Below are 54,950 nucleotides of genomic sequence, written 5' to 3'. Positions count from 1 at the left end.
CGCAGCGCCGGCATGCGGCCGCCGGCAATCAGCTGCTGCGTCTGGACGAAGAATTCGATTTCGCGAATGCCGCCGCGGCCGAGCTTGACATTATGACCCTTGACGGCGATCGCGCCGTGGCCCTTATGCGCGTGGATCTGCCGCTTGATCGAGTGGATATCGGCGATCGCCGCGTAATCGAGATATTTGCGGAAGACGAAAGGGCCGAGTCCGCGCAGGAACTCGCCGCCGGCCGCAAGGTCTCCGGCGACGGCGCGCGCCTTGATGAAGGCCGCCCGCTCCCAGTTCTGGCCCCTGCCCTCATAATAGATCATCGCCGCGTCAACCGGGATCGCCAGCGGCGTCGAGCCGGGATCGGGACGCAATCTGAGATCGGTGCGGAAAACGTAGCCGTCCGCCGTGCGCTCCTGCAGGATGCGCACCAGCCGGCGCATCAACCTGGGAAAAATCTCGATCGCATCATCCGGGTCGGGCACGATGCCGGCCTGTTCGTCAAAGAAGACGACGAGATCGATATCGGAGGAATAGTTGAGTTCGGACGCGCCGAGCTTTCCCATGCCGAGCACGATCAGGCCCGAGCCCTCGCTTGGTTTGGCCGGATCGTGCAGCCTGAGCTTTCCCCCCTCATGCGCCGAAAGCAGCAGATGGTCGACCGCAGCCGCGACCGAAGCCTCGGCAAGCGCGCTCAGCCAGGCCGTTGTCGTCCGGCTGTCGAAAATGCGCGAGAGATCGGCGAGCGCAACGAGAAAAGCGGCCTTGCGCTTGATGATGCGCAGCCTGCTCATCACCACGGATTCCCCCGGCGCCGCCCCTTCACCGTCCCGCCGCCAGCAGCTTCGCGCCTCGGCGATCAGCGCTTCGATCTGCGGCTCCAGCGGTTCGCTGATGGCGCCGGCAAGGACGGCGGGGTCGAGATTGACGATTTCACGCAAGTAGGGCGACAGCGACAGCACGGCGGCGATGAAGTCGCGCACCCGCTCGTCCGTCTTCAGCGTTGCCGCAATTAACGGCTCGCTTTTGCCCGCCTCCTGCAGATCGGTCAGCGCCAGCTTCAGCTCCGTCTGGCTCAGCGGACGCAGTAGCCCTTCAGCGACATCCTTCAGGCCATGCGTCGATTTCGTCAGCATGCGCTCTCCCTGGCTCTGCAGAAGGCGTGGCGATTATTTGGAATCGGGGTCGCCGCCTTCGGTTTGGAGGTAACTTAGTGTCCTGGTGGAAAACCGCCAATACGCGATTCAGCCTATCGCAATCGGACAAGACCCTCAGGCGACCTTTGCCGGGAAGATCATGCTGACCGTCAACCCGCGCTGTTCAGGCTTGTCGGGATTGGTGTCGGAGAGTTCCAGTCGGCCGTTATGCAGCTCCATCACTGCTTCCACCAGCGAAAGCCCGAGCCCTGTGCCGGGCTTCGAACGGCTCTCGTCGAGGCGAACGAAGCGCTTCACCACGTCGTCGCGCCGGTCGGCCGGAACGCCAGGCCCATGGTCGGCCACCGACAGGCAGATGCCGTCCGGGTGGCGGGCGAGCTTGAGCGACACTTCGCCCGCACCTTCCGTATCGGAGGAATATTTAATCGCATTGTCAAGCAGATTGAAGATCGCCTGGCCGATCAGCTCGCGATTGCCCTGCACCTCGATGCCCGGCTCGACACTGGCGCTGAGGCCGAGACCGGCCTCCTCCGCTGCGGGTTCATAAAGTTCGGCACTGTCGGAAACGATTGCCGAAAGCTCCACCGGCGACATCTCCGCCGCGACCGACCCGGCCTCGACGCGGGAGATCATCAGCAGGGCGTTGAAGGTGCGGATCAGCTGATCCGATTCGCTAATAATGCCTTCGAGGGCGACGCGACGCGTATCGCCATCCGTCATATCGAGCGCATCGGCGGCCTTGTTGCGTAGCCGTGTCAGCGGTGTCTTGAGATCATGGGCAATGTTGTCTGAGACCTGCCGCAAGCCTTCATTCAACTTCTCGATACGTTCCAGCATGGTGTTCAGCGACATCGACAGCCGGTCGAACTCGTCGCCGGAGCCGCCGACCGGCAGGCGTTGCGAGAGATCGCCTGCCATGATCTTCTTGCTCGCATCCGACATGCGGTCAATGCGTTTCAGTGCGTTGCGCCCAATGCCGAACCAAATGATGATCGCGCCGAGCCCCATGATCGCCAAAGCCACCATCAGCGCCTGGCGCACCAGCAGGCGGAAGCGCTCGGGATCGCCCAGGTCGCGGCCGACCAGGATTCTCAAGCCGTTGTCGAGCACGAAAATGTTGGCGATCGCCTTATGGCGGCGCTCGATACCACCGCCGTCTGTATAACGCTGATAGGCGAAAGGAGCCGAGGTCCAGCCGACCTCCTCGAAGACACCGGGCTGCACCGAGGCGACGTTCCCGGCGAGAATATCCCCCGAAGGACCGGCGATGATGTAGAGATTGGCGCCGGGCTGACGGGCACGCCGTTCCATCGTGCGCAGCAGAAGGTTCATGCCGCCGGTGTCATAGGCGCGCTGCACCTGCTCCACCTCCTGCCGGACGGCATCGCGAATCTGGCCTGTCAGCAGCCGTTCCGACATCGCCGTCACATAGAAGACGAGCGTCGCGGCGCAGATGGCGAATAGTAGAATGTAGAGTGCCGAGAGGCGGACTGCGGTGGACTTGAAGAGAACCCTGAAGCGGCTCATCCCTCATCCTTGATCATATACCCCGCACCCCGAATGGTCTTGAGGAGCGGCTGGCTGAAGTCCTTCTCGATCTTCGAGCGCAGGCGCGAGACATGGACGTCGATGACGTTGGTCTGCGGGTCGAAGTGATAGTCCCAGACATTTTCGAGCAGCATCGTTCGGGTGACCACCTGGCCGGCATTCTTCATCAGATATTCGAGCAGGCGGAACTCGCGCGGCTGCAGCGGGATTTCCTTGCCGCCGCGGCGCACCTCGTGGGAGAGCCGGTCGAGTTCAAGATCGCCGACGCGATAGACGACGTCCTGTTCCGGCGTGCCCTTGCGGCGGCCGAGCACTTCGACGCGCGCCAGCAGCTCACTGAAGGCATAGGGCTTTGGCAGGTAATCGTCGCCGCCGGCACGAAGGCCGGTGACGCGGTCGTCGACCTGGCCAAGGGCGGAGAGGATGAGGACCGGCGTGTGGATGCCCTTGCGGCGCAATTCGCTGATGACCGAAAGTCCGTCCCGGCGCGGCAGCATGCGATCGATGACGATAACGTCGTAGGTGTTCTCCGACCCCATGAACAAGCCGGCCTCGCCGTCGCTGGCGTGATCGGCGACGATGCCCGCCTCACGAAAGGCTTTCGTGAGGTAGGCCGCGGCTTCGAGATCATCTTCGATGATGAGAATCTTCATGCGGCCGACATTACCCACCGGCTGCGTTTCGGCAAGGCTCAAAGCATCTTGCTGCGAGGCGGCGCTCATCGCGATCATCCTTGAAAGGTCAGAAGAAACGAGCCGCGCGGACGTTGATCCGCACGGCTCCGATTTTCTTTGCGGATCAGCCCTGGCCGTTGATCGGAAGCGCGACGAAACGGCTTCCTTCGCTGGACTGGATCTGGAACAGCGCGCGGGTGCGGCCGTCCTTCTTGGCCTGATTCAGCACCTTGACGACATCGGCGGCAGTGGAAACCTCCTGATTGTTGACCGATGTGATCTTTTCGCCTTCCTTGATGCCCTTGTCGGCGGCGTCAGAGTCGGGATCGATGCCGGTGATCGTCAGGCCCTTGCCGTCATCGGAGGGGCCGACGGTCAGGCCAAGATCGGCAAGCGCCTTCTCGGAAGCCGGTGCCTCAGGCTGCTGCGGCTGATTGTTGTTGTCGTCGGCGTTGGCATCCTTCTGATCGGCCGGCAGCGTGCCGAGTTCGACGGTGAGCGACTGGGCTTTGCCGGCGCGCCAGACCGAAAGCTCGGCCTTGCTGCCCGGCTGCATCGCGCCGATGCGGCGGCTGAGATCACGGGCATCCTTGATCGTTTCGCCATTGAGTGCCGTGACGACATCACCGGCCTTCATGCCGGCCTTGTCACCCGGCGATCCGGGCTGCGGGGCGACAACGAGGGCGCCGCTCGGCTCGGAAAGGCCGATGGACTCGGCGATATCCTTGGTCACCGGCTGGATCTGGACGCCCAACCAGCCGCGGGAAACCTGGCCATCCTTCATCAGATCGGCGACGACATCCCTTGCGGTCGAGGCGGGAATCGCGAAGGCAATACCGACGCTGCCGCCCGAAGGCGAGAAGATCGCCGTGTTGATGCCGACGACTTCGCCGTTGAGGTTGAAGGTCGGACCGCCGGAGTTGCCGCGGTTCACGGCCGCATCCACCTGCAGGTAATCGTCATAGGGACCGGAGCCGATGTCGCGGCCGCGGGCCGAAACGATGCCGGCCGTCACCGTGCCACCGAGACCGAAGGGATTGCCAACGGCGACAACCCAGTCGCCGACGCGGACATTGTTGTCGTCGGCCCAGTTGACATAGGTGAACTTCTTACCCTTGCCGTCGACCTTGAGGACGGCGAGATCAGTGCGCGGATCCTTGCCGATCAGCTTGGCATCGAGTTCGGTGCCGTCATTCATGACCGCGACGAAGGCCTGGCCGTCGGAAACCACGTGGTTGTTGGTAACGATATAGCCGTCTTCGGAGATGAAGAAGCCGGAGCCTTGAGCGACCGGGCGCAGACGGCCCTTACCGGGACCATTCGGGCCACCCGGACCGTTCTGGCCGAAGCGCCGCTGGTGGCCCTGCTGGTCGTTCGGATCCTGGCCGAATTGCTTGAAGAACCGCTTCAGCGGGTGATCGTCAGGCAGATCGTCGAAGCCGCGGCCGTTGAAATCGAAGGAGAAGCCGTCATTGTCGGCGACGGGGTTGACGCGGTTTTCGACGCGAACGGAAACGACGGCGGGTGAAACGGCATCGACGACATTGGCGAAGCTCGGAACGGCAGGCGCCTGAACCTTGACAGCTTCAGCGTAAGACCGGGTGATTTCGAGCGGAACGCCGGTTGCGAGCACAGCGGCTGCGATACCGGCGACGGTAGAAGCCTTGAGCACCGTGGCGAGGGACGGACGTCCGTTGAAATTCTTGAGCATTGGAGCACCTTCTCTTGTTCTTAGATCTTCAGACCGGCGGCGCCGGATCAGTCGATGACTTAAGATATAGGATGGCGCACCTTACTGCGAACTGTCCAGCCAATGAAAAGTTCGTAATGTTTGGAATGTTTAGTCACGGTCGCCGCGTGCAGACGGTTACTTTTCCAGAAGCTCACTGAGCTTCGCCTGCTCTTCCGGCGTCAGCTTGCTTCCGGTCGGCCGGCCTGCCCTCTTGCGCGCAAAGACGAGCAGCGACGCGCCGCCGGCAAGGACCAGCAGCACCGGGGCGCCCCAGAGCAACAGCGTCCTCACGCTGAACCTCGGCTTCAGAAGCACGAACTCGCCGTAGCGCGAGACGATATAGTTGAGCACCGCCTCATCGCTGTCGCCGTTGCTGATGCGCTCACGCACAAGCAAGCGGAGATCCTTGGCGAGCTCGGCATTGGAATCGTCGATCGACTGATTCTGGCAGACCATGCAGCGCAGTTCGGCCGATAGCGCCCGCGCGCGGGCCTCCAGCGCCGGATCCGCCAGCACTTCGTCGGGATTGACGGCGAAGGCGGAAACGGGTGCGAAGAACACGAACACGGCGACGAGGAGACGGGAGAGACGCATCATTCCGCCGGCTCCATCGCAGGAGCTGCGGCCTTCGCCTTTCGGCGCGGGGCGCCGACACGCAGGCGCCGGTCGGAGAGCGACACGCAGCCGCCGGCGGCCATGATCAAGGCGCCGCCCCAGATACACAGGATGAACGGCTTCCACCAGATGCGCACGACGATGCCGCCGTCCTTGGTGGCGTCGCCAAGCGAGACATAGAGCTGGCTGAGGCCGAAGGTCAGGATGCCCGCCTCCGTCGTCGGCATCTGCCGGGCGGTATAGAGCCGCTTGGCCGACCAGGTATCGGCAATGGTGACACCGGCGCGGCGGATGGTGAAGTGGCCGCGCTCCTCGGTGTAGTTCGGTCCCCTGCTCGCTCGCATGCCGTCGAACTCAAGGCTGTAGCCACCGGCTTCGACCGTGGCGCCCGGCTTCATCTCGACGACATGTTCGCTCTGGAAGGTGGTGACGGCGACGATGCCGAGCACGCTGACGCCGAGCCCGGCATGGGCGAGCGCCGTGCCTAAGGCTGAGCGCGGCAGGCCCAACAGGCGGCGCCAGGCGATGGAGCCCGCCACCTTGCCGATGCCGGCCCGATACCAGAGATCGGCAATGGCGCCGAGGATCAGGAACAGCCCGGCCGTCAGCCCGAGCACCGACAACACCGGCCCGCCATGTTGGAGATAGAAGAAGGCCACCGCGGCAAGAAATGCCAGGCTTGCAACGGCATAGAGCCGCTGCAGGGCGCCGAGCAGATCGCCGCGCTTCCAGGCCAGCAGCGGCCCGAACGGCACGATGACGAGCAGCGGCGCCATCAGCAGCCCGAAGGTCAGGTTGAAGAAGGGCGGCCCCACGGAGATCTTGTCGCCGGTCAGCGTCTCCAACAGCAGCGGATAGAGGGTGCCGGTCAGCACCGTGCCGCAGGCGACCGTCAGGATCAGATTGTTGAGGACGAGCGCCCCTTCACGCGAGATCGGCGCAAACAGCCCGCCGGCCGAAAGCTTCGGCGCCCGCAGGGCAAACAGCGACAGCGCCCCGCCGATGAAGATCAAGAGGATCGAGAGGATGAAGACGCCGCGGGTGGGATCGCTGGCGAAGGCATGCACCGAAGTCAGCACGCCGGAGCGCACCAGGAAGGTGCCCATCAGCGACAGCGAGAAGGTCAGGATCGCAAGCAGCACCGTCCAGATCTTCAGCGCCTCGCGCTTTTCCATGACGAGGGCCGAATGCAGCAGCGCGGTTCCGGCAAGCCAAGGCATGAAGGAGGCGTTCTCCACCGGATCCCAGAACCACCAGCCGCCCCAGCCGAGCTCGTAATAGGCCCAGTAGGAGCCCATGGCGATGCCGAGCGTCAGACAGGTCCAGGCCGCCAGCGTCCACGGCCTGACCCAGCGCGCCCAAGCGGCGTCGATGCGGCCTTCGATCAGGGCTGCCACGGCAAAGGAGAAGCAGACGGAAAAGCCGACATAGCCGAGATAGAGCAGCGGCGGATGGATGGCGAGCCCAATATCCTGCAGCACCGGATTGAGATCGCGGCCCTCGGCCGGGGCCGGATCGAGCCGCAGGAAGGGATTGGAGGTCAAGAGAATGAACAGGGTGAAGGCGAGCGAGATCCAGGCTTGCACGGCAAGTACATTGGCCTTCAGCGTCTCCGGCAGATTGGCGCCGAAGATCGCGACCAGGGCGCTGAACAGCGCCAGGATCAGCAGCCAGAGCATCATCGATCCCTCGTGATTGCCCCAGACGCCCGAATATTTGTAGATCAGCGGCACCAGCGAATGCGAATTCTCCCAGACGTTCTCGACTGAGAAGTCGGAGACGACATGGGCATAGGTCAGGACGGCAAAGGCAAAGGCGACGAGCGCAAACATCACAAGCGAGCCGACGCTTGCCACATCCATCATCGCCGGATCATGGCGGCGGGCGCCGATCACCGGCACGATCGAGACGATCAGCGCCGTCGCCAGCGCCAGCACCAAAGCGTAATGGCCGATCTCGATGATCATGGCGTTGCTTTCGCCTCCTGCTCCTGCCCCGGATCTTGGCTCTGCCCCTGCCCCTGGCCTTCCTGCCACAGCCCCTGCTGTTTCAGCTTGTCGGCCACCTCCTTCGGCATATAGGTCTCGTCATGCTTGGCAAGCACGGTGTCGGCGACAAAGACGTTGCTGCTGGCGGCAAACATGCCCTCGGTGACAACGCCCTGGCCCTCGCGGAACAGATCGGGCAGGATGCCGGTATATCTGACCTTCACCGCATTGGCGCTGCCGTCGGTGACGGAAAACTCCACCGTCGAACCGGCGCCGCGTACGACGCTGCCCGCCCCGACCAGGCCGCCGAGCCGGATGCGGGTCTCCGGCGCCACCGGCGTCTTGGCAAGATCGGCCGGCATGTAGAAATAGGCCACCGATTGGCTGAAGGCGAACATCACCAACAACACCGCCGCCAGGATGAAACTCATCCCGCCAGCGATCACCGCAAGGCGCTTCTGCTTGCGCGTCATTGCGTCATTCCCTCCGTGGCAATGCCAAGTTCCCTGGCAAGCGCCAGCAATTGCCGGCCCTGCTCGCCGGACGGCGGAAAGGCGGCCAGCCCGCGCTTCAGGGCGTCGGCTGCGCGATTCTTATCGTTCAATACGGCGTAAGAGCGGACGAGCCGGATCCATCCCTCGAAATTGTTGGGATCCTCGCTGAGTTTGGTATCAAGGCTTTCGACCATGCCGCGGATCAACTGCTGGCGATCGCCGGCGCTCATGTTTCCAGCCGCCGCCACATCTTCCGACGTCGGTCCGCCAGGCGCAACCGGCTGAGCCGCGCCGCCGTTCTTGGCGATATGTTCATTGACCAGCGGCAGCCAGGGTGCATCGGCCGGCGATTGCTGCGCCAGCGCCTCGAAAGCCCGGCGGGCCTCGTCGGCCCGTCCCGCCTGTTCCATGCTGAGCGCGATGTAGAAGCGGGCACGCGGATTATCGGGCTCCAGCGTCAGCGACTGTTCCAGCGCCTGACGCGCTTCCTCCGTCACGACGCCGTCCGAAACCGCCATCAGCGTCTCGGCAAGGCCGTCGAGCCGGATCGGGCTCGGGCCCAGAAGCCGGATCGCATTGCGGTAGGCGACCTCGGCATCGGCAATCCGCATCGTGCGGAAATAGATCGGCGCCAGTACGTCCCAGCCCTTGCCGTCGTCGGGATTCTGAGCCAGATGCCGCTCCGCCTTGGCGATCAGCACCGCCACGTCGTCGCCTGGATTTTCCAGCCGCGCTTCCAGCGGCTGCGACGGCAGATCCGGCCTGCCCGTCGTCAAATAAAGACAGAGTCCTAGCACCGGCAGGATCAAGAGGACGAAGACTTCGACGAGATGGTGATGCCGTGCGGGTTTGTCTACCGTCTCCGGCTCTGCGGCAGAGACGGCGATCAGCCGCCGGCCGATTTCGGCCCTGGCGTAATCAGCCTCCTCAGGCGTGATAAGCCCGCCAGCAAGATCGCGGTCGAGTTCGCGCAACTGGTCGCGATAGACTGCCGCCTCGCCGGCGCGGCTGTTCTGCGCCGCCTTCGCACCACGCAGAAGGGGATAGAGCAGGATGACGGCGACGGCTGCCGTCAGAACGGCAACGAGAATCCAGAACAGCATATCGGCCCAAATACGTGAAGCACACGCCTATTCCAACTGCCAAAGCCGGAATGACGAAGATTTGAGGCTATTCGCCGCAATTTAAGCTGAACGACTTCAGCCGAGCGGCGACCAGCTGCCGTCGTCGTTGCGGCAGGCTGCACCCCGTGCCACGGTTTCCTTGCCGTCGACGGTCAGCGTATGGGTATATTGCCGGCAGTTCTGCGAGCCGACCTGATAGGGTGCGGCCGCCACGACCTTGCCTGTGACCTCCTTGCCGCTCCAGACCACCGGTTGGCCGACCGCCGCCCCTTCGAGCGCCCGATACTCCGCCTCGAGCGCCCGCTGTTTGTCGCTATCGCTCAAGCTCACGCCGCTGCGGCCAACGATGCCGCCCTGGAGCGCGGTGATGAAGGCGGCCGAGGCGGAGGGTTTGCTCGAAAAAATGCCACGCGAAGCGGCACCCTTCGTCGTCGTGCAGCCGGTGAGCGCGACGGCGAGAAGAAGGATGGAAACCATCATGCCTTGCGAGCGTAGAATCATTGCGTCGAACCACGATCAGAGGTCAAATTCAGCCGATCGAAGTGCAGCGTCCCCGTGTCAGCATTGTGGCAAAGCATGCTATACATTTGCCACTATCCTTGTGACATCAAGCAGTTGGTCATGCAACATCCTTTGTGACGCCGGGCAGGATAAGCTTCGCCTTCAGCCCGCCCCATTCGCCGCGGGACAGTTCGAGCCTTCCCTGGTATTCGTTGGAAATCTCGGTGACGATCGAAAGGCCCAAGCCGGTTCCAGGCTTGCTTTCGTCGAGCCTGCGGCCACGCTTCAGCGCCTCGCGGATCTGGTCGGGCTCAAGGCCGGGGCCGTCATCCTCGACGGCAAGCTCCACCCAGCGCCGGCGGGCGCTCGCCTCCGCCCCTTTCACGTCCTCGCCAGCCTCGACGGCCGAAAGCCGCACCCTGCTCTTGGCGAAACGCGCCGCATTTTCCAGGAGATTGCCGACGGTTTCCTCGAGATCCTGCTGTTCCATGGCAACGGCAAGATGCGGCGGCGACACGACAAGATCGAATTCGGTATCGACGTTCAGCCGGCGCATGACGCGCACCAGCCGCTCCAGCGCCGGTTCGGCATCGGTGCGGGCGAGCACGGATTCGCGCTGGGCGGCGATGCGGGCCCGGTTGAGATAGGATTGCACCTGCCCCTGCATCGATTCCGCTTGGCTGCGCACCAGTTCGCCATGAGACTTTTCCAGGACGCGTGCCTCGTTGAGGAGAACCGCAATCGGCGTCTTCAGCGAATGGGCGAGATTGCCGACCTGCATGCGCGCCCGCTCGACGATGCGGCGGTTGCTGTCGATCAGCGCGTTCACCTCGTTGGCGAGCGGCAGGATTTCGCGCGGGAAGTCGCCCTTCAGCTGCTCGCTCTCGCCGGCGCGGATGCGCTCCAACGCGGCGCGCGCCTTGTCGAGCGGCTTCAGGCCATAGAGAATCGCCAGCGCATTGACGATCAGGCTGCCGACGCCGAAACCGGCAAGCGCCAGATAGAGGCTGTGGGAAAAGGTGCGGACATCGTCCTCGACGACGTCGACATTGCCGGTGACGCGGAAGCGCGCCGCTCGCCCGTCCGTGTCGAGCACCACTTCGGTTTCGGCCACCTGCACGCGGTTGCCGGAGGCATCCGTCACCTGGTAGTAGCGCTCATAATTCTTGTCGAAAGGCGCCTCGACGACGGAGGGTACCGGAATGAGCGCCGAGCCGAGAGAGGGCGAGACCAGCGGCGCGGTGGTATAAGTGCCGAGCGGCTCGACTACCCAATACCAGCCGGTCTTGGGCTGGGCGAAACGCAGGTCGCCGAGCTGCGGGCTGCCGCTCAACGCCCCCTGATCGCCGATCGTCACCGAATTGATGACGTTGTAGAGCTGCGCCCGCAGCAGATCCTGAAAACCGCGTTCGGCGCTCTTACGGTAGAGCGTCGAGATCAGCAGGCCGATCACCACCAGCGCCACCGTCGACCAGACCGTGGTCAGCAGCAACACGCGTGCGGTGAGCGACTTAATTCGCATGTTTCGGCGCTTGGATGCGGTAGCCGAGACCGCGCACCGTTTCGATCAGATCGACGCCCATCTTCTTGCGCAGACGGCCGACAAAGACCTCGATCGTGTTGGAATCGCGGTCGAAATCCTGATCGTACATGTGCTCGACGAGCTCGGTGCGCGAGACGACCTCGCCCATGTGATGCATGAGATAGGCCAGCAGGCGATATTCGTGCGAGGTCAGCTTCAGCGTCGTGCCGTTGACCGTGGCCTTCGAGGATTTGGTGTCGAGCCGCACCGGCCCGCAGACGATCTCCGAGGATGCGTGGCCGGCGGCGCGCCTGATCAAGGCTCGAATGCGCGCCAGAACTTCCTCGACATGGAAGGGCTTGGTGACATAGTCGTCGGCGCCGGCGTCGATGCCAGCGACCTTGTCGCTCCAACGGTCGCGCGCCGTCAGGATCAAGACCGGCATGCCGCGGCCGGCGCCGCGCCATTTTTCCAGCACCGTCACACCGTCCATCTCCGGCAGGCCGATATCGAGAATGATGGCGTCATAGGGTTCGGTGTCGCCGAGGAAATGGCCCTCTTCGCCGTCGAACGCCTGGTCGACGACATAGCCCGCCTCCTTCAATGTGTCGGTCAGCTGCCGGTTCAAGTTGACGTCGTCTTCGATTACCAGGATGCGCATCGGTCCGCCTTCGTCCGCTTCAAATCGATCGTGTTTGAATAGACCGATTCCGCTTACATCGGAACCTTTACCGTTACCTTGCGTGGACGCTGGCCATTGCCCGACACGAGAACGGTAATGATGCAGCTATCGCCCACCGGTTGCACGGATAGGAGCTGCCCGCCCGTCTGTTCGACGACCTGGGCTGCGGCGGCGCTGCAATCGCCAGCCACGCGCAGGACGAGGGTGCCCGCGCCGTCCGGTGAGGGCGCCGATGCCACCAGTCCGGCGGCCACTACTGCGACGCTCAGAGGAAAGGCCATGTCTTACGCTTTCAAGGTAATTCCAACTTGCTGCGAATATGTACCCACGCGACCTGAATGGCAAATGAATGCGCTGTAATACAGGGCGTTTAGAACCATTCTCGCCTGTTCGACAAAAACGATTCCTGCGATCGGAAACCACGCTCGCAGCAGGCAGAGGCGGCGCTTTCTCCGCTCCCCAAATGAACCTCGCCAGATGGGATCAATGCCTTTGCCATCGCGCCGCGGGCAAGCCGACCGGTGGTCGGCGATTGGGCCACAGCGTTGCCGGGAAAGCGGCGGCAAGGCGGTCGATATCGCCGATTTCCGTGCGCAGCAGGTCGTCCTGAAATTGTACCGGCCGATCTCTATTTCCGGCTGGAGAAAAAGCGCCGGGCTGCAATCCGAATCGACGGCGGCTGCTTTCACCGGGGGATCGAAACTGTTATGGCTTGGTTGCTCCCGTTTCAGGCCGTTTCAGCACCGATGCCCATTTCCTTTCGCTTCCGCTCGGCGCAGACGGTCATCGTCCTCGCCGTCACCCAGCTGATCGGCTGGGGCACGACCTTCGACATGCTCGGAGTCATGGGCCGCATCGTGGCGGCCGATCTCGGCATGGCGAACGAGGTGGCGTTCGCCGGCCTGACGATCATGATGATGGTCAGTGCGATCCTCGGTCCGGTGACCGGTCGCTGCCTTGCCCACTATGGCGCCGCCCGGGTGCTTTCGGCGGCTTCTGTGACCTTTGCGCTCGGCCTCTCTCTGCTTGCCGGCGCAAACGGCGTCATTCTCTATGCCGCCGCCTGGATGGTGATCGGCGTCGGCGGCGCGCTTGGCCTGTCGGCGCCCGCCTACACTGCAGTCGTGGAGCGCGAAGGGATGAACGGCAAGCGCGTCATCGCCGTCCTGATGCTGTTCACCGGGCTCTCGAGCGCTGTCTTCTGGCCGATCCTCAGCCTGCTCAACGACACCTTCGGGTGGCGCCTGACCTTCCTCATCTGCGCGGCGCTACAATTGTTCCTATGCCTGCCGCTGCATCTTTTCGCCCTGCCCAGCCCGATCGCCGCCCAGGTCGGCGGCGGCGCGGCCGACATCGCCCCGGTGACGCTGTCGAAGGCGGCGCGGCGCAGAGCCTTTCTGCTGATCGCCGCCTCGACGACCATCACCACCTTCATCACCTTCGGCATCTCGCCATCGCTGCTGGAGATCTTCCGCCGGTCCGGCGCCTCGCCGGCTTTCGCGCTGCAACTCGGCTCGGCCCGCGGCATTCTCGGCATCTCGGCACGGTTCCTCGACATGCTGCTCGGCCGGCGCGGTAATCCGATCCTCAGCGCCGCTACTGGCATCGGGCTGATGCTGACGGGCTTCCTGGTGATGCTGGTCGCCAGTCCTTCGACGCCGCTGCTCGTCACCTTCATCCTGTTCTACGGCTTCGGCGCCGGCGTGATGACCGTCGCCCGCGCGCTTCTGCCGCTGGCCCTGTTTTCGCCGCGCGAATTCGGCCTGCAGTCGGCCCGATTGTCGCTGCCGCAAAACCTTGCCAATGCCGTCGCTCCCGTCGTCTTCACCGCCATCCTCGATCGCGCCGGTACCAGCCCGGCGCTCTTCGCCGCCGCCGTGCTTGCGGCATTGTCGCTGGCTTTCGTGATGATGCTGATGACGCTGGTGCGCGGCGCGCAGTCATCGCAGCCGAGCCCCGCCACCTCGTAGGCAGGCGGATTTTGCGAATCTTGTGAATCGCTTGCCGCGGCTTTTCTAAAAGGCGCCTTCAGTGGCTCAGAAGTTTATTCAACTGTGCGATTCGACTCCAGAAGATTGCTCAGCCAATCGAAGCTTAAGGACTGCCCGGCTCGAGCCAATCGATTGCGAGTTCAGAGCGGCTGCGTCACGGCCGTGCGGCTGTCGTAATCAGCAGCGATGCGTTTTTCCCGGAGCGGGCGGACGCGCTCGATCGAGCGCTGATAATCGGGGTGCGCCTTGTAAGCGGCGAGAGCCGCCGCATCATCGAATTCGCCATAGACCACAAGATCGATCTCGGTGCCCAGCTGATCGGTCTTCACGTTCGTGCCGATTTCCAGCAGTCGCGCGTGCGGAATGCCGGTCAGGATCGAAAGTCCCGCCCTCACCTCCTCCAGATGTTCCTCCTGCACGGTGAAGAAGACGATATGGCGGATCACGCGGAAGCTCCTTTCAGATTCCAGAGGGTTGGCCGGCGCGATAACACGCGCGCCGCAGGCCTTCAACTGCGCGGCCGGTCCTGCGCGGCATCCGGACGCAGTGCCGCATGGAAGGCCATGGCGTAACCCGCAAGCTTCTCGGCCCGGTCGGTGCCGTTGACGATGCGGCGCGCATTGACCCAATCCTCGGTCGTCGCATTCAGGTGATCGGCAAGTTTGTGACCGGTAAAGCTGCCCTGCAGCATGCCTTCGATCAGGATCGTCACCGCCGCATCCATCTCCATTGCCCGATCGGGATCGGCGACGAGATCGATGCCGGTCAGCGCGCTCATCGCCTCGTAATTGCGCTTATGAGTGAGCTGCACCAGTCCGCGCCCGAGCCAGCAGCGGCCGTCCTCGTCCGGCCGCCAATAGGGCGTCTTCACCCAGGAGAGCCGGCCCGCGGCAAAGGCAGTCTCCAGGATCTCGACGGCGCGCAGATCGCTTTCGGCCAGCGTCTCGCGCACCGGCTGCATCGTATAGGCGGTTTCATGATAAGCTGTGGCAAGGATATAGGCGAGCCATCGGCGATCGGCCTGGGTGAACCGCTTTTCCCAGGCGTCGAGAATCGCCGTCATGCCCACCACCTGAGGCTGAGTCAGCCCGCCTTTGAAAAGCTCTCTGCGCACCGCATCAAAAAAGAATACACGGTCCATGTGGACAACCATTCCGCGCTTCCCGTAAATGTTACGGTTAAAATCGTCTTAATCGATTAAAATAAACTTAATCGTTTTAAGTGCCTAAGCCCCTGATTTACATTCCTTTTGGCTTATGCGATGCATTTTCTTGCCCTGAAGCCTTACCACCACAAGAGGAGACTTCCGATGCAGGCGCCCGCCAACACACACCCCACCATTCCCCAGCATGTCCTCGACCAGATGGAAAATGAGTGGCGCCAGATTCGCCCTGAGCGCGAGAATACCCGTCCGAGCCAGCAGCCTCAACAGCAGCGCTGAGAAATACAGCAAAGCGGTGCGGATGTAAGGCCCGGCCTTATTGCGCTGCGGCCTCAAGCCGGTTTCCAGTGACCGGGTGAAGAGGCTCTGTTCCTAAGTGCGCGCCATTAGAACCAGAGCACCCTGAATGCGGCAGACGCCTTCCTCAGCCAGCGTCTGCGCATCAGCACAGCCGGCCCGCATGAGGGCCGAACGCAATGCATCGATCCAGCGGATGAAATAACCAGCGATCGCCGAGAAAAACCGCTCACGGGTGTCGTGGAGCGCGAAGGCGCCGACGAGGCAGATGCGGCCCCCGGCGCGGAAGTAATCATTCACATTGTCCCACATTGCCGCGATCGCCTGACGGGCGTCGTCATGCCACAGCGGCCGATATCGCCTGCGACGCGATTTAAAGACCGAGCTCGGTTAGGCCGGGGTGGTCATCCGGCCGCCGGCCGAGCGGCCAGTGGTATTTGCGCTGCGTTTCCCGGATCGGCAGATCGTTGATGCAGGCAAAACGGCGCTGCATCAAGCCCGCCGCGTCGAATTCCCAATTCTCATTGCCGTAAGAGCGGAACCAGTTGCCGCTGTCATCGTGCCATTCATAGGCAAAGCGGACGGCGATGCGATTGTCGGTAAAGGCCCAGATTTCCTTGATCAGCCGGTAATCCAGCTCCTTGGCCCATTTGCGGGTGAGGAAAGCGACGATCTCGGCGCGGCCGTTGATGAATTCGGCGCGGTTGCGCCAGCGACTATCCGGCGTATAGACGAGCGAGACGCGCTCGGGATCTCGACTGTTCCAGCCGTCCTCAGCGAGACGAACCTTCCGGGTGGCGGTCTCGAGGGTGAAGGGCGGGACGAGGCTGGACATCATCTTTCTCCTGTATTGAGTTGTCGTGACTGTAGCGATTGGTAAAAACATCAGCGAGCATCATGCTCACCTACCTTCTGCTCGGTTGAGATTGCGGCTCCAGCGCAACGGCAGGGCATCCGGGCGAAGCACGATGCTCTCGGGCTTAAAACGCCACAGCCTTTCGGCCCTTTCAAAGCTGGCGAGTTCAGGCGAAGACAGCAATATTTCGGCCCTTCCGGTGATCTGCAGCATATCGCCGGTTTCGAAATCGACGAAGACCAGCCCGGCCGTCGGATTAACGAGAAGATTGCCGAGCGTGTTGAAGAACCGGTTGCCGGGAAAATCGGGGATGGTCAGCACGCCGTCGGTACCGAGCCGCACGAAGCCGGCATTGCCGCCGCGATGGGAGACATCCACCTGCCGCTCACCATTCTCACGATCGACATAGGAGGCGACGAAAAACGTATCGGCGCTCCCGATCATCCGCCGCGCCCGGTCGTCGAGGCTGACGGAGTGAAGCGGCCGCATCGAGGTGGGCTTATCGGGATCGCGGACAAAGACGGCTGAGCGCGGCTGGATATATTGCGGACAGTTGCCGAAGCTCTGGCCGACCCGCAGGCGGAAAGCCTCGGCATCGGTCCTGCGGATCACGCCGTTCAGCCGATTGCGCCTGCGGGTCTCGAGCTGGATGCCGAGCAGCGCGATCGCGTCTCCATCTTCCATGCCTGCGTCGGCAGGATCGTCCGGGTCGCGGCGCAGATCCACGTCGAGAGCCTCCGGCACCGGTGAGGACATGAATCCCGGGCGCCCCGCCCGCACAGTTGCCCAGACATCGCCCTTGGCGTCGACCGCGCCGAGCACGACGAAAGGCAGCATCGGAAAGAAGGCGCGGTGCTGTTCGGGCATGGCCTTGCGAATGAAATTGCGCCCTGGCCCGTCCATGCGGTCGACGACGCCGATACTGCGCTGCATGGCAAGTTCGCCCTCATGCCAGGGCGATGCGGCACCCTGTCCTGTCTCATTCAGCATCATGGCCTCCTTGTGGGATCATCGGGAAGCCGGGACGGCAATCCGCCCCGGCGACTGTTCATGCGGCAAGGCCGATCTTCGTCTTCCGAAAGCCGACGAAACCCGGCAGCGCCTCGATGCGCGCAAGCCATGCGCGGACGCTCGGATAGGCCGAGATATCGACATTGCCCTCCGGCGCATTGGCGATGTAGCTGTAAAGCGCGATGTCGGCGATCGTCGGCCTGTCGCCGAGCAGGAAGCTGTCGCCGCCGAGCTCCGCCTCGACCAGTGCGAGGATGCGGTGCGCCCCGGGCAATCACCTCCTCCGTACGGAAATCAGCGCCGAAGACAGTGACCAGACGGGCCGCACACGGCCCGTAGGCAATCTCGCCCGCCGCGACCGACAGCCATTTCTGTATCCGCGCCGCAGCAACCGCTTCCTCCGGCAGCCAATCGGTGCGGCCGTATTTGCGCGAGAGATAGACGAGGATGGCGGAGGAATCGGCAATGATCGTGCCGTCGTCATCGAGAACCGGCACCTGGCCAAAGGGATTGAGCTTGAGGAACTCCGGCGCCTTGTGGGCGCCTGCCGCCAAGTCGACCTCGAACAGTTCATGGGGCACATCAAGCAGCGACAGGAAAAGATGGGCACGATGCGAATGGCCGGATAGCGGGTGATGGTAGAGTTTCATGATGGCCTCTGGCAACGAAGGCGATTAGCGATGGCTGCTCGGAACCATCGGCAGCGAATCTACGGCCTTCCGCTGAGTTGGAGTAGAATGCTAATCTGAAAGACAGATTTCCAATTTATGGAAGGATAGGATGGACCGCCTCGAAGCCATGACCGTGCTTCTCACCGTCGTGGAACAAGGCAGCCTGTCGGCCGCCTCGCGGCATCTGCACTCGCCGCTTGCCACCGTCAGCCGCAAGGTTTCGGAGCTCGAAGCACATCTGGGCGCCCGGCTCTTGCAACGGACCAACCGGAAGATCGGGTTGACGGAGGCCGGCCGCGCCTATGTCGAGGCGGCGCGGGAGATTCTCGACCGCTTGGAAGAGGCGGAGCGGACGGCGGCCGGCGAATACCGCGCACCGAAGGGTGAGCTGACGATGACGGCGCCGATCGTCTTCGGTCGGCTGCATGTCCTGCCCATCGTCGTGGATTTTCTGAAGGCCTATCCCGATATCAATCTCAGGCTGATGCTGGGCGACCGGCTGGCGAACCTCGTCGAGGATCATATCGATCTGGCGCTCAGGATCGGCAATCTGGCCGATAGCAGCCTGATCGCCACAAGGCTCGGCGCGATCCGCCGCACGGTCTATGCAAACCCGGATTATGTTGCCCGGCACGGCGCAATCCGCCACCCCAGCGATCTTTCGGTGCATGACTGCATCACGTTCGAAGGCATGGCCTCGACGCGAAGCTGGACATTCGTCGAGGGCAAACGCGACCTCGTTGTGCCGATCCGATCACGACTTGCCGTCAACACCGCCGAGGCGGCCGTGGATGCCGCCGTGGCCGGTCTTGGCATCACCCGCGTGCTCTCCTACCAGGCCGCCCGCGCCGAGAAGGCAGGCCTGCTGGCGCCACTGCTTGCCGATTTCGAACCGCAGCCGGCGCCGGTGCATCTCGTCTATCCCTCGCAGGGGCTGGTGCCACTGAAACTGCGGGCCCTCATCGATTTCGCGACGCCGCGCCTGCGCGCCGCGATGAAGTAGCCCGCAGCTTCAGGCCAGCTTGCCCTCTTCCGCCTTATAGAAATACTGGCTGGCGACCAGCCAGCCTTTCAGTGGCCTGAGCGGCGGAATGCAGGTGGCGAGCATGAAGGGACCGGTGACGAGAAGATGCGCCCAGATCGGCGCCGAGAAAGCCACCTCCAGCCAGACGCCGAGCAACACGCTCGGGATGCAGGCGAAGCAGATGACGAAGAAGGCCGGGCCGTCAGCCGGATCGGCGAAAGAATAATCGAGGCCGCAGGCTTCGCACTGCGGCTGCAGCGTCAGGAAGCCCTTGAACATATGACCCTGCCCACAGCGCGGGCAGCGTCCCCTGATGCCGGTCTGCATCGGAGGAAGCGGGGGATATTCCGTGTCCATGATGATTGATCCTATCTCACGGCTCATTCAATGCCGCGCAATGTATGCATTCAATACAAATACATTGTACGGAAGACACCGATCAATCTGCCAGATTGCCGCAGAAGCCCCCGAACGATCAAGGGGCCGGTCGCAGATGGGCGCAAACCATTCGAAGAGCGGCCTGGAGGCCGCGACGCGGCCGGATCAAAAGAACGAAGCCGCCATCTCCGGCGGTCCTTCCAGCGCATGGGCCATGAACTCCAATGCGCCTTGCAATTTCTGGCGTGCAATCGGGCCGCCGAGGCAGACCCGGACAGCCTCAGGCGCGGCACCCTCGACCGTGAAGGCATCGCTTGCCACCACGCCGATGCCAGCGGAATGCATATGGCTGCCGAAGGTGGAACGGGTCCAGCCGTTGGCCAGAGGCAGCCAGATATTGAAGCTGATCGGATCGGCGCGGTAGCTGCCGGCGGGCAGAACGGCGGCGACCATCTGCTGGCGGGCGCCCGCCTCTGCGCGAATGAAGCGGAGGATCGCATCGGCCGTGCCATCCTCGATCCAGCGGGTGGCGAGTGCCATATTCAACGGCGAGGCCATGACATTGTTTGCGCGCATGGCGCTGACGAAGGGCCACACCGCCCTGGTGTCGGGCGCCACGACATAGGCAATGCGCAGGCCCGCGCCGAGGCATTTCGCCAGGCCGCCAATATGCCAGGTCAGATCGGGCGCCATCGCCGCAATCGGCGCAGGCCCTTCTTGCAGAATGAAGCCGTAGGCATCGTCCTCGACGATCGGCAGGTGATATTTGCGGGCGACGGCTGCGATTTCCTCACGGCGGCCGGCGGGAATCGTCAGCGTCGTCGGGTTCTGCAGCGTCGGATTGAGATAGAGCGCCTTCGGCTTCAACCGCTCGCAGGCCGCGGCCAAAGCATCCGGCCGGATTCCATCCCCGTCCATCGGAAGGCCGGCAAGATTGAGCCGCAACTGGGCTGCGATCGAGCGCATCCCGGGATAGGTGATGATTTCCGAAAGTACGGTCTCGCCGGGCTTGGCCAGCAGGCCGAAGATCGCCAGGAGAGCCGGATGGGCGCCCGGCGTGACGAAGAACCGCTCCTGCGAGGGCGTCAGACCGCGGCGGCCGAGCCAGGCGGCGGCGGCCTCCTTGTCCATGACCGAGCCGCCGAAGCCTTGATAACGCAAAAGCGGGATCAGACTCGCGGCTACCGCCGACATGCCTTCACGCATGCGGGCGATCAACTCCAGATCGTCCGGTTCCGGCGGTAGGTTCATCGAGAAGTCGACAACCGACGCACGGCGGGGATCGGGCGCGTAATCGGCGCCTAAGTCCTGGTGCTGCCTGACGGCAGCGCCTGTGACGAAAGTGCCTCGACCGACATGGGAATCAACGAGGCCGCGCTTCTGCGCCTCGACATATCCTCTCGCCACCGTGGTGAAATCGACGTTCAGCCGTTTGGCGAGTTCGCGCTGCGGCGGCAGCCGGTCACCTGCTACCAAGTGACCGCTGCGCAGATCCATTTCGATCAGATCGGCGATCGCCATGTAGCGCGGGCTGCTGCTGCGGCTGAGATCGGGATGCCAGTCCTTCATGTCGTGATCCGTGCACGTCTGATTCCCTGATTGACTGTATATTGTTGCGCAGCGCCCTACCACCCCCGCATATTCCGGTATTCCTCCACGCCAGGAGAGGCGGTGGCGGAAATTCCCGCCGCTCCAACCTTGCCGCCGCCCCTTCATCTCCTTACCTATGGAAGGAGAAGTGCCGGCTTTCGGCGTTGCGCGGCGGCGCCCATTGGGATGAAAGCATGAATATCGATCCTATCTTGCGGTCAGTCGTGGCCGTCCGTTCCACCATTCCGGAAGATGCCTTCACGGCGGAGACGCTGGGCACCGTCCGCGAGGGCAGCGGCGTGGTCATTCGCGACAATGGGCTGGTGCTGACCATCGGTTATCTTATCACCGAGGCCGAGGAAGTCTGGCTGACGACCCTGGACGGCCGGGTGGTTCCCGCCCATCCGCTTGCCTATGACCAGGAGAGCGGTTTCGGACTGGTGCAGGCGCTCGGCGTCCTGAACGCGCCGGCGGTGGATTTCGGCGATGCGGCCGCGGCCAAGCCCGGCGATCCCGTCGTGCTTGCCGACGGCATCGGCGAATATGTCCAGGCAAACATCGTGGCCCGGCAGGAATTCGCCGGTTATTGGGAATATCTGCTGGATGAGGCGATTTTTACCGCGCCGGCTCATCCCGCATGGGGCGGCGCGGCGCTGATCGGCGCGGACGGCAAGCTTCTCGGCATCGGTTCGCTTCGTCTGCAGATGAGTCAGGACGGCGAGGTGGCCGATATCAACATGATCGTTCCGATCGATCTTTTGCCGCCTATCCTGGACGATCTCTTGAACCGCGGCCAGGTCAACAAGCCGCCGCGGCCCTGGCTCGGCGCATTCTCCGCCGAAAGCAGTGGCGGCGTGGTGGTGATGAGCGTCGCCGAAGGCGGCCCGGCCGCCGAGGCCGGCCTGCGTCAGGGCGATATCATTTCGGAAATCCGCGACGAAGAGGTCGATGGCCTAGCCGATTTCTACCGCAAGCTCTGGAGCAGCGGCCCAGCCGGCGCCGAGATTCCGATGCGGATTCTGCGCAACGGACGGGAGGCCTGGCTGCGGATCAAATCCGCCGACCGCAACAGCTTCCTGAAAAAGCCGCAGCTGCAGTAGGTCGCGTCCCGGCTGACCTCGCAAGAGGGCCGGTCATCCGGCGGGCCTGTTCGATGCACGTTCTCTCGTTGACTTGGAGCTGCCGTTGAAAGATGCTGCCGGCAGTCCTGGGAACGGAGTTTGCGGTCCATGTTCGATCATATCTCCATCGGCGTCAAAGATCTCGAAAGAGCCCGCCGCTTCTACGATGCGGCGCTGGCGCCTCTCGGATATGAGCGCCTGTCGAATTCCGACGGCATGATCGGCTACGGTTCCGAACAGGTCGGCCTCTGGGTGATGCAGGTTGCGCGCCCCGTTGTCGCCGACATGCAGTCCGGGCTGCATTTTTGCTTCGTCGCGCCGGACGAGGCCGCGGTCGACGCGTTCTATGCGGCTGCGATCGCCTCCGGCGGCACGGACAACGGCGAACCAGGCATCCGGCCGGATTACGGCCGCTTCTATTATGCCGCCTTCGTCATCGATCCGGACGGCTACCGCCTCGAGGCCTATTTCCACAAAGGCGAAATATAACGGCCGTCGGGGCCGCAGCTCTTGAGGGGCCGAGGACAGCCCTCGCCCGTCAGCTAGCCTGTCGGGCGGCGCAATGATCATCATGCCCAGCATCTCGGAGGTGCGAGCTGTGCCTGCGCCCGAGCCTCTGTCAGCCGCGAAAATCCCGTTGCGTTGCTCCGGCGAAAGGCGCATTGTTTCAGCTTCGGCAGCCATCGCACGGGCGCTGCCGACTGAGGGTTTCATAACCCCCGCCCCGACGAAAGGAGGACGTCGATGTCTTCCACTTCCGATAAGCCCTATCTGACGTCATCCGATCTCGACATGCTTCAGGGTGTACTCGACGCCGCCGGCTATACAACAAAAATCCCGGTCGAGGACGAACAGGCCTGCAACGCCGCAGCCATGCTGCTGATCAAGCTGTTCCAGGAGGGCGTCACCTCGCCGGTCATGCTCTTACGGGCGCTCGAATACCATTTCGGCAAACCGAAGAAGCAACCGAAACCGGTCACCCCCGTCTGCAACCGCTATGCAATCCAGGGATTGCCGCGCGAACGCCGAACCAAGCCGCCGGTCAAATTCTGCAGGCGGGTAACGCGCGGCCAACAGCTTTCAATTCTAGTCCAACGGGAGATCCATCCATGGCAAAAGGACAGCTGAGAAGCAATCGCGAGGCCCGCAAGCCGAAGAAGGACAAGCTGGCGACGAAGCCGGAAACCAGCTTCGCCGGACAGATGAAGACGGCGGCCCAAACCGCGCCTCAGGGCAGCAGCTCGCCCAAGGGCGGCGGTCAGCCTCACCGGTAATCGGTCACGTCAGCCGGTTTGCCCGGCTCCTGCACTTCCACCAGATAGCGCCAGCAATCCGGCCGCGAACCGTCGATGTCGTCGAAACCATAGGCCTTGGCCAACCCGCCGCTCGACAGCGACTGGCCGTTCCAGCGGGCGCGGTCGGGATCGGCTGACAGCGCCGTGACCGCACGGCCGATGAAGCGCGGAGTTTCGGAAATGGCGAAATGCGGCTGCACCTTGGTCGCGTCGCGCCAATTCTCCTCGCCCACACCATAGGCCTCCAGCATCATTTCGGAGCGCAGCCAGCCAGGCGTGATCGAAACGGCGGTGGCGCCGTATTTGGCCAAGTCCTGCGCATGCGCCCAGGCCATGCGGGTGACGCCCGTCTTGACGAGGTCGTAGAAGGGCGAGAGCCGGTAATGCGTGGCATTGTATTCTGCCGTGCCGTCGGTTACCTCCACCAGCAGCCCGCCCGGCCGCTCGATCATCAGCGCCAGCGCGTAATGGGCGGTGATCAAATGCGTCTCAATGCCGAGCCGCAGCATGCGCAGGCCCTTGTCCAGCGAATGCTCCCAGACCGCCTTGTCCCATTCAAACAGCTTTTCACAGCCCCAGATGTCATTGACGAGGATGTCGAGCCGGCCGACTTCCGTCCGGATGCGCGCGACGAGCGCCTCGACCTCATGCGGAACGAGATGATCCACCTGCACGGCAATGCCCTTGCCGCCAGCCGACGTCACCAGCTCGGCCGTCTCCTCGATAGTTTCCGGCCGCATATATTCGGATTGCCCGGCGCGTGTTGTGCGACCCGTCACATAGACGGTGGCGCCGGCAGCGCCGAGTTCCACCGCAATGCCTCGGCCGGCGCCACGCGTCGCGCCCGCCACCAAGGCCACTTTCCCCTGCAAATCCGCTGTCACGTTTCCATCCTCCACGCTAGAACCGAGAGCCGGTCGATTGCCACCGGCCTTATTGAATATAAACGAATGTTTGTTCATATTAAAAATGAACGCAAGAGGAAATTCATGCCGCGCCGCCGCACCCTTTCCGACGAACAACTTCTCGCCATGGTGCTGGCCCTGATCCATGCCGAAGGGCCGGATGCAGCAACGTTTGCTGCGGTGGCGAAGGCGAGCGGCCTTTCCGGTTCAACACTGGTTCAGCGTTTCGCGACAAAGGCGGCGATGTTGCGCGCCGCGCTACTGTACGCCTGGGACCGGCTGGATGCGGAAACAGAGCGGCTTGCCGGCAGCGTGGCGAAAACGCCGGAGGGCGCCGTCGCGCTGCTCGTCGGCCTGTCGCAGGATTACGGCGACGATGCCGCCGCTTATGGCGAGGGATTGCTGGTCCTGCGCGAGGATTTTCGCGATCCGGTGCTGCGCGCCCGAGGTGCGGCCTGGGGAACGACGCTGACGGCGGCGATCGCACAATGTTTCGGCTCGGCGAAGGCGCCGGAAACGATTGCCCGACTGATGCTGTCACAATGGCAGGGATCGCTCACCTGGTGGGGCTTTGGCGCAGGCGGCCCGGTGGACGCCTATGTGGAGACGGAATTGCGGCGCTTCCTGTCAGCAGTGGAATTATGACCGCCGCTCACGCTTCTTCTTCATCCTTTTCCGCGCCCACGGTCAGCGGCCAGTCAACGACGTAATCCTCGAGATCGTCGACATCGATCTCGTTTTCATTGATCGTGCGGCCGCGGGCGGAAATGCCGGCGGCGTGGACGGTCTCGGGATCGCCGGAGACAAGCGGATGCCACCAGTAGAGATCGCGGCCCTCATTAATCAGCCGGTAGCCGCAGGTCGGCGGCAGCCAGGCGATCTCGGGCACGTTCTCCCTGGTCAGCTGCACGCAGTCCGGCACGAAATCCCAGCGGTTCTCATAGCTGGAGCAGCGGCAGCTGTGGCCGTCCAGCAGTTTGCAGCTGACCGAGGTGAAATAGATATCGCCGCTATCCCATTCCTCGAGCTTGTTGAGACAGCAGAGGCCGCAGCCGTCGCAGAGGCTTTCCCATTCGGCGGCGGTCATTTCGGCAAGCGTCTTCTTCTTCCAGAAGGGCAGATCGTCCATCGTCCGTTTCTTGCAACAGCGGCCCGCAAAATCACGTGACCGCCACTCTATCTCTCTTGTTATCCGCGGCAAAATCAATCAATTCTTCAGCATGCTCCTGGTATCGGAGAGCTTTCGGGCGATCGGGCCTCGCGCTTTCGTCGCTTCCGGCGACCGGACATGAGGCAAGCGCGATCAGGCGGGAATACAGGACGTGCAGGATCCGGACAACCCTGAAAAAGGGCCTGAAAAGGAAGCAGACAAGCGAACCGGTGACACGGTGGGCAGGCGGCCGACCAGGAGCCGCCACATTCTGCTGCGCATCGATTCGTGGATCGATTCGACCGTCTGGAACGCCGGCTTCCGCGCCGCGGAGATCTGGGAAGACACCACCATCTTCTTCCGCCGCTTCCGCGTGCGCGGCTGGAAACGCATTGTCTTCGAGCTCGCCGGCGAAGGGCTGACCCTCGGGGCGGCCGGCGCGGTGCTGATGCTGGTGCTTGCCCAGCCGGCCTTCGAGGCGACCAAGGAGGACTGGCGCAATCGCGGCGATTTCGCCGTCACTTTCACCGACCGCTACGGCAACGTCATCGGCCATCGCGGCGTCATCCACCAGAATTCCGTACCGATCGACGAGCTGCCGGATTCCCTGATCAAATCCGTTCTTGCCACCGAAGACCGGCGCTTCTTCGACCATTTCGGCATCGACGTCGTCGGCCTCTTCCGCGCGATGGTGACCAACGCCCAGGCCGGCGAAGTCGTGCAGGGCGGCTCGACGCTGACCCAGCAGCTCGCCAAGAACCTCTTCCTTTCCAACGAGCGCTCGCTCGACCGCAAGATCACCGAAGCGTTCCTGGCCCTTTGGCTCGAGGCAAACCTTTCCAAGAAGGAAATCCTCTCCACCTATCTCGATCGCGCCTATATGGGCGGCGGCACCTTTGGCGCTGCTGCGGCGGCGCAGTTCTATTTCGGCAAGAATATCACCGATGTGAACCTTGCCGAGTCGGCGATGCTGGCCGGCCTGTTCAAGGCGCCGGCCAAATATGCGCCGCACGTGAACCTGCCGGCGGCGCGTGCGCGTGCCAACGAAGTGCTGACCAATCTCGTGCAGAGCGGTCTGATGACCGAAGGTCAGGTGATCGCCGCCAGGCGCAATCCGGCGACCGTCGTCGATCGCAACGAGGTGGAATCGCCGGATTTCTTCCTCGACTGGGCTTTCGACGAAGTGCAGCGGCTTTCACCGCGCTTCCACCAGCACTCGCTGATCGTGCGCACGACGATCGACATGGGCATCCAGAAGGCGGCCGAAGATGCGGTCGAGACGTCGCTGCGCGAATATGGCGAGGCTTATCACGCCAAGCAAGGCGCCATGGTGATGATCGAGAACGGCGGCGCCGTACGCGCCATGGTCGGCGGGCGGGATTACGGTGAGAGCCAGTTCAACCGCGCCACCAAGGCGCTGCGTCAGCCCGGCTCCTCGTTCAAGGTCTATACCTACGCGCTGGCGATGGAGAGCGGAATGACGCCGCAGACGACGATCGTCGACGCGCCGATTTCCTGGGGCAATTGGAGCCCGCATAATTACGCCAACCGCTATGTCGGCCGCATCACGCTCGAGACGGCGATCGCCCAGTCGATCAATACCGTGCCGGTGCGGCTTGCCAAGGAAAAGCTCGGCATCCAGCCGATCCGGGCGATGGCGAAAAACCTCGGCGTCGAAACGCCGATCCGCGACGACGTCACAATCCCTATCGGGACATCGGAGGTGACGGTGCTGGATCAGGCGACAGCCTATGCCACGTTCCCGGCCGGCGGTTATCAATCGCGCCGCCACGGCATTACCCAGATCCTCGATTACGAAGGCGATGTGCTCTACGACTTTGATCGTGACGAGCCGGCGCCGAAACGCGTGCTGTCCGAGCAGGCCGATGCCTACATGAACCAGATGCTGTCGCGGGTCCCCTATGTCGGCACGGCACGAAAGGCGGCACTCGACAACGGCATCCTGACAGCCGGCAAAACCGGCACGACCCAAGGCTATCGCGATGCCTGGTTCGTCGGCTTCACCGGCAATTACACCTGCGCCGTCTGGTTCGGCAATGACGACTATACCTCGACCAACAACATGACGGGCGGCTCACTGCCTGCGATGACCTTCAAGCGCGCCATGGACTACGCCCACCAGGGTGTGACGTTGCGCCCCATCCCCGGCGTCGAAAACCCCCCGCCCTCGGAAAAGGATCTCGCCAAGACCGCGGCCGCCAAGCCGCAGGACGGATTGCCGCAGCTCATCCGGCCGCGCATGCTCTCGGTGCAATCGACAAACATTCTCAAGAAGCTCGGAGAGAAGTTGAAGGCCGCCGCGCCGCCGACGCCGCAGAAGGTGGCGAGTGCGGATTAGGAGCTGCGTGGTAGTGTCGCTTTTCTCTGTCTCCGCGAGCATGCAGACGAGACCAGCCGCCTCTGGACAGATCGGCGTTCATTCGCCACCCGGCATTCCACCCTGCCAGAATCAGTGTTAACCCTGTCATCCCGGTTTCCAAGGTCATGACGTGTTTCGATTCCCCCTTTTCATCCTGATCACGCTAATCGTCGCCTTTGGCGGCGGGATCATGATTTCGCTTTATGCGCTGGATGCGACACAGGGTTTCGGCGCGATCAAGCTCGGCGCCTGGGAGGCCTTTCCGGCGCTGCAGACGGTCGATGCCGATCCCTACGCCAAGTCGCACCGGGCACGCGCCGGCAAGCTGCTCTACGGCAGCGCCGAGGGCCTGACCTTCACGGCGAGCGTCGACGACGAAGGCGGACGGCTGAATGCCGGCTGCCGTTACCGCCTCAGCGGACAGACGCCGCCCGCGCGGCTCTGGACGCTCTTTACCGCCGACAATGGCGGCAATCCGGCGGCGGTGAAGACCGGGCTTCCGGCGGCGCTTAATTCCTGGACGGTGCTGCGCCAGCCCGACAGCAGCTTTTCGATCGAGATCTCCGCCGTCGCTCGGCCGGGCAACTGGCTGGCCTTGCCGCAGGCCGGCACCTTCCGGCTGGTGCTGACGCTGTTCGATACGCCGACCGCCGGCAGCTCCGGTGTAATTGATCTCGCCATGCCGAAACTCACCAAGACCGGGTGCGGCAATGGTTAGGATCTTCTTCGCCGTCCTGACCGGGCTTTTCGGTGCGGCGCTGCTGCATCTCGTCATCATCCTGTCCCTGCCGCATTTCACCCGCAGGGATGCGGCGACTCGTGTGGCGGCAGAGGGCGATCTCAACAATTTCTATCTCCTCGGCGAGCAGTACGACGAGGCTGGGCTTGCCAATGGCGACCCCTTCCTGCGGACCGCCGTCTGCTCCTTCGATGTCGAGGATGCGCCGGTGCATTTCACCGCCAAGGGCAATGTGCCCTTCTGGTCGATCGCCATCTACGACAGCGCCTCCAACGAGGTGTTCAGCATGAACGACCGGACATCGGTCGGCGGGGCGCTCGACGTCCTGGCGGGCGGGCCGATCCAGTTGACGGACTTGCGCAAGAACCTGCCGAGGGAACTGGACCAAGCGATCCTGGTGGAAATGGCGCGGCCGGACGGTTATGCCGTGCTACGGACGTTGGCACCGCAGGCAAGCTTCGACGAAGCAGCGCGCAACTTCCTGACGGAAGCGGGCTGCGAGCAATTCACCCCCGGCAATTAAGCGGGATGTCTGTTCTCAATTTCGGCATCACGCTCCGGGGTTGAGGAAGCGCTTACTTCTTCCTGGCGCGCGGCGCGGGCGCCGGACCATGTCTAGGCTTCTCGGCGAGCCGCTCGTAGCGGACCCCGGTGAACCAGAGGATCTTGGCTTCGCGCGGTTCCTTGTCCGGGCGACGCGGCGCCCGCGGCCGCCGATCCGCCAATGCGACTACTATTGCCATTCTCGTCTCCATGCACTGCCCGAGACGGATGAACTTGCGACGGATTTCACCCTGCCCGCCAATCTGCGGGCCGGCGCGTCCTGCGGTGCCAGCATGGCCGAACCGAGGGCATTCGCGCCTTTCCCACGGCACCTGACTGAAATACCGTGATGCGGAGTTTCGACGATCCAAACACTCAAATCGCGTCGTTCCTGTCCGAATTGAGACACATGACAGTTAACAGTTTACTAATATTCGGTGGATGCCAAATACAGTTTCCGTAACTTCCTCTTCAACGCTTGAAGAGTCGATTTAGTTTCATGCCCCCGCTGAAAGATCGGAAGGCGGCCGGTAATATAAAATTAGAAACAATTCATATGGTTGACGGTATCTGTCTGCCACAGGCGATGCCGGTGTTGCAAATATGCGGCACAAAAATATTCGTTGCGGCACATCCGGATCGGCTTTGGTTTGTCCCGCATTGGCCACGCGTTTCGGGAGAGGGACCGATCGCAGTTCCCGCCATGCTTGAAATGGCTGTAGCGGCCCGATTTTCATCTTTCTCGTTGCGGCATGTTCGAATCGCGAGAACGATCCGAAGGGAGGAACGAGCTGTTTCAGCCGCCGCGCCGGCCGCGGGAACTGCCCCAGCGCCCTTTCAAAACCGATCGCCTTTCCTTGCCGGCAAACAATTCGCCGCACGTTCCGCAGGCATATTTCTGTATCATTTTAATAAAATCTTCAGCATCCATTAACCGTACCGCTGTAGGATTTGTTCATATCCGTGTGGTCCGAGAGGCGTATCCGCCAGCGCTATCGGCCCGCGGTTTCCCTTGGTTCTGCGTTTTCAGGGTGTGCTTGTGCGTGACCGGTTTCGAGACCTGGAGGGCCCATTGGCCGTCAGGAAAAAGGACGTGGTGTTAATGGCGACGGTGAGCAGTTTCGAGAGCCTATCTCGTCCGACACGATCCGAGCTACGCCAATTCGCCGAACTTTTCACACCGCTGTTCCAAGCTTCCTCCGAGCAGGCCAAGCGCCAGGCGGTCGCGGCCCTTTCCCAATGCGAGACCATGCCGGCAGCCGTGGCGCTGTTCATCGGCAATCAGCCGATCGAGATCGCCGCGCCTTTCCTTATCGCCTCGAAGGCGATTGCCGACGACACGCTGATCACCATCGCGCGCATGCAGGGTGCGGCGCATGTCAAGGCGATCGTCAGCCGCGATTCGCTCTCGCCGAAGGTCATCGACGCGCTGGTGGCGTTGCGCCAGACCCAGCCGCGCGCCGCGGCCGCTTCGGCGCCGATCACGGAACCGGTGACCGTCCCGCTTTCGCCGGTTCAGGTGGAGAGCAACGAGGCCGAAGCGCTGGAGGAGCAGCGCGTCGCCAATGAAGAAGCCTTGCGCGGACGCATCCTCGATCTCGCCAGCCATCTCGGCCGCGATGATAAAGACAGGCTCGGCCTGCGCACCCTCACCGACGTTCAGGAGGCGCTGCTGGTGCGCTTCGCCCGGTCGCACGAGGCGACGCATTTCGCCACCGCACTTGCCGATGCGCTTTCCGCCAGCCGCTGGCTTGCCGAACGCATCATGCTCGACCTCTCCGGCCAGCAGCTCGGCACGACGCTGACGAGCCTCGGCATGGGCTTTCTCGACGCCGTCTTCGTGCTGGAACGCTTCTATCCGCATCTTGCCGAACAACAGCACAATGTGACGCGCGGCTGGATGGTGCTCGATGCGCTCGATCCGGAAGAATGCCACGAAAGGGTGGAGGCCTGGCGGCGCGCCGATCGTTACACCTACAAGGCCGAGGCACCCGATTCGGACACATCTCGGAGAACAGAAACCCACCGCTTCATCCGTCAGGCGCCGGTGCAGCGCGATATGCGCGCGCTGGGGCGGCGGTCGCGTTGAGTTGAAGAAGACCTGACCCTCAGCGATCCCCCGCCAAGGGGATCATGTCCCCCAATTCCTCCGCCTCCAGCTCGACGATCCAGAGATCTGGGTCGAAGCGGCGTTCGCGATCCAGTATCGCCCGCACCGCTTCCGGCTCGCTTCGCGCGAGACGGACTTCGAACAACCGGTCTCGGATCTCGTCTTCGCCGAAGGCGGTCTGCGGCGCCGGCGCATAGAGGGTCTCCAGGCCGTCGCGGAAGTGCTGGCGGATGAAGATCGCGCCCGCCTCCTCCGCGCCCTTCTTCTCCACAGCCGCGAAATCACCACTCGCGAAGACGCGGCGCAGAAGGGAAGATACGAAGATGTCGGCGCGTAATCTCATCGGCGCGGTATAGAGCCTTTCCGAGTTAGATTGAAGCATTCTGTTGGCTCAAACGGAGTCGTATGGTCGACCGGCGGGCGCGTGTCGTAGCCGAGCTCTACGGCCAAGCCGGCCGGTCGATCAGCCGGCCCGTTTCAGCCAACCCTCCCGCAGATTTGCCTGGCAAATCTGCAAGACTTCAGAATCGCCGGGCATCTCTAGCCAGCATCAAAGGCGATCGGCTCGGACATACCTTGGGGTATGGCCGTCGCCAATCGCCTTTGATGCTGGCGAAAACCTGCTCCGGCAGAATGCTTCAATCTAACCCGGAAAGGCTCTAAGACCGGCGCGCGAGCGCCGGCAATCCGCAGTCAAGCGTTGACGAATGCGTCAGACCTTGATCGCCAGCCGCAAGCCACCCCAATGGCGGCCCCTGACGGTGATCGGCGCGGAGATATCCTTCATCATCACGAAATTGCCGCCGCCCATGTCGCGGCGATAGGTCTGGACGAGGAAAGGTGCGGTGCTGCGGCCGGCGGCAAGGCCGACGCGATCGGCGAAGACGCGGCGATTGCGGCAATTGGCGGTGTTCCAGACGACGTCGCCTGGCCGCTGTGGCTGCGAAAACTTCCGGTTATGGGTCGGCAGATAACCGTTTTCGTCGACCGCCGCGCAGAAGGCGACGCGCTCGTCCAGGGCGACGACGGCCTCCTGGATCGGCGGCAGCAGACGGTCGGTGAGCTCGGTGAAGGCGGCCATCACCTGAACCGGATCGGTGCCAGGCAGCGGCCGGTAGCGCCGGTCGAAGAGGGCATCGAAACCGATCTGACCCTCGGCGACGGCGCGTTCGAAAGCGCCTGATATCTGCCTTGCCACCGATTGTGCTTCCTCGATCCAGCGGCTGTCGGCGGTCTTGACGCCGGCGCTCGCCGTCAGCTGGATCAGCGTTTCCGAGAGGCCAACGACGCTGTCGACGCGTTTTGCCGCCTGCTGCAGCCTGACATTCGAATCGGCGACCTCGGCGGACATCTCGCCGAGCTTCTGGACGAAGCCGGCGCATTGCTGGTCGACGGCCTCGGTGGTGTTGGCCATGACGGTCGAACTGTCGAGAATGCGGGTGATGACATGTTCCATACTTTCGAAGGCGCCGCGCATCGCCTCCGACTTGTCACGCACGCCGGCGGCGCTGTCGCGGGCATCACCGCCGACCGCCGACAGCCGGTCGATCTTCACCCGCAGCTCATCCAGCGTGTCCTGAATGGTGCCGGTCGCCTTCGACGTCTGCAGCGAAAGTGCGCGCACTTCGGCGGCAACCACGGCGAAACCCTTTCCTGCATCGCCGGCGCGCGCCGCCTCGATCGCGGCGTTCAGCGCCAGAAGGTTGGTCTGGCGGGCTATGGTGCTGATCTCCTCGGCAATCTTGTCGACATCGGCAAGCGATTTCGAGAAGCCGGCGATTTCGGCGCCGATGACGTTGGAAGCCTGAACCATATGGCCGATCTCGGCAACGGAGCCGGACAAGCGGTCGGCCGATTCCTTGAGCATCTGGCGGGCTTCGGCCGCCGTGCGGTCGGTCTCGCGCAGCGACAGGGCGACCGAGCGATTGGTCTCGGCAATCGAAAGTGCGGTGCTGGTGACATGATCGAAAGCGGAGGCGTGGCGCGCCGACATCGCCGCCATGTCCTGGATGGCGCCGGCAATATCGACGAGATCGATGCCAAGCGTGGAGGCTTCTTCAGCAAGGCGCTGCAGGATGTGGCGCAATGCCTCGCGATCCGGGCTTTCCGCTTTGACCGCCGGTTCTCCGGCCAGATCGTCTATCGCCTTCAGCGCATGCATGACCGACATTCCCCCGCCGCAATGGGCAAAGCTTCGGACAACATGGTTAACAAGTTGCAAACGGCGCTAGGGTCTTAGACTTAGGTTGTAATCTATGGCGCGAAAGACTTAGATCGCACCGATTTCCTTCAACTTCTTCAGCACCGCCTCGTTCGGTTCGCCGTTTTCGGGGAGGTTATAGTGCTTTTGGAAATGGCGGATGGCGGCGCGGGTCTGCTCGCCCGCCACACCGTCGACGCCGACATTGGCATAGGCCATGTTGGAAAGGCCCTTCTGGATTTTCAACACCAGGTCGACGGTGGCGAGCTCGCTCGATGGAAGCTGCTTTGCGGCTGACGGAGCCGTCTTGACGGTCTTTTCGGCGCTGCGGATCGCGGCAGCCACCGGGTCTTCCGCCGCCGCCTTCGAGGTGACATCCTCAGGCGGTTTTTCCACAGGCACAGTCGAGGGGCCGTCAGCGTCGGTTCTCAGCGCGGCCAGCACCTCCGGCGTCGCTTCCCCAGTCTGGGCCATGCCGACGGTCTCCTGGAAAAACAGGATGGCGGCGCTGGTGCGGGGACCGATGATGCCGTCGGCGGTGCCGTTATAGAGGCCACGGCGCACCAGCTGCTGCTGGATGTCCATGACGAGCTGGCTCGGCTGCTGAGCGGCTGCGGCCGGCGCCGGCGTCCCGCTGGTGGCGGCGGCATCCTCCGGCCGTTCGATCCGGAAGGTGGTGACGTCAGCCGGCTGTTCGTCGGTTGGACGGCGCGCACCGAGCACATTGGGAGACTGCGGGTCGCGGGTGCGGAAAATCGGGTGCGGATGCAGGCCAGGCTGATACCAGAGCGCGTTGGCCGCAACGAAGGAGAAGATGACGAAGAAGGCGATCGTGCCGCCGGCGACCGACGGATTACGGCCGATGACGCCGCCGAGCGCGGACGCCCCCTGCAGCCCTAGACCACCCAGCGCGGAGGCGCCCTGCAGGCCGAGCCCCCCGAGAGCGGCCGCACCGGACACGACAAGGCCCGGCTGCTGCCGTCGCTTCTTTCCCCTAGGCGATTTTCGCTTGCGCGCGGCCATCGAAAAGCCCCTCTTCCAATTCTGCTCCGGTGCCGACCGCGTCCTTCAGCCGCGGCGGAAATTCGACGGTCGCGCCATGGCCGGCATTTTCGGCGCGCCGGGCGCCCGAGCCATCCACCGCGATCTCAACGGTGATGATCGTACCTTCGCCCGGCTGGCTGGCAATGGCAAAATTGCCGCCATGCAGCGCCACTAACCCCTTGACCAACGAGAGGCCGAGACCGCTGCCCTCGAAGCGGCGGGTGTAATCGTTCTGAATCTGGACGAAAGGTTGGCCGAGCATCGCCAGCTTATCGGCGGCAATGCCGATGCCGGTATCGCTGACCGTCAGCTTCAGAATGCCGTCACGCGCCGCCGCATCGACCGAGACGACGCCGCCGGCTTCGGTGAATTTCACGGCATTGCCGATGAGATTGATGAGGATCTGCTGGATGGCGCGCTGATCGGCGACGATCTCGCCAAGCCCGCGCTGAATCCGGCTCGTCAGCGTGACGCCCTTGGTCTTGGCTTGCAAAGCCAGCATCGATTCGCAGGATCTGACGGAGCTTGAGATATCGAAGGCATCGAGAATCAGCTCGTAGCGCCCCGCTTCGATCTTGCTCATGTCGAGCATGGTATTGACGACGGAGAGCAGATGCGCGCCGGATTCGCGGACGAGCCCGACATATTCACGCTGGCGGTCGTTTTCGAACTTCCCGAAATATTCGCCGATCAGAATATCGGAGAAGCCGAGGATGGCATTCAGCGGCGTGCGCAGTTCGTGGCTGACCGCGGCGAGGAAGCGCGACTTGGCATCATTTGCCGACTCGGCCTCGGCCGCACGGTTCTGGGCTTCGGCCCGCAGCTGCTGCTCGACGGAGACATCGCGCAGCTGGGCGATGACGGCGGCAAGCTCGCCATCGGCATCACGGCGCGCCGTCATGTCCATTCTCAAATAGGCGAACTGGCGCTGATCGCGCGAGACCGAAGGCCGGTCGAGGCGCAGATCGACGCTTGCGGCGTCTTCGCCGCGCCTGAGCTCATCGAGCGCCTGCAAGAACAGGATACGGTCTGAGACATGCACCTGCTCCAGGAAGCCCCTGCCCTTCGGATCGCGCATCCAGGCAAGGAAATCGCGCCGGTCGCGGCCGCCGATGGTGGCGACGCTGCCGTGCGGATCCAGGAAGAAGACGAAGCCGGGGGTGACGGCGAGGAAGAAATCCTCGGCCGACTGTGCGGCAATGCCGGCGGACGAGCCCTGGCGGGCCAGCGCGATGCTGCCGACGGCGGAAAAGAGAAAGGCGGCGCAGACCATGGCGACGCCGGCCGGCAGCGCGACGGCCGGACTGGTGACCGCCGAAAGACCGACAGGCGCGGCGACGAGAGCGGCCGAGGAGAGCAGCACGAGGCGGCGCAGAATCGCAAGCTCGCGCTGGCGCACGGCTTCGCCGCCGCCCGTCCGGGAAAGCCAGCTTGTCGCCGCCCGGTCTACGAGGGTCGTCACCCAGCCGCCAATGTCACTCAATACTCGCACGCAATACCCGCCCAAAGAGGCTGTCTGTCGATCCGGACAATAGGCCGCCGCGACTTAAGGAAAGGATAAGGCAAAGGCGCTGTTCACAGCCAGAAAGAGCAGAAATTCCCATTTTGGAGCATCCGCGCGCTCCTTTGCTTTTTGTGGTTAATGGCCAGTAAGCGGCGGATTTCCTTCATATTTCAGCATCGCGTTAACTCCTGTGGCAAGGCGAACAGGCAAAAGCCCTGCAATTGCAAGCAGGTGCCGCCCTGATACTTAACGACAATCGCTCCCATTCGACTTAAATGCGGCTCAAATGCACTTCGCTAAAATTTGAATTAAATTTGCCGCAAATGCGCACGAGTTTCGAAAAGCGGCATTCGCAACTTGCCGATATGGTGAAAGCACACCGGACAACCGGCCTGATTCGGCGATAGAACCGGACGGGAAAACAGGATGGGCAACGACAATGTGGTTTCTGATCAAAGGATCCTTCTGGTTTGGCCTTGTGCTCGTGCTTCTTTCCGTCTTCAGCACGGAGGGATCCGACAAGCTCGCCGGCGGCCCGCAATTGCAGCTCTCCGATGCATTCACGGCGGCGAGCGGCGCCTATGACTATCTCACTGGCATGTGCTCGGACAAGCCGGAGGTCTGCGCCAAAGGCGCCGAGACCCTGACGGCGCTCGGCTACCGGGCCCGTGAGGGCGCCCGCGTCGCTTACGAACTTCTCGACAGCCAATTCACGGACGAACCGACGACGACCGCAAGCCCCGCCGAACCCGCAAACCGGGTGGCAGCCGCCGCACCCTACCTCGCCTCTCCTTCCGTTCAGGAGAAGGCACGCGAGGCAAAGGCTGCGCTCAACCAGCCGATGCCTTACCGTCCGCCGGTCGACGATGAAGCCGCGACCGTAGTAACCGGCGCGATCCCGCTGCCGACGCCGAAGCCGGCGATCTGACGAAGTTGCGCGAGCAATCGGCCCGCCGCGTATGAGCAACATTCGGAGGCGAGACCGCTACTCAATTGAATTCTAAAGCGGTGCGATCTTTGAGATTCGCCTGCCGCGCTTTAGGTCCTTGGTTTACCGCATGTCTTTCACGCAAAACCGCTGCACACTTTTGCGCGACATGCTTTAGAGCTTGCATCGGTGGTCCGCATGACGCGGAAATGCCCCATGCCTGCGTGCCTGCCCTGTTTAATTCAGCAGATTGCTGCGCCGTGAGGATGCCCATCCCTCACGGCGTTTCTTTTGAGAGCATGTCGCACAATAATGTGCGGTGGTTTTCGATAACGACGTGCGTAAAATAAAAGCTGGAGTGCGGCATCGGCAAGACGACGAGCTTTAGCGGTTCAAATCTGTCGGTCTATCACCTATATGCAGTCCTAGAGCATGTCCGGACGCAAAATTGCCGTGTCGTTTTGCCAGCATGCCAAAAGGTGAAAGGCTTTTTATGGCATCCCTCGACCAGATCATCGATGACTTCGCCTTCCTGGACGATTGGGAAGACCGCTACCGCTATGTCATCGAACTGGGCAAGGCGCTGCCCGAGCTCGCCGAGGAAAAACGCACCTCGGAGAACAAGGTGATGGGTTGCGCCAGCCAGGTGTGGCTGGTGACGCATACGTCGGGCGATCCGGAAAACCCAATCATGAGTTTCGAAGGCGATTCCGACGCGCATATCGTGCGCGGCCTCGTCGCCATCGTACTTGCCACCTATTCCGGCAAGCTGGCTTCCGAGATCGCTGCTCTCGATGCCTTCGAGATCTTCTCGAAGATCGGCTTGGTGGAGAACCTGTCGTCGCAACGCTCGAACGGGCTGCGCTCGATGGTGAAGCGAATCCGGGATGAGGCGAAAGTCCGCGCCGCGGCCTGAACGCGATCGATTCGGTCGGTCAGCGCGGCCCATCGCGCATTTGCGGAGACGGCCAATCGAATATATTAACACTTCCTTATAGTATAGGAATACATTCTACCTCACCCTCCCAAGCGTAAGAGAGGCTTCCTGATAATATCCCGTCTCCCCCGTGCATGATTTGCGACAGCGGCGGAATAGTCAGGGAGATTATTATCCTCATTCAGGACAGGATGAACTCTGGGCCGTTTGCACTAAAGTCTGAATCCTGCTTTGATTTAACAGGCCCGGACAGACAGCGCCCGGAAACGCATCCGGTTTTCGGCATCATGTTTGCGGTACAGACAGAAAAGCCGGGCACAAGACCCGGCTTTTGTCGTTGACTGCTTCGAAAGCTCAGCCGCGGCCGCGCTTGCGGCGCTGACCCAGGCCCATCTCCTTCGCCAGGCGCGAACGCGCTTCGGCATAGGCGGGCGCTACCATCGGGTAGTCGGTCGGCAGGTCCCATTTCTCACGGTATTCTTCCGGCGAGAGACTGTGATGCGTCATGAGGTGACGCTTGAGGGACTTGAAGTTGCCGCCGCATTCCAGGCACGTAATCTGCTCGTCCTGTACGGACTTGCGGACAGAGACTGCAGGCTTCTGCTTTTCGACGACAGCCGCAGCGGGCTGCGGTACGGACGTGTTGCTCAGTGCCGAATGCACGTCGGAAATCAGATTTGCCAGGTCGCTGACCGGGACAACATGGTTGCTGACATAAGCCGCGACGATGTCGGCCGTCAGTTCCACAAGCAGCTCCGGCCCATTGCCGGTCGCCATATCCGTCATATTTTTTCTCCTGTTAGCATGCTCACACGATCTTTGACTGTCACGCCAAAGACCCGCCTCGTAGAAGCGAACAGCAAAAGCACAGGAAGCAATCTTCTGTTTCGAAAAACGTGAAATCCACCCCTAGATTCCGAAGTCCGAGACCTGTTCTTATACTGCCTGACCGAAAACCACTACCGTCTTGCTCCAGGCGATGGCCCCAGTTAGACATTGAAAAATCAAAACTGAGGGACTTGGAAGCAGTACGATTGTAATTCACAATCAGAATTCTACTTGCATTTTCAAATACCATCGTTTGGCCGAAAGGCCAATTATTATTTGTCGTTTTTCTTGAGAAAAAATGGCTGAGGAAGAATTATAGGACTTTAGGCCAAGCTTTACTCACAGCTTCCTGTGCATAAGTTCGGCGTAAAACAGGTTAAGACGCCAATAGCACGGGTTCAGGGAGTTGCCGTGATCAGGCCAGCGAGCGGGAGAGACGCGTCAGCAGCCGGACGACCGAACCGTGCAGGATAAAGAGCAGAAGCGTCAGCGGCCAAAGCAGGCAGGCGACAAGTCCGGCGAGACGGTGAAACGTCAAACCGGCATGATTCGCCCAGCCCTCCAGCAGCGTGACCGTCATGGCGGTCACGGTCACGAGGCCGTAGAGCAGGACGATTGCAGCTTCAAACACCAATGGCTCCTCAATGTACGTAACATTAACCCTAACAGAAAACCCTTAATAGATGTAAAAGCAGACGTCTTCCCTGATAGCTGCATGCCGCGATTCCCGCGGCCCGGCGCCGGAGGCTTGATGAAACAAGGACGGCGCACCACATTTCTGGCGAAACGGAACCGCCCTTCGGCGAAAGGAGCACGTCATGTCCGAAACTGCAACCACCGCCAAGATCTATAAGTCAGACGCCGAATGGAAAGAGCAGCTCACGCCCGAGCAATACCGCATTACCCGCCAGCACGGCACCGAACGCGCCTTCACCGGCCCCTACTGGGATTCCTTCGAGACGGGGCTCTACCGCTGCGTCGGCTGCAACGCGCCGCTTTTCCGCTCTGACACGAAATTCGACGCCGGCTGCGGCTGGCCGAGCTATTTCGAAGCGGTTTCTCCCGATGCTGTGACCGAGCATCGCGACACGAGCTACGGTATGGTGCGGACCGAAATCCGCTGCGGCACCTGCGACGCCCACCTCGGCCACGTCTTTCCCGACGGCCCGCCGCCGACCGGCCTGCGCTACTGCATCAACGGCCACGCCATGGTATTCGAGCCGGGGGAATAACGCCGAGCCATGATCGGCACGATCAAAGCAGTCCAGGCGGCATAGGTCGCCACGGCGAATTAAGTTCCGCAGGCCACCTGAGCCCGGCAAAGGCCGCGCCGGCCTACGACGTCTCGGCCGCAATTGTCACCTTCTCGGCGGCCGATTGATCGTGCCGCCCACTCAAGTGGGCTGATCCGCCGCTTCGACCCTGACCAGAAGGGACCGCAAGTCGGTCTCATTTAGAGTCTCTGTTTCGAGGAGAAGCCGCGCCGCCCGTTCCAGCATGCTTTTGCGTTTCCGAAGCAATTCCACCGCCCTGCCGAACGTCTCGTCGACAATCCGTCGGACCTCTTCGTCGACCGCAGCGGCGGTTTCGTCGGAATATTCATGCTCCTGTGGTCCGTAGAAGGGCTGGTCTGTCGCAAGGAATGAGCGCCGGTCCTTCTCAAGCGCGACGTGCCCCAGCTTTTCCGTCATGCCGTAGCGGGTAACCATGGCGCGGGCGATATCCGTGACCTTGACGAGGTCGTCGGCCGCACCCGTGGACAAACGGCCATAGATGATCCATTCAGCCGCGCGTCCGCCGAGCAAGACCGCCATCTTGTTCTCGAGCTCCTCGCGGGTCATCAGAAATCTATCCTCCGTTGGCCGCTGAATCGTATAGCCGAGCGCGCCAATGCCGCGCGGGATGATCGAAACCTTGTGGACAGGATCGACACCAGGCAATGCCATCGCAACCAGTGCATGGCCCATCTCGTGATGGGCGACAATCTCCCGCTCCTTGGGATTGAGCAGCCGGTTGCGCTTTTCGAGACCTGCGACAATGCGTTCTACCGCGTTGTTAAAATCCTCCATACTGACAGCATCGGCTTTCCGGCGCGTGGCGAGCAGCGTTGCCTCGTTCGCGAGATTGGCAAGGTCGGCACCCGTAAACCCTGGTGTCAGCGCGGCAATCTGCTCGATGTCGACTTCCGGCGCCAGCTTCGACTTCTTCAGATGCACGTTGAGGATCTCGATGCGTCCGGCCTTGTCAGGCCGGTCGACCAGCACCTGGCGATCGAAGCGGCCGGCCCTGAGGAGGGCGGGATCGAGGATTTCCGGCCGGTTTGTGGCGGCAAGCAATACAAGCCCCGTAGACGAGTCGAAGCCGTCGAGCTCCACGAGCAGCTGGTTGAGAGTCTGCTCCTTTTCATCATGACCGCCCGCCATCGGACCGATGCCGCGGGCGCGGCCGAGTGCATCGAGCTCATCGATGAAGATGATGGCCGGCGCCTTGGCGCGCGCCTGTTCAAAGAGATCGCGGACGCGCGCAGCACCGACGCCGACGAACATCTCGACAAATTCGGAGCCGGAAATCGAGAAAAATGGTACACCGGCCTCCCCTGCGACTGCGCGCGCCAGCAGGGTCTTGCCGGTACCAGGTGGGCCGACGAGCAGCACCCCTTTCGGCATCCGGCCACCCAGCCGGCCGTAACCTGCCGGATCCTTGAGGAAGTCGACGATTTCCTTGAGCTCCTCCTTGGCTTCGTCGACCCCGGCCACATCCTTGAACGTCACGCCGGTGTCAGACTGGACATAAATTCGTGCCTTGCTCTTGCCGATCTGCATGAGGCCGCCGCCAATCCCGCCACCCATGCGCCTCAGCACGAACATCCAGATGCCGACGAAGAGCGCCACGGGAATAAGCCAGGAAAGAAGATCACGCAGGAACGTGCTTTCGATCTGACCGGTTACGATCACCCCATGGCTCTGAAGCTGCTGGGCGAGGCTGGGCTCCACACGCGTCGTCAGAAAAAAGGCCCGGCCGTTCTGCGGCTCCTTGTAGCGCCCCTGGATAAAGTTGTCGGAGACGGCGACTTCGGCGACCTTGCCGTCCCGGAGGTCCGTTTCGAACTGGCTGTAAGAGATCCCTGCAACTTGCGTCGTCGTCGCAAAAAGATACTGGATTGCCACGAGGACGAAGAAGGCGGCGATCCAATATCCGATGTTGAACTTTGTCTTGCTGTTCATAGCCATGAGGCCGCTCCCGGCTAGCGGATGACCAGCAGCAGCCGGCCGCCATCGCGGATCAGTTCGAGGGCGACTATAGCTGGTTTTTCGGCAATCGTCCGTCGCAAGTCGGCGATGGAAGCAACGGGAACGCGGTTTATCGCAACGATTAAGTCGCCGGCCCGAATACCGGCGCGAGCCGCGGTGCTGCCGGGAGCCACATTCTCTATCAGCACGCCGGAGACGCCCCCATCCCGCAATCCCCCTTTAGGGGCGTCCCGCATGCTGGCACCCTCCAGCGCCGTGCCGGACAGATCTGCAGGAGAGTGGTCTTCGGCAGCGATGGTGGCAGCAATCACCCTCTCGTCATCGCCACGCTTCACAGTCAAGCGGACGTTGCTGCCCGCCGGCGTAAGGCCGATCCGATTCCTGAGGTCAGTCGCGCCATGAACGGGACGCCCGTCGATCGCCGTCACCACATCGCCGGTCTTTAGTCCGGCCTGCTCGGCCGACGAGCCAGGCTCGACATTGGCAATCAGGGCGCCCCGCAAATCGCCAAGTCTTAGTGCCTCAGCCAGGTCGGGCGTTATATTCTGGATACCGATGCCGAGCCTGCCACGTCGCACTTCCCTATGGGCAATCAATTGATTCATCACCGTCACCGCCATGTTGCTTGGAACGGCAAATCCGATGCCGACATTGGCGCCGGCGGGGCTGAGGATCGCTGTATTGACCCCGATCAGCTTGCCATCGAGCGTTACCAGGGCGCCCCCGGAATTTCCCGGATTGATCGAGGCATCCGTCTGAATGAAGTCTTCATAGCCTTCGATGTTCAAGCCGCTGCGTCCGAGGGCGCTGACGATGCCCGACGTAACCGTTTGACCGAGCCCGAAAGGATTCCCGATCGCAACGACATAGTCGCCCACCTTGAGGGCGTCGGAATCACCGACCTGGATCGCCACAAGATTTTTTGCGTCGATCTGGAGCAGCGCGATATCGGTTTCCTTGTCACTGCCGATGAGTTTTGCCGGGAACTGACGCCCATCCTTCAGCGTGACGGAAATCTCCGTCCCGCCATCCACGACATGATGATTGGTGAGCACATAGCCTTTCGCAGCGTCGATGATGACCCCAGAACCGGCACTCATCCTACCCCGCCGTTGCTGCTCCGGCACATCAAAGAAGTGGCGGAAGTTCGGATCGCTGTAGAGAGGATTGTTTTCGGCTGGTGACCGCGAGACGACAGCGATATTAACGACGGCTGGGGTGATATGATCGAGCATCGGCGCTAAGCTTGGCAAGCTGGCAGCCGAAGGTACAGGCGCCGCTGTCTGTGCAATGACGGGGGTGACGGTGATCAGGACGGCTCCGGCGGCGATAGCTGCGGAAACGGCGATCGTGCGGAGCCTCGGGGCTAAATCGAACATCGGTTTGCTCCTCGACTCTACTCGTTTGAAACTTGAATTCGGAAGAACGGGCCCGGCGGCCGGACCCGTTCTGAGTCGCTTATACGGTTGACAGCGGATGGTTATGGCTGAACCAGATGCTGCCGGCGGCCACTACGGCGACGACAACACCCACAATCAGATGCACCCACATCGCCGCTGTCACGGCCGCAAAGCCCAGCACCCACGGTGCGACGACGGCCCATACGCCCAGGACAAGATTGACCCATTCCTCCACCTCATAGAAGGCGTAGAGAGCCGCTGCGGCGATCAGGGCGATGGCAGCGCCGACGATCCAGGCATTCCATGCGGCGCCGCTCTCGGCTGCGAAGCCGAGCAGCCATGGTGAGATCAGAAGAGCAAGACCGGCAACGATATTGACGATATCGAGAGCCGTCCGGTTGCTCGAATTCAGGGACTTCAGCATCGTTCATTTCTCCTCATCTGTTGTTTGACATCATCGATCGACCGCCTCATGCGATGAGGCGACGGGTGCGGCGGCAGTGCTTGAAAGGCCGTCGCCGCGAAGCTCGATTTTTGTGGGTGCAGGTGGTGGCAAAAAGCATGCGCCTGCTTGAGAAATGGCGCCATCTCGTCGTCGGCGAACGCACCGCAAGCAATCTCCTGCAATGCCATCTCGCTCGCGCTTGCGCACCGCGGATCAAGCCTTGGTTCGGCACCACGCCTTAGTGCGCGGGTGCGGGCCGCTGCCGCGAGCGACAAAGCGAACCTGTTCGGAAGAATGTTCTGGCAATCGAAAACGACATGCGGATCCATGACCCACCTCATGCAGCTTCCCGATTGGCCACAAGATGTGTTTGTGCGCTCTCGACATCCCGCTCGAGGGCAAGCAGCGCCTGCTCGACCTCATGGAGACGCGACGACCGGTCGTTCTCCGGCATGCCTTCGTTTGTTGCCTGGTCGAGAAGATATTCCGTCCAGGCCCAATTCATAAGGATCGAGCGCTTCGCTTGCAGCGAAAGGGAGGGATCAACAACGATGTCCATCGGCGACGACCACGTCGCCGGACCGGAAGAATCTCCTCGACTTGTCGCACCGTCCATGGCCTGCCCGTAGCTCTCGCTCAGCGGGGCAAGGCCAAGCCGGTCCAGTGTCGCGTCAGCGAAAGCATGCGACATTTTTTCGGTTCGGCGGCCGGTCATACGCTTTGCCGTAGCAGCAGCAGGCCGTTGCACGACATAAGTCAGACCGTGACGCTCGGCGTACCGGATGGCGGATCGCAGCGTGGGAAATTCGAGTTCCACCTGCGTCAGCACATCGCGATCACCCGTGTAACCCATCAAAGGTTCGATGAATGGGGCGCTGCTGCGCTCGAAGACGAGCCGCCAGCCCTTCGTTCGCGCTTTGCCCGACGTCGCAACGGAGCGGCACGGTTTGAAGATACGGGCAACGGCATTTTCGGGAAACAGTGATTGTCCGAACGAAAGTTTGCTCCGTTCGTTATCGTTCGACGCGCAGATAGTGTCAGATATTGGGGTTTTCCGATGTGTGTCTCTTGCGGTCTCCATGGATCTATCCCTCCCTATCGGCGAAGGATGAGCGGCGGCCGGCCAGGTGGCCGGCCGCCGCGCTCGTCAGCTTCTGATGGCGATGCGCTTGACCTGTGACTGCGCCTTTTCGGTCTTTGGCAGAGTGACAGTCAGAACGCCGTTCTTGAAGGTGGCGTCGACCTGGTCTTCCTTGACCTCGGTGCCGAGCGGGATGCGTCGTTCGAAGCGGCCGTAGTAGCGCTCCGAAAACTGCTTCTCCTTGTCTTCCGTTTCCGAACGCTTCTCACCCTTCAGCGTGAGCACGCCGTCATTGAGAAAGACCTCGATGTCCTTTTCTTCAAGACCGGGTACTTCGGCCGTAACCCTGATTTGCTTCTCAGTGTCCGAAATCTCGACACTCGGCCAGCCTGCACCGAAGCCGCCGGCGCCGCGATGTGACGGCAGGCCGGGGCCAAAGCCGCGAAAAACGTCGTCGAACAGCCGGTTGACCTCGCGGTGAAGCGACAGGAAAGGATCGCGGTCGTCGTCGCGAAGGAGACTCGGCATCTGATTGCCGTTGTTGCGGCCCCAGGGAATCAAATCACGAACACTCATGGCTTTACTCCTTTCTGGTGGTTCTTCGGCATTCCGGTGGGCGCCAGACGACGTCTGGCGCCACGTCCGCTCCCTGCTATTGGAACGCTTAGGCCGCCACCTGTTTCTCACCTTCGATCTGCTTTGTCTCGGCCTTGGGCAGCACCCCGTCGGCCTTGATCTCGATCTGGCGCGGCTTCATCTCTTCGGGAATTTCGTGCTTGAGATCGATGGTCAGCAGACCGTGGACCAGACCGGCGTCGACAACCTTGACATGATCGGCCAGTTCGAACCGACGCTGGAACGAGCGTCCGGCAATGCCGCGATGCAGATATTGAGCATCTTCGCTGTCTGCCTTCTGCCCTGATACCATCAGCATGTTCTGCTCTTGGGTAATTGCCAGCTCGTCCTGCGAGAAGCCCGCCACTGCCATGGCAATGCGGTAGTCGTTCTCGCCGGTCTTGACGATATCGTAGGGCGGCCAGTTGTCGATTGTCTCGGCGCGGCCTGCAGCCTCAAGCGCGTTCAACATTCGCTCGAAGCCGATGCTCGACCGGAACAGGGGAGAGAAATCGAGGTTTGTCCTCATAGCCATATCCTCCTTGCAAGCAACATGGACACAAGGAGACGCCAAGAGCGACCGGCGTCTCCTGGGCTTTCTGTCGATCCCTATTGGGCGATCAACAATACTAATATAATTCAGTGCCTTACGGTTTCAAGGGGATCGAATTTCTCGATGAGAAAAATTGATCTTTTTGAAGACGCCACCATATGTTCTGGAGCTTGAGCGAGGAGCAATTGTTATGACAATGACTTCACACGACGTCGTCGCCGTCCTTGGGCCCGCCGACAAAACGCTTGTGGCCGAGATCATCGCGACAGGTGCAACCCAAGCCGAGCTTGCCGAGGCGTTTGCATGGGCCAACAATGACGAGGCCCTGGTGGGTGAAGGGCGGCATCTACCGACCGGCAGGGTTGCTGCGCTTGTTGACCTGCTGAGGTCGGACGAAGAGGAACCCGATTAGAAAAGGCGGTTGACCCGCCTTCCCTGCACCGTCCTTCATCAGGCCGTGGTGAGCACGCTGACATCGCCCTGTCGATTGATGACATCGACCACGACCTGGTGTCGAGACCGACGGATGGCCACGTCAGCCGAGCAATTGCCGATCAGCAGACGCCGCAAGATTACCTCGTCGAGAAACGAAGGAAGCCGCGGCACGCTGAAGTTGATCTGCAAATTATTCGGATCGAAGTCGAGGCCAAGGCAGGATTGCAGCAGCGACAAAGGGGCTGCTGCCGCCCATGCTTGCGGCGAGCAGGCAACCGGATAAGAGGTAGGACCGCGTGCGCGTTGACGTGGCAGGCCGCAGAGGAGTTCGGGAAGCCGCCGCAGGTCGATATAGGTCGCAGCGGCAAACAGCCCCTCGAAGATTCGCGCGGCTTCGGCGCGATAGCCATAGCGGGCAAGACCACTGGCGATCATGGCATTGTCATGTGGCCAGATCGAGCCATTGTGGTAGCTCATAGGATTGTAACGTGCTTCGGTCGAGGGAATGGTCCGGATGCCCCAGCCACAGAAGGAGGAAGCATTCATCAGGGTGCGGGTCACCTGTGCGACCCGTTCAGGATAAGCAATACCGGTGAACAGAGCATGGCCGGCATTGGAGGATCGGACCCGGCAAGGCCGTTTATCCCCGTCGAGAGCCAACACATAGGTGCCGAGTTCCTCATCGAAGAAGCTCATGTCGAAGGCGTGGCGCAGTCCCTCCGCGCGCGCGAGAAAGCTCGCCGCGCGCTCCGGGTTGCCCCTCCACCGGAAGATTTCGGCAGCACTTTGCCAAGCGCCGTAGACATAGGCTTGGACTTCGGCGATCGCGATTGGGCCCCGGGCCAATGTGCCATCGGCATGGAAGACCGAATCGTGGCTATCCTTCCACGCCTGATTGATCAGGCCTTCTTCCGTCAGCCGCCCGTATTCGACGAAGCCGTCGCCATCGCGATCCCCATGTTCGTCGATCCATGTCAACGCCGCTTCGAGATTCGGCAGGAGACGGTCGATGGTCGCAAGGTCACCGGTTCGTTTAAGATACTCGCCGGCCAGCATCACGAAGAGCGGCGTCGAGTCGATGCTGCCATAGTAACGCCGGAAAGGAACCTCGCCGAGTTCGGCCATTTCGCCGCAACGCACTTCGTGCAGGATCTTGCCCGGCTCGGCGTCTGAAGCAGGATCGACGTTCGTCGCCTGATTGGCAGCAAGATGACCCAGAACCCCGCGGGCGATCTCCGGATCGAGCCAAAGTGTCTCAAGCGCCGTGATCAGGGCATCGCGGCCGAAAACGGTGCTGAACCAGGGAATGCCAGCATAAGGATAGGGGCCTTCCGGCTTGTCGGTGATCAGCATGTAGAGGTCAGAGGCGCTGCGCCGCGCGACTTCGTTGAAGATCTCGTTGGAAGTTGTGACCGACGCTGCGCGCGAGGAGGAGGCGCGCAACGCACGGCGGGCATCCCGCAAGGTAAGAAAGAAGGAAAGGCGGCTCAGTCGATCGGCGGAGGTATGGTCGCAGCCGATCTGGATAAAGAGCGATTTGGTCTCGTGCGGCTCCAGATGGAGGTCGTAAGTGACGAGATCGCTACGAATCTCGGCCGGTTCAGGCATGAAGGAAAGGCGCGTCGACCGCTTGCGATCGTCCAGGCCAATATAGGAAAGCAGGATCCAATCCTGTTCCACGACGGCGGGAAGATGGTGCCCTCGCCTTGCCCTTGCGGTGCCGCGGACTTCAAAAAGATCGGCGAAATCGGCCCCGAAAGAGATCTGAATGCGAACATGTTGCCGCCGCTCGTCATAATTCCTCACGGCCAGCCGTTCATAACAACAGGCATTCCAGAGAAAGCGTGATCTGCGCAGATGAATCACGTCATGGCCCAGAACCAGCCTTCCCTTGTCATCAAACTGATCAGGATTAGTAAGATCACAGGTCAGCGTGGCATTGTCATCCCGCAGCGTCGACGACAGAAGCATGGGCCGCTGTTCGTTGATCGTCAGGTAAAGATGCGAGAGATGACGGGTGTCCCGGTGAAAAAGGCCTTCCGGACTGCTGGGACCGGAAAGAGCATCGCCATTATGATCGAAGACGGCAAAAGTATCGCCGTGCTTCAAGGTACGCGGCCGGCGCTCCTGCAGCGATGCGGCGGCCGGAATGAAGAACTGAGCGACCGGCGCCGTCAGGCCTGACGATGCCTTGGCGGGGTTGCTGTCCGCAGACACGTTCGACATGCCTCCTCCTTGCCTCAGGCAACAGCCTGCAGGTCGGGCGCTTGACTACGCGACCGGCGGATCGGCGCAGCTTTGATGCGAACGCCCGGCAGGTTGCGATAGATGTCGAGATAGTCGCACGCCATTCGTTGTGCAGTGAAGCGCTTTTCAAACGCGGCCCGTACCTTGTGCCGATCGAGGCGCAGCGCCCATTCGACGTTTTCGGCCGCCTCGGTGACGCTGTCGACCAGGATGCCCGAGATGCCATTGTCAATGACCTCGGGAACCGAACCACAGCCGAAAGCGATGACCGGCGTGCCGCAGGCCATGGCTTCGATCATCACCAGCCCGAAGGGCTCCGGCCAGTCGATCGGGAAGAGCAGAGCGCCTGCATTTCCAAGGAAGGCAGCTTTCTCACGTTCATCGATCTCGCCGATGAATTCAACATGCGGATTGCTCTTTATCATCGGCTCGATGACGGTTTCCCAATAGGCCTTGTCGGCATTATCGATCTTGGCGGCGATCTTCAGCTGCATTCCGACCTTTGCCGCGATCTGGATCGCGCGATCGGGGCGCTTTTCCGGAGAGATCCGACCAAGAAAAGCCAGGTAATTGCCTCCAGGGTTTTGCGTGAAGGGAAGCAGATCAGCCGGCAGTCCATGATAGACCGTTCCGCGCCAGTCGACCGGCGGCATCGGACGGCGCTGGTCGTTGGAGATCGACACCATCGGAATATCCGGGAACGCCGCGTAGAACGGCTTGAGATCCGGCAGGTCGAGCCGGCCGTGCAGCGTGGTGACAGTGCGGTCGGCGAAATCGCGGATCAGCGGGAAATGCAGCAGGTCGATGTGGAAATGCAGCACGTCGAACTCATGCGCCCGCTGACGGATCTCCTCCAGCATCAAGACCTGATGCGGCAAATGTTCCTTGACCGCAGGGTTCAGCCGCAAGGCGACGTCCGCACATGACACGAGTGTCGCCCGGGTGACGGAATCGCCGCTGGCAAAAAGCGTGACCTCATGCCCCTGTGCCACGAGTTCTTCGGTAAGGTAGGAAACGATCCGCTCCGTTCCCCCATAGAGCTTTGGCGGAACGCTCTCGGCGAGCGGCGCAATCTGAGCGATCTTCATCGGCAAAACCTCCTCAGTTGAGCAAACAGTCGTCGGCAAAATCATGCCCGCGTCCTTTAGAGGCACACGGCGGCCGGACGGAGGGTCAGGTTTCGAGTAGCGGTCGGCGCCGTCCTCCTTTCCAGTAGCTGCACAAGCCAAGGCCGGGAAGCCGGCGTACCGACGGTCTTCGACGACGCGTCCTGTGGGCACTCAAGGGAGCGGACGTATCTTGTTTCCCGGATGGTCGATCGCCTTTGTCCAAAGCCTTCAGCGCTTCGAGGATCTCGTCGTAGGATACAGCTTTTTCGGTCCCGGGGTAAAGGCGAAGGGCAGGTACGGATTCGATCGCGAAGATATCGGATGCCCATGAAGCGAGAATGGCCCGCTTCTCGTCGTTGCCGATGTCGGCGGCGTTAAGCACGTCACGCGGGTGACTGAAATGTTTCGCTGGATGAAGCAGATGTGCCGCGCTGATGGCAGCCATGGCGCTCTGCTGCATGGAATTGCTGATGCTTTCCTTTCTCATAGCTCGCTCCATTGATGTTGACCGATGGAACTTGGTTCATTCGATAGTGTGAGGCCCGCCCCGATGTCAGAGCGGGCCGAGTGGTTGCTGTTAGAAGTCCATGCCGGCGCCGGCGGGCATAGCCGGAGCAGCTTCCTTCTTGGGCTTCTCAGCGATCATCGCTTCTGTCGTCACCAGCAGGCCGGCAACGGAGGCGGCGTCCTGAAGTGCGGTGCGCACCACCTTGGCCGGATCGATGACGCCCTGCGCGTAGAGATCGCCATATTCGCCGCTCTGGGCATTCCAGCCATAGGAGAATTCGCTCTTCTCGCGCAGCTTGCCGACAATGATGGAGCCTTCGGCGCCGGCGTTTTCGGCAATCTGGCGAACCGGGGCTTCGATCGCGCGGCGGACGATGTCGACGCCGACCCGCTGGTCGTCATTTGCCGTCTTGACGGCGTCGAGCGCCTTGACTGCACGCAGCAGCGCCACGCCGCCGCCGGGCAGAATGCCCTCCTCGACCGCTGCGCGGGTTGCATGCAGCGCGTCGTCGACGCGATCCTTTTTCTCCTTCACCTCGACCTCAGTCGAGCCGCCGACGCGGATGACCGCAACACCGCCGGCGAGCTTGGCGAGGCGTTCCTGCAGCTTCTCGCGGTCATAGTCGGAGGTGGTTTCCTCGATCTGCGCGCGGATCTGAGCGGTACGACCGTCGAGCTCCGCCTTCGAACCGGCACCGTCGATGATGGTGGTGTTTTCCTTTTCGATGGCCACCTTCTTTGCCCGGCCGAGCATATTGAGCGTCACATTCTCGAGCTTGATGCCGAGATCTTCGGAGATGACGGTGCCGCCGGTCAGGATGGCGATGTCTTCCAGCATGGCCTTGCGGCGGTCGCCGAAGCCAGGCGCCTTGACGGCGGCTATCTTCAGGCCGCCGCGCAGCTTGTTGACGACGAGCGTTGCGAGCGCTTCGCCTTCGACGTCTTCAGCGATGATGAGGAGCGGCTTGCCCGACTGAACGACGGCTTCGAGAACCGGCAGCATCGACTGCAGGTTCGACAGCTTCTTCTCATGAATGAGGATATAGGGATCCTCCAGTTCGACCCTCATCTTGTCCTGATTGGTGACGAAGTAGGGGCTGAGATAACCCCGGTCGAACTGCATGCCTTCGACGACTTCGAGTTCGGTTTCGGCAGTCTTGGCTTCCTCGACTGTGATCACACCCTCGTTGCCGACCTTTTCCATTGCTTCGGCGAGGTAACGGCCAATCTCGGCATCGCCATTGGCGGAGATCGTGCCGACCTGGGCAATTTCGGAATTGTTGGAGATCTTGCGGGCGTTGGTCTTCAGTTCCGCCACGATAGCGTCGACGGCGAGGTCGATGCCGCGCTTCAGGTCCATCGGGTTCAGGCCGGAGGCGACCGCCTTGGCGCCCTCCTTGACGATCGCCTGGGCGAGCACCGTCGCCGTCGTGGTGCCGTCGCCGGCGAGGTCGTTCGTCTTCGACGCCACTTCGCGCAGCATCTGCGCACCCATGTTCTCGAACTTGTCTTCGAGCTCGATTTCCTTGGCGACCGAGACGCCGTCCTTGGTGATGCGCGGCGCGCCAAAGGATTTGTCGATGACGACGTTGCGGCCTTTCGGGCCAAGCGTGACCTTCACGGCATTGGCCAGCACATCGACCCCACGGAGCATGCGTTCACGGGCATCGCTATGGAATTTCACTTCTTTCGCAGCCATTCTTTAACTCCTTCAATAGGCAGCTTTTTTGACTAACGCGGGGCGAACGCCTCAGGCGGCGATCTTTTTGGCCGCCTGGGCTTCGATAATACCCATGACGTCGCTTTCCTTCATGATCAGCAGGTCCTCGCCGTTGATCTTGATCTCCGTGCCTGACCACTTGCCGAACAGGATGCGATCGCCGACCTTGACGTCGAGCGCCTGGATCTGGCCGGCATCACTGCGCGCACCAGGACCGACGGCGATGACCTCGCCTTCCTGCGGCTTTTCCTTGGCGGTGTCGGGAATGATGATGCCGCCCTTGGTCTTTTCTTCGGAATCGACGCGGCGGACGAGAATGCGGTCATGAAGCGGTCGGAACGACATGTTTTCCTCCAATGGACAAACAATAACGATGTTGTTCCCCTGGCCGGACCGGATGACCAGTCCGGGCGGGTGCAAACCTCTGTCGAGCGTTTTGCGCGCATTGATCTGGTTTTGCGATTTTTCGATTTCAAGAGGGCGCAGAGAAAAAATTAGCACTCACCCGAAGTGGCTGCTAACACCCTGAGAAGGAACAACAAAATCCGCCGTTGCGTTGAGAATCCCGTTGATGGACGCCAAGATATGCGCCACCTTCTCGTTGTCTGAAATGGAGATGAAGCATGCAATTTTCATCGGATCTAGAGCGCCAGCTCAGCGGTTACGGCCTTACCACTGCCCACATCCTCTACCGCCTTCCGGATTTCGAATCCGTTCTGCAGACTTATGTCTGGCAGGATTACGATCTCGCCCCGGGCTTTCCGGAAATGCACAAGTTCCTCGATTTCTGGCAGTCCAACCTTGACGGACCGCTGCATTCCGTCCGCTATAGCCATCAGCGGCTGATCGGACCGAATGAATGGCGTCGGGTCATTGGCGAGTTAAGGCTGCACTAGTTCGAACCTGACACATTCCACGTCGGCCAGGCATTGCTGCCATAGCTTTCGTCAACCTGCACGGAATCTATGCAAAAGCCCGAGTTCACTCGTGCTCGGCAGGGCATGGCCAATTTGAAGGCGCAGAGAGGCCTGCCGGCAATTTGGTCGAGGCATCGCCGCAGGCCAGGTCGATCTGCGCCTGCTCGAGGCCGGCGGCAGCCGAGAGGTCAAGGCCTTCGATGCGGGTCAGGAACATGAAGGCGCGCTCGAACGTCGCCGGGCCTTCGAAGACGGCGCTGGAGAGATCGGCGCGGGAGAGATTGGCGAAGGAGAATTTCACCCCCGTCAGTACCGCCTTATCGAAATCGGCGCGGCCGAGTTCGGCCTTTTCAAAGCTCGCGCCGGAAAGCCGGGCTCCCGCGAAATTGGCGCGCTGCAGCTCGGCCCCGGCAAAGGACGCGGCGTCCGCGACAATATTGGCGAAGCTGGCGCGATAGGCCTCGATCTTGGCGAAGTTGGCCCCTTCGGCATGTGACCCCTCAAGCGAGGCGCGCACCAAGCTCGCCTTTTCCAGATTGGCGGATTTGAAATTCGAACCGCTGAGATCGGTCAGCGAGAAATCGGTGCTGAAGAGATTGGCGCCTTGGAGATCACTGCCCTGCAGCATCAGGTTCTTCTTCGTGCATTCCTGCCAGTCGAGCTTCGGCGAGGCCGTGCTGCCGCAATCGGCAGCACGCGAGGAAATCGGAGCAGCGGCGAGAAGAAGGAAGGCAAGGAGGCCGAGCGGCAATCTATGCATTACCATTGAATTGTTGATCTCCATGACGCTTATCACGCCGCCTCTCGCGAAGCAGGCGGCCTCTCTTTTCTACACAGCTCAGAATACAATAAAAAGATGGTGACCGCTCCGGCAATGATTTGCCGGTTCACTCCGTCCAGCGAGCGCTCGTCCCTCCGTGGGCCTTGGGCAGGCAGTTCAATCGGCCTCGCCGGGCAGGCGAAGCTCCATGCAGGTGAGGTCCAGCCAGCGGCCGAACTTGGTGCCGACCTCGGAAAATCTGCCGGCAATGCGGAAGCCGAGCTTTTCGTGCAGCCGGATCGAGGCTGTGTTATCAGCCTCGATGCCGGCGATCATCACATGGATATTGGCGGCCGCCGCACGCGCGATCAATTCGCGCATCAGGGCCTCGCCGATGCCGGCGCCGCGATGATCCTTTTCGACATAGACGGAATGTTCGACGGTGTGGCGATAGCCTTCGAAGGCGCGCCAGTCGCCATAGGAGGCGTAGCCCGCGACCTTGCCCGCCATCTCGGCGACGATGACCGGAAAGCCGCGGCCCTTGCGCGCGCTCAGCCATTCCCGTCGGTTTTCGAGATCGACGAACGTTTCGTTCCAGATCGCCGTCGTGTGCTCGACGGCATGATTGTAGATATCCCGGATGGCTGGAAGATCGGCTTCGGTGGCGTCGCGGAGAAGGACGGCGTCTGTCATGATCACCCGGTTCGGATTGACTGCCGGATTGGCATACGCTGCTGATCAAAAGATGTAAACGGCTGACACGCCAGAGAAAGGCTCGCGGGACGCGCTCGGCAGGCCGCAGCTCAGAAGGCTGGCATCGGCAGGCTGAAACAGGTGAAGACGGCTGAATAATGCACAGCCGCGGCGATGACGACGAAACCGTGCCAGATGGCGTTCTGGAAACGTAGTTTCTCCCAGACATGGAAGATGACGCCGAGCGAGTAGATAACGCCGCCGATAACGATCAACAGCATCGAAGCGGAGGGAATGCGCGCGGCGACAGGCCCCGCCACCAGCACGCCGCTCCAACCCATGGCTAGGTAAAGCAGGATGGCGAGGCGGTCATAGCGCCCTGGAAACACGCATTTCAGGACGATGCCGACAGCTGCGAATAGCCATATCACCATCAGCATGAAGAAGAGCAGCGGATCGTCGGCGCCGCGTTCGAGAAAGGGCGTATAGGTGGCGGCGATCAGGATGAAGATCGCCGAATGATCG

At 61.9% G+C, this 54,950-nt stretch carries 58 protein-coding genes and 3 pseudogenes (2 of these 61 cut by a window edge); 17 read left to right on the top strand and 44 right to left on the bottom strand.

Going from position 1 to position 54,950, the window contains the following annotated elements:
• The 12 genes from NXC14_RS06770 to NXC14_RS06715 all read right to left on the bottom strand — a co-directional run.
• On the bottom strand, positions 1 to 1,127 hold the 5' end (the start) of the coding sequence (locus NXC14_RS06770; RefSeq protein ID WP_085777507.1) for a bifunctional [glutamine synthetase] adenylyltransferase/[glutamine synthetase]-adenylyl-L-tyrosine phosphorylase. It extends 1,831 nt beyond the left edge of the window; only the first 1,127 of its 2,958 coding nucleotides appear in the window; its start codon is at positions 1,125 to 1,127; the stop codon falls past the left edge of the window.
• A gap of 135 nt (positions 1,128 to 1,262) precedes the next feature.
• Positions 1,263 to 2,675, bottom strand: a complete 1,413-nt coding sequence (locus tag NXC14_RS06765; RefSeq protein ID WP_085777506.1) for a HAMP domain-containing sensor histidine kinase — start codon at positions 2,673 to 2,675, stop codon at positions 1,263 to 1,265.
• On the bottom strand, positions 2,672 to 3,418 hold the full coding sequence (locus NXC14_RS06760) for a response regulator transcription factor (RefSeq protein ID WP_085780020.1): 747 nt from the start codon (positions 3,416 to 3,418) through the stop codon (positions 2,672 to 2,674). Before NXC14_RS06760 ends, NXC14_RS06765 begins: the two co-directional genes overlap by 4 nt.
• Positions 3,419 to 3,494: 76 nt before the next feature.
• Entirely contained in the window at positions 3,495 to 5,081 is a 1,587-nt protein-coding gene (locus tag NXC14_RS06755) for a Do family serine endopeptidase (RefSeq protein WP_085777505.1), read from the bottom strand.
• 156 nt (positions 5,082 to 5,237) lie between these two features.
• A complete protein-coding gene (locus NXC14_RS06750; RefSeq protein ID WP_085777504.1) occupies positions 5,238 to 5,699 on the bottom strand; it encodes a cytochrome c-type biogenesis protein in 462 nt (153 codons plus the stop codon).
• Positions 5,696 to 7,684, bottom strand: a complete 1,989-nt coding sequence (locus NXC14_RS06745) for a heme lyase CcmF/NrfE family subunit (RefSeq protein ID WP_085777503.1) — start codon at positions 7,682 to 7,684, stop codon at positions 5,696 to 5,698. Before NXC14_RS06745 ends, NXC14_RS06750 begins: the two co-directional genes overlap by 4 nt.
• A complete protein-coding gene (ccmE, locus tag NXC14_RS06740) occupies positions 7,681 to 8,178 on the bottom strand; it encodes a cytochrome c maturation protein CcmE (protein ID WP_085777502.1) in 498 nt (165 codons plus the stop codon). Before ccmE ends, NXC14_RS06745 begins: the two co-directional genes overlap by 4 nt.
• Entirely contained in the window at positions 8,175 to 9,302 is a 1,128-nt protein-coding gene (gene ccmI, locus NXC14_RS06735) for a c-type cytochrome biogenesis protein CcmI (RefSeq protein ID WP_085777501.1), read from the bottom strand. Before ccmI ends, ccmE begins: the two co-directional genes overlap by 4 nt.
• Positions 9,303 to 9,398: 96 nt before the next feature.
• On the bottom strand, positions 9,399 to 9,824 hold the full coding sequence (locus tag NXC14_RS06730) for a hypothetical protein (RefSeq protein ID WP_085777500.1): 426 nt from the start codon (positions 9,822 to 9,824) through the stop codon (positions 9,399 to 9,401).
• Between the two features lie 118 nt (positions 9,825 to 9,942).
• Complete coding sequence (locus tag NXC14_RS06725; RefSeq protein ID WP_064706664.1) at positions 9,943 to 11,346, bottom strand: HAMP domain-containing sensor histidine kinase; 1,404 nt, start codon at positions 11,344 to 11,346, stop codon at positions 9,943 to 9,945.
• Complete coding sequence (locus tag NXC14_RS06720) at positions 11,336 to 12,007, bottom strand: response regulator transcription factor (RefSeq protein ID WP_085777499.1); 672 nt, start codon at positions 12,005 to 12,007, stop codon at positions 11,336 to 11,338. The genes NXC14_RS06725 and NXC14_RS06720 overlap by 11 nt, the downstream gene beginning before the upstream one ends.
• 53 nt (positions 12,008 to 12,060) lie before the next feature.
• Complete coding sequence (locus tag NXC14_RS06715; protein WP_085777498.1) at positions 12,061 to 12,309, bottom strand: hypothetical protein; 249 nt, start codon at positions 12,307 to 12,309, stop codon at positions 12,061 to 12,063.
• A gap of 465 nt (positions 12,310 to 12,774) precedes the next feature.
• Between NXC14_RS06715 and NXC14_RS06710 the strand changes: the two genes are divergently transcribed.
• Positions 12,775 to 13,998, top strand: coding sequence for an MFS transporter (locus NXC14_RS06710; protein WP_085780019.1), 1,224 nt, complete (start codon positions 12,775 to 12,777; stop codon positions 13,996 to 13,998).
• A 161-nt stretch (positions 13,999 to 14,159) separates the two neighbouring features.
• Here NXC14_RS06710 and NXC14_RS06705 read toward each other — a convergent pair whose 3' ends face one another.
• A complete protein-coding gene (locus tag NXC14_RS06705; RefSeq protein WP_085780018.1) occupies positions 14,160 to 14,465 on the bottom strand; it encodes a Dabb family protein in 306 nt (101 codons plus the stop codon).
• A gap of 36 nt (positions 14,466 to 14,501) precedes the next feature.
• Positions 14,502 to 15,172: pseudogene (locus NXC14_RS06700) on the bottom strand (hypothetical protein); the annotation flags it as partial.
• Between the two features lie 156 nt (positions 15,173 to 15,328).
• Between NXC14_RS06700 and NXC14_RS33850 the strand changes: the two are divergent.
• Positions 15,329 to 15,460, top strand: a complete 132-nt coding sequence (locus NXC14_RS33850) for a hypothetical protein (protein ID WP_281064525.1) — start codon at positions 15,329 to 15,331, stop codon at positions 15,458 to 15,460.
• A 96-nt stretch (positions 15,461 to 15,556) separates the two neighbouring features.
• Here NXC14_RS33850 and NXC14_RS06695 read toward each other — a convergent pair.
• From NXC14_RS06695 to NXC14_RS06680, 4 genes and pseudogenes are all read right to left on the bottom strand, one after another.
• A pseudogene (locus NXC14_RS06695) lies at positions 15,557 to 15,835 on the bottom strand (TetR/AcrR family transcriptional regulator); the annotation flags it as partial.
• 16 nt (positions 15,836 to 15,851) lie between these two features.
• Positions 15,852 to 16,313 (bottom strand): nuclear transport factor 2 family protein, encoded by a 462-nt coding sequence (locus NXC14_RS06690; RefSeq protein WP_085777497.1) that lies wholly within the window; start codon positions 16,311 to 16,313, stop codon positions 15,852 to 15,854.
• Between the two features lie 66 nt (positions 16,314 to 16,379).
• Positions 16,380 to 17,324: a pyridoxamine 5'-phosphate oxidase family protein gene (locus NXC14_RS06685; protein WP_085780017.1), complete on the bottom strand. Its 945-nt coding sequence runs from the start codon at positions 17,322 to 17,324 to the stop codon at positions 16,380 to 16,382.
• Between the two features lie 58 nt (positions 17,325 to 17,382).
• Positions 17,383 to 17,995 (bottom strand): annotated as a pseudogene (locus NXC14_RS06680) (glutathione S-transferase).
• A gap of 130 nt (positions 17,996 to 18,125) precedes the next feature.
• Here NXC14_RS06680 and NXC14_RS06675 point away from each other — a divergent pair.
• Positions 18,126 to 19,019, top strand: coding sequence for a LysR family transcriptional regulator (locus NXC14_RS06675; protein WP_085777496.1), 894 nt, complete (start codon positions 18,126 to 18,128; stop codon positions 19,017 to 19,019).
• A 9-nt stretch (positions 19,020 to 19,028) separates the two neighbouring features.
• On the opposite strand, the gene NXC14_RS06670 is transcribed toward NXC14_RS06675, so the two are convergent.
• A complete protein-coding gene (locus tag NXC14_RS06670) occupies positions 19,029 to 19,397 on the bottom strand; it encodes a DUF983 domain-containing protein (RefSeq protein WP_085777495.1) in 369 nt (122 codons plus the stop codon).
• 186 nt (positions 19,398 to 19,583) lie between these two features.
• Complete coding sequence (locus NXC14_RS06665) at positions 19,584 to 20,987, bottom strand: PLP-dependent aminotransferase family protein (RefSeq protein ID WP_085777494.1); 1,404 nt, start codon at positions 20,985 to 20,987, stop codon at positions 19,584 to 19,586.
• A 215-nt stretch (positions 20,988 to 21,202) separates the two neighbouring features.
• Here NXC14_RS06665 and NXC14_RS06660 point away from each other — a divergent pair, with 215 nt between their 5' ends.
• From NXC14_RS06660 to NXC14_RS32915, 4 genes are all read left to right on the top strand, one after another.
• On the top strand, positions 21,203 to 22,108 hold the full coding sequence (locus NXC14_RS06660; protein ID WP_085780016.1) for a S1C family serine protease: 906 nt from the start codon (positions 21,203 to 21,205) through the stop codon (positions 22,106 to 22,108).
• Positions 22,109 to 22,237: 129 nt separating this feature from the next.
• Entirely contained in the window at positions 22,238 to 22,618 is a 381-nt protein-coding gene (locus NXC14_RS06655) for a VOC family protein (RefSeq protein ID WP_085777493.1), read from the top strand.
• 255 nt (positions 22,619 to 22,873) lie between these two features.
• Positions 22,874 to 23,257 (top strand): hypothetical protein, encoded by a 384-nt coding sequence (locus NXC14_RS06650; RefSeq protein ID WP_245362138.1) that lies wholly within the window; start codon positions 22,874 to 22,876, stop codon positions 23,255 to 23,257.
• Positions 23,239 to 23,403 (top strand): hypothetical protein, encoded by a 165-nt coding sequence (locus tag NXC14_RS32915; protein ID WP_176536308.1) that lies wholly within the window; start codon positions 23,239 to 23,241, stop codon positions 23,401 to 23,403. Before NXC14_RS06650 ends, NXC14_RS32915 begins: the two co-directional genes overlap by 19 nt.
• Here the strand turns inward: NXC14_RS32915 and NXC14_RS06645 are convergent.
• Positions 23,394 to 24,308: an SDR family oxidoreductase gene (locus NXC14_RS06645; RefSeq protein WP_085777492.1), complete on the bottom strand. Its 915-nt coding sequence runs from the start codon at positions 24,306 to 24,308 to the stop codon at positions 23,394 to 23,396. The genes NXC14_RS32915 and NXC14_RS06645 overlap by 10 nt on opposite strands.
• A 105-nt stretch (positions 24,309 to 24,413) precedes the next feature.
• Here NXC14_RS06645 and NXC14_RS06640 point away from each other — a divergent pair, with 105 nt between their 5' ends.
• Positions 24,414 to 24,974: a TetR family transcriptional regulator gene (locus NXC14_RS06640; RefSeq protein WP_085780015.1), complete on the top strand. Its 561-nt coding sequence runs from the start codon at positions 24,414 to 24,416 to the stop codon at positions 24,972 to 24,974.
• A gap of 7 nt (positions 24,975 to 24,981) precedes the next feature.
• Here the strand turns inward: NXC14_RS06640 and NXC14_RS06635 are convergent, their stop codons facing one another.
• Complete coding sequence (locus NXC14_RS06635) at positions 24,982 to 25,458, bottom strand: YcgN family cysteine cluster protein (protein ID WP_085777491.1); 477 nt, start codon at positions 25,456 to 25,458, stop codon at positions 24,982 to 24,984.
• A 193-nt stretch (positions 25,459 to 25,651) separates the two neighbouring features.
• Here NXC14_RS06635 and NXC14_RS06630 point away from each other — a divergent pair, with 193 nt between their 5' ends.
• From NXC14_RS06630 to NXC14_RS06620, 3 genes are all read left to right on the top strand, one after another.
• Complete coding sequence (locus NXC14_RS06630) at positions 25,652 to 27,838, top strand: transglycosylase domain-containing protein (RefSeq protein ID WP_085777490.1); 2,187 nt, start codon at positions 25,652 to 25,654, stop codon at positions 27,836 to 27,838.
• Between the two features lie 151 nt (positions 27,839 to 27,989).
• The gene (locus NXC14_RS06625; RefSeq protein WP_085777489.1) at positions 27,990 to 28,577 is read left to right on the top strand and encodes a DUF1214 domain-containing protein; all 588 of its coding nucleotides are present in this window, start codon (positions 27,990 to 27,992) and stop codon (positions 28,575 to 28,577) included.
• On the top strand, positions 28,570 to 29,121 hold the full coding sequence (locus NXC14_RS06620; RefSeq protein ID WP_085777488.1) for a DUF1254 domain-containing protein: 552 nt from the start codon (positions 28,570 to 28,572) through the stop codon (positions 29,119 to 29,121). The genes NXC14_RS06625 and NXC14_RS06620 overlap by 8 nt, the downstream gene beginning before the upstream one ends.
• A gap of 52 nt (positions 29,122 to 29,173) precedes the next feature.
• On the opposite strand, the gene NXC14_RS32910 is transcribed toward NXC14_RS06620, so the two are convergent.
• Positions 29,174 to 29,341, bottom strand: coding sequence for a hypothetical protein (locus NXC14_RS32910; protein WP_198175509.1), 168 nt, complete (start codon positions 29,339 to 29,341; stop codon positions 29,174 to 29,176).
• Between the two features lie 839 nt (positions 29,342 to 30,180).
• Between NXC14_RS32910 and NXC14_RS06615 the strand changes: the two genes are divergently transcribed.
• The gene (locus tag NXC14_RS06615; protein WP_198175508.1) at positions 30,181 to 31,230 is read left to right on the top strand and encodes a DUF2336 domain-containing protein; all 1,050 of its coding nucleotides are present in this window, start codon (positions 30,181 to 30,183) and stop codon (positions 31,228 to 31,230) included.
• Between the two features lie 19 nt (positions 31,231 to 31,249).
• Here NXC14_RS06615 and NXC14_RS06610 read toward each other — a convergent pair whose 3' ends face one another.
• The 4 genes from NXC14_RS06610 to NXC14_RS06590 all read right to left on the bottom strand — a co-directional run bounded on the left by NXC14_RS06610 (position 31,250) and on the right by NXC14_RS06590 (position 35,987).
• Entirely contained in the window at positions 31,250 to 31,594 is a 345-nt protein-coding gene (locus NXC14_RS06610) for a DUF1491 family protein (RefSeq protein WP_085777486.1), read from the bottom strand.
• 369 nt (positions 31,595 to 31,963) lie between these two features.
• On the bottom strand, positions 31,964 to 33,412 hold the full coding sequence (locus tag NXC14_RS06600; RefSeq protein ID WP_085780014.1) for a methyl-accepting chemotaxis protein: 1,449 nt from the start codon (positions 33,410 to 33,412) through the stop codon (positions 31,964 to 31,966).
• A 108-nt stretch (positions 33,413 to 33,520) separates the two neighbouring features.
• Entirely contained in the window at positions 33,521 to 34,474 is a 954-nt protein-coding gene (locus NXC14_RS06595; protein ID WP_085777484.1) for a peptidoglycan-binding domain-containing protein, read from the bottom strand.
• Complete coding sequence (locus tag NXC14_RS06590) at positions 34,446 to 35,987, bottom strand: HAMP domain-containing sensor histidine kinase (RefSeq protein ID WP_085777483.1); 1,542 nt, start codon at positions 35,985 to 35,987, stop codon at positions 34,446 to 34,448. Before NXC14_RS06590 ends, NXC14_RS06595 begins: the two co-directional genes overlap by 29 nt.
• Before the next feature lie 451 nt (positions 35,988 to 36,438).
• Here NXC14_RS06590 and NXC14_RS06585 point away from each other — a divergent pair, with 451 nt between their 5' ends.
• Together NXC14_RS06585 and NXC14_RS06580 are read left to right on the top strand one after the other, a co-directional pair.
• Positions 36,439 to 36,927 carry a DUF5330 domain-containing protein gene (locus NXC14_RS06585; protein ID WP_085777482.1) on the top strand — a complete coding sequence of 163 codons (489 nt, stop codon included), beginning with the start codon at positions 36,439 to 36,441 and terminating at the stop codon, positions 36,925 to 36,927.
• Positions 36,928 to 37,420: 493 nt separating this feature from the next.
• Positions 37,421 to 37,843 carry a SufE family protein gene (locus tag NXC14_RS06580; RefSeq protein ID WP_085777481.1) on the top strand — a complete coding sequence of 141 codons (423 nt, stop codon included), beginning with the start codon at positions 37,421 to 37,423 and terminating at the stop codon, positions 37,841 to 37,843.
• A gap of 375 nt (positions 37,844 to 38,218) precedes the next feature.
• On the opposite strand, the gene NXC14_RS06575 is transcribed toward NXC14_RS06580, so the two are convergent.
• Together NXC14_RS06575 and NXC14_RS06570 are read right to left on the bottom strand one after the other, a co-directional pair.
• Positions 38,219 to 38,650 carry a MucR family transcriptional regulator gene (locus NXC14_RS06575; protein ID WP_010060045.1) on the bottom strand — a complete coding sequence of 144 codons (432 nt, stop codon included), beginning with the start codon at positions 38,648 to 38,650 and terminating at the stop codon, positions 38,219 to 38,221.
• A gap of 457 nt (positions 38,651 to 39,107) precedes the next feature.
• Positions 39,108 to 39,323, bottom strand: a complete 216-nt coding sequence (locus NXC14_RS06570) for a hypothetical protein (RefSeq protein ID WP_085780013.1) — start codon at positions 39,321 to 39,323, stop codon at positions 39,108 to 39,110.
• Between the two features lie 187 nt (positions 39,324 to 39,510).
• Between NXC14_RS06570 and msrB the strand changes: the two genes are divergently transcribed.
• Positions 39,511 to 39,924, top strand: a complete 414-nt coding sequence (gene msrB / locus NXC14_RS06565; protein ID WP_085777480.1) for a peptide-methionine (R)-S-oxide reductase MsrB — start codon at positions 39,511 to 39,513, stop codon at positions 39,922 to 39,924.
• 162 nt (positions 39,925 to 40,086) lie between these two features.
• On the opposite strand, the gene ftsH is transcribed toward msrB, so the two are convergent.
• The 7 genes from ftsH to NXC14_RS06530 all read right to left on the bottom strand — a co-directional run bounded on the left by ftsH (position 40,087) and on the right by NXC14_RS06530 (position 46,013).
• Positions 40,087 to 41,922, bottom strand: a complete 1,836-nt coding sequence (ftsH, locus tag NXC14_RS06560) for an ATP-dependent zinc metalloprotease FtsH (protein WP_198175507.1) — start codon at positions 41,920 to 41,922, stop codon at positions 40,087 to 40,089.
• 14 nt (positions 41,923 to 41,936) lie between these two features.
• Entirely contained in the window at positions 41,937 to 43,322 is a 1,386-nt protein-coding gene (locus NXC14_RS06555; protein WP_085777479.1) for a DegQ family serine endoprotease, read from the bottom strand.
• A 79-nt stretch (positions 43,323 to 43,401) separates the two neighbouring features.
• Positions 43,402 to 43,767, bottom strand: coding sequence for an SPW repeat protein (locus NXC14_RS06550; RefSeq protein WP_085777478.1), 366 nt, complete (start codon positions 43,765 to 43,767; stop codon positions 43,402 to 43,404).
• On the bottom strand, positions 43,761 to 44,117 hold the full coding sequence (locus NXC14_RS06545) for a DNA-directed RNA polymerase subunit omega (RefSeq protein ID WP_245362137.1): 357 nt from the start codon (positions 44,115 to 44,117) through the stop codon (positions 43,761 to 43,763). Before NXC14_RS06545 ends, NXC14_RS06550 begins: the two co-directional genes overlap by 7 nt.
• 8 nt (positions 44,118 to 44,125) lie before the next feature.
• Complete coding sequence (locus tag NXC14_RS06540; RefSeq protein ID WP_085777477.1) at positions 44,126 to 44,869, bottom strand: NADH dehydrogenase ubiquinone Fe-S protein 4; 744 nt, start codon at positions 44,867 to 44,869, stop codon at positions 44,126 to 44,128.
• Between the two features lie 66 nt (positions 44,870 to 44,935).
• On the bottom strand, positions 44,936 to 45,445 hold the full coding sequence (locus NXC14_RS06535; RefSeq protein ID WP_085777476.1) for an Hsp20/alpha crystallin family protein: 510 nt from the start codon (positions 45,443 to 45,445) through the stop codon (positions 44,936 to 44,938).
• An 88-nt stretch (positions 45,446 to 45,533) separates the two neighbouring features.
• Positions 45,534 to 46,013, bottom strand: coding sequence for an Hsp20 family protein (locus NXC14_RS06530; protein WP_085777475.1), 480 nt, complete (start codon positions 46,011 to 46,013; stop codon positions 45,534 to 45,536).
• A gap of 214 nt (positions 46,014 to 46,227) precedes the next feature.
• Here NXC14_RS06530 and NXC14_RS06525 point away from each other — a divergent pair, with 214 nt between their 5' ends.
• The gene (locus NXC14_RS06525) at positions 46,228 to 46,449 is read left to right on the top strand and encodes a hypothetical protein (RefSeq protein WP_085777474.1); all 222 of its coding nucleotides are present in this window, start codon (positions 46,228 to 46,230) and stop codon (positions 46,447 to 46,449) included.
• A 38-nt stretch (positions 46,450 to 46,487) separates the two neighbouring features.
• Here NXC14_RS06525 and NXC14_RS06520 read toward each other — a convergent pair whose 3' ends face one another.
• The 5 genes from NXC14_RS06520 to groES all read right to left on the bottom strand — a co-directional run bounded on the left by NXC14_RS06520 (position 46,488) and on the right by groES (position 52,400).
• Entirely contained in the window at positions 46,488 to 48,698 is a 2,211-nt protein-coding gene (locus tag NXC14_RS06520) for an amylo-alpha-1,6-glucosidase (RefSeq protein WP_085777473.1), read from the bottom strand.
• Positions 48,699 to 48,712: 14 nt separating this feature from the next.
• Complete coding sequence (locus NXC14_RS06515; RefSeq protein WP_085777472.1) at positions 48,713 to 49,807, bottom strand: glycosyltransferase family 4 protein; 1,095 nt, start codon at positions 49,805 to 49,807, stop codon at positions 48,713 to 48,715.
• Between the two features lie 85 nt (positions 49,808 to 49,892).
• On the bottom strand, positions 49,893 to 50,315 hold the full coding sequence (locus NXC14_RS06510; RefSeq protein WP_085777471.1) for a hypothetical protein: 423 nt from the start codon (positions 50,313 to 50,315) through the stop codon (positions 49,893 to 49,895).
• Positions 50,316 to 50,405: 90 nt separating this feature from the next.
• Positions 50,406 to 52,034, bottom strand: coding sequence for a chaperonin GroEL (gene groL, locus NXC14_RS06505; protein WP_085777470.1), 1,629 nt, complete (start codon positions 52,032 to 52,034; stop codon positions 50,406 to 50,408).
• Between the two features lie 51 nt (positions 52,035 to 52,085).
• The gene (groES, locus tag NXC14_RS06500) at positions 52,086 to 52,400 is read right to left on the bottom strand and encodes a co-chaperone GroES (protein ID WP_085777469.1); all 315 of its coding nucleotides are present in this window, start codon (positions 52,398 to 52,400) and stop codon (positions 52,086 to 52,088) included.
• 278 nt (positions 52,401 to 52,678) lie between these two features.
• On the opposite strand from groES, the gene NXC14_RS06495 reads away from it, so the two are divergent.
• Positions 52,679 to 52,951, top strand: a complete 273-nt coding sequence (locus tag NXC14_RS06495) for an aspartate-semialdehyde dehydrogenase (RefSeq protein WP_085777468.1) — start codon at positions 52,679 to 52,681, stop codon at positions 52,949 to 52,951.
• An 85-nt stretch (positions 52,952 to 53,036) separates the two neighbouring features.
• Here NXC14_RS06495 and NXC14_RS06490 read toward each other — a convergent pair whose 3' ends face one another.
• The 3 genes from NXC14_RS06490 to NXC14_RS06480 form a co-directional block, all read right to left on the bottom strand.
• On the bottom strand, positions 53,037 to 53,738 hold the full coding sequence (locus tag NXC14_RS06490; protein WP_085780011.1) for a pentapeptide repeat-containing protein: 702 nt from the start codon (positions 53,736 to 53,738) through the stop codon (positions 53,037 to 53,039).
• 171 nt (positions 53,739 to 53,909) lie between these two features.
• Complete coding sequence (locus NXC14_RS06485) at positions 53,910 to 54,425, bottom strand: GNAT family N-acetyltransferase (RefSeq protein WP_085780010.1); 516 nt, start codon at positions 54,423 to 54,425, stop codon at positions 53,910 to 53,912.
• Positions 54,426 to 54,535: 110 nt separating this feature from the next.
• Positions 54,536 to 54,950: the 3' portion of a hemolysin III family protein gene (locus NXC14_RS06480; protein WP_085777467.1), read on the bottom strand. Its footprint extends 254 nt past the window's final position; only the last 415 of its 669 coding nucleotides appear in the window; its start codon lies beyond the right edge, outside the window; its stop codon occupies positions 54,536 to 54,538.

This window comes from Rhizobium sp. NXC14, from assembly GCF_002117485.1.
Taxonomy (GTDB): domain Bacteria; phylum Pseudomonadota; class Alphaproteobacteria; order Rhizobiales; family Rhizobiaceae; genus Rhizobium.
The sequence above is the reverse complement of the archived record's forward strand: the minus strand, read 5'-3'. Positions and strand labels throughout refer to the sequence as shown.

Bases quoted from the DNA above. Each gene is read 5' to 3' on its own strand.
- NXC14_RS06535 (WP_085777476.1), bottom strand. From the start codon at position 45,445: ATGAGTGTTCGTGATTTGATTCCCTGGGGCCGCAACAACGGCAATCAG.
- NXC14_RS06655 (WP_085777493.1), top strand. From the start codon at position 22,238: ATGTTCGATCATATCTCCATCGGCGTCAAAGATCTCGAAAGAGCCCGC.
- NXC14_RS06650 (WP_245362138.1), top strand. From the start codon at position 22,874: ATGTCTTCCACTTCCGATAAGCCCTATCTGACGTCATCCGATCTCGAC.
- NXC14_RS06610 (WP_085777486.1), bottom strand. From the start codon at position 31,594: ATGAGATTACGCGCCGACATCTTCGTATCTTCCCTTCTGCGCCGCGTC.
- NXC14_RS06730 (WP_085777500.1), bottom strand. From the start codon at position 9,824: ATGATTCTACGCTCGCAAGGCATGATGGTTTCCATCCTTCTTCTCGCC.
- ccmI (WP_085777501.1), bottom strand. From the start codon at position 9,302: ATGCTGTTCTGGATTCTCGTTGCCGTTCTGACGGCAGCCGTCGCCGTC.
- NXC14_RS06515 (WP_085777472.1), bottom strand. From the start codon at position 49,807: ATGAAGATCGCTCAGATTGCGCCGCTCGCCGAGAGCGTTCCGCCAAAG.
- NXC14_RS06710 (WP_085780019.1), top strand. From the start codon at position 12,775: ATGCCCATTTCCTTTCGCTTCCGCTCGGCGCAGACGGTCATCGTCCTC.
- NXC14_RS06725 (WP_064706664.1), bottom strand. From the start codon at position 11,346: ATGCGAATTAAGTCGCTCACCGCACGCGTGTTGCTGCTGACCACGGTC.
- NXC14_RS06715 (WP_085777498.1), bottom strand. From the start codon at position 12,309: ATGGCCTTTCCTCTGAGCGTCGCAGTAGTGGCCGCCGGACTGGTGGCA.
- NXC14_RS06555 (WP_085777479.1), bottom strand. From the start codon at position 43,322: ATGTTCGATTTAGCCCCGAGGCTCCGCACGATCGCCGTTTCCGCAGCT.
- ccmE (WP_085777502.1), bottom strand. From the start codon at position 8,178: ATGACGCGCAAGCAGAAGCGCCTTGCGGTGATCGCTGGCGGGATGAGT.
- NXC14_RS06670 (WP_085777495.1), bottom strand. From the start codon at position 19,397: ATGGACACGGAATATCCCCCGCTTCCTCCGATGCAGACCGGCATCAGG.
- NXC14_RS06485 (WP_085780010.1), bottom strand. From the start codon at position 54,425: ATGACAGACGCCGTCCTTCTCCGCGACGCCACCGAAGCCGATCTTCCA.
- NXC14_RS06675 (WP_085777496.1), top strand. From the start codon at position 18,126: ATGGACCGCCTCGAAGCCATGACCGTGCTTCTCACCGTCGTGGAACAA.
- NXC14_RS06755 (WP_085777505.1), bottom strand. From the start codon at position 5,081: ATGCTCAAGAATTTCAACGGACGTCCGTCCCTCGCCACGGTGCTCAAG.
- NXC14_RS06745 (WP_085777503.1), bottom strand. From the start codon at position 7,684: ATGATCATCGAGATCGGCCATTACGCTTTGGTGCTGGCGCTGGCGACG.
- NXC14_RS06685 (WP_085780017.1), bottom strand. From the start codon at position 17,324: ATGCTGAATGAGACAGGACAGGGTGCCGCATCGCCCTGGCATGAGGGC.
- NXC14_RS06600 (WP_085780014.1), bottom strand. From the start codon at position 33,412: ATGCATGCGCTGAAGGCGATAGACGATCTGGCCGGAGAACCGGCGGTC.
- NXC14_RS33850 (WP_281064525.1), top strand. From the start codon at position 15,329: ATGCAGGCGCCCGCCAACACACACCCCACCATTCCCCAGCATGTCCTC.
- NXC14_RS06720 (WP_085777499.1), bottom strand. From the start codon at position 12,007: ATGCGCATCCTGGTAATCGAAGACGACGTCAACTTGAACCGGCAGCTG.
- groL (WP_085777470.1), bottom strand. From the start codon at position 52,034: ATGGCTGCGAAAGAAGTGAAATTCCATAGCGATGCCCGTGAACGCATG.
- NXC14_RS06510 (WP_085777471.1), bottom strand. From the start codon at position 50,315: ATGAGAAAGGAAAGCATCAGCAATTCCATGCAGCAGAGCGCCATGGCT.
- NXC14_RS06545 (WP_245362137.1), bottom strand. From the start codon at position 44,117: ATGGATCCGCATGTCGTTTTCGATTGCCAGAACATTCTTCCGAACAGG.
- msrB (WP_085777480.1), top strand. From the start codon at position 39,511: ATGTCCGAAACTGCAACCACCGCCAAGATCTATAAGTCAGACGCCGAA.
- NXC14_RS06530 (WP_085777475.1), bottom strand. From the start codon at position 46,013: ATGAGGACAAACCTCGATTTCTCTCCCCTGTTCCGGTCGAGCATCGGC.
- NXC14_RS06525 (WP_085777474.1), top strand. From the start codon at position 46,228: ATGACAATGACTTCACACGACGTCGTCGCCGTCCTTGGGCCCGCCGAC.
- NXC14_RS06580 (WP_085777481.1), top strand. From the start codon at position 37,421: ATGGCATCCCTCGACCAGATCATCGATGACTTCGCCTTCCTGGACGAT.
- NXC14_RS06665 (WP_085777494.1), bottom strand. From the start codon at position 20,987: ATGAAGGACTGGCATCCCGATCTCAGCCGCAGCAGCAGCCCGCGCTAC.
- groES (WP_085777469.1), bottom strand. From the start codon at position 52,400: ATGTCGTTCCGACCGCTTCATGACCGCATTCTCGTCCGCCGCGTCGAT.
- NXC14_RS06690 (WP_085777497.1), bottom strand. From the start codon at position 16,313: ATGTCCAGCCTCGTCCCGCCCTTCACCCTCGAGACCGCCACCCGGAAG.
- NXC14_RS06550 (WP_085777478.1), bottom strand. From the start codon at position 43,767: ATGCTGAAGTCCCTGAATTCGAGCAACCGGACGGCTCTCGATATCGTC.
- NXC14_RS06585 (WP_085777482.1), top strand. From the start codon at position 36,439: ATGTGGTTTCTGATCAAAGGATCCTTCTGGTTTGGCCTTGTGCTCGTG.
- NXC14_RS32910 (WP_198175509.1), bottom strand. From the start codon at position 29,341: ATGGCAATAGTAGTCGCATTGGCGGATCGGCGGCCGCGGGCGCCGCGT.
- NXC14_RS06495 (WP_085777468.1), top strand. From the start codon at position 52,679: ATGCAATTTTCATCGGATCTAGAGCGCCAGCTCAGCGGTTACGGCCTT.
- NXC14_RS06620 (WP_085777488.1), top strand. From the start codon at position 28,570: ATGGTTAGGATCTTCTTCGCCGTCCTGACCGGGCTTTTCGGTGCGGCG.
- NXC14_RS06760 (WP_085780020.1), bottom strand. From the start codon at position 3,418: ATGAGCGCCGCCTCGCAGCAAGATGCTTTGAGCCTTGCCGAAACGCAG.
- NXC14_RS06595 (WP_085777484.1), bottom strand. From the start codon at position 34,474: ATGGCCGCGCGCAAGCGAAAATCGCCTAGGGGAAAGAAGCGACGGCAG.
- NXC14_RS06490 (WP_085780011.1), bottom strand. From the start codon at position 53,738: ATGGTAATGCATAGATTGCCGCTCGGCCTCCTTGCCTTCCTTCTTCTC.
- NXC14_RS06520 (WP_085777473.1), bottom strand. From the start codon at position 48,698: ATGTCGAACGTGTCTGCGGACAGCAACCCCGCCAAGGCATCGTCAGGC.
- ftsH (WP_198175507.1), bottom strand. From the start codon at position 41,922: ATGGCTATGAACAGCAAGACAAAGTTCAACATCGGATATTGGATCGCC.
- NXC14_RS06750 (WP_085777504.1), bottom strand. From the start codon at position 5,699: ATGATGCGTCTCTCCCGTCTCCTCGTCGCCGTGTTCGTGTTCTTCGCA.
- NXC14_RS32915 (WP_176536308.1), top strand. From the start codon at position 23,239: ATGGCAAAAGGACAGCTGAGAAGCAATCGCGAGGCCCGCAAGCCGAAG.
- NXC14_RS06660 (WP_085780016.1), top strand. From the start codon at position 21,203: ATGAATATCGATCCTATCTTGCGGTCAGTCGTGGCCGTCCGTTCCACC.
- NXC14_RS06575 (WP_010060045.1), bottom strand. From the start codon at position 38,650: ATGACGGATATGGCGACCGGCAATGGGCCGGAGCTGCTTGTGGAACTG.
- NXC14_RS06635 (WP_085777491.1), bottom strand. From the start codon at position 25,458: ATGGACGATCTGCCCTTCTGGAAGAAGAAGACGCTTGCCGAAATGACC.
- NXC14_RS06765 (WP_085777506.1), bottom strand. From the start codon at position 2,675: ATGAGCCGCTTCAGGGTTCTCTTCAAGTCCACCGCAGTCCGCCTCTCG.
- NXC14_RS06640 (WP_085780015.1), top strand. From the start codon at position 24,414: ATGCCGCGCCGCCGCACCCTTTCCGACGAACAACTTCTCGCCATGGTG.
- NXC14_RS06540 (WP_085777477.1), bottom strand. From the start codon at position 44,869: ATGGAGACCGCAAGAGACACACATCGGAAAACCCCAATATCTGACACT.